The sequence below is a fragment of the Arcanobacterium ihumii genome, from assembly GCF_900604515.1.
Classification (GTDB): domain Bacteria; phylum Actinomycetota; class Actinomycetes; order Actinomycetales; family Actinomycetaceae; genus Arcanobacterium_A; species Arcanobacterium_A ihumii.
This window is the reverse complement of record NZ_UWOS01000002.1, coordinates 403,700-461,370: the sequence shown is the minus strand read 5'-3', so window position 1 is coordinate 461,370 and position 57,671 is coordinate 403,700. Positions and strand designations below refer to the sequence as shown.

The 57,671-nt window shown below is 48.3% G+C and carries 47 protein-coding genes and 2 tRNA genes (2 of these 49 running past the window's edge); 39 read left to right on the top strand and 10 right to left on the bottom strand.

The genetic code is table 11. The annotated features are described in order from the left end of the window. From EIH22_RS07130 to EIH22_RS07105, 6 genes are all read left to right on the top strand, one after another. Nucleotides 1-2,368, top strand: the 3' portion of a protein-coding gene (locus EIH22_RS07130) for a proline dehydrogenase family protein (RefSeq protein WP_124055097.1). 1,097 nt of this gene lie to the left of the window's left edge; only the last 2,368 of its 3,465 coding nucleotides appear in the window; the start codon falls outside the window, past its left edge; the stop codon is at nucleotides 2,366-2,368. A gap of 220 nt (nucleotides 2,369-2,588) precedes the next feature. Beyond that, nucleotides 2,589-3,548 (top strand): metal ABC transporter substrate-binding protein, encoded by a 960-nt coding sequence (locus tag EIH22_RS07125; protein ID WP_124055096.1) that lies wholly within the window; start codon nucleotides 2,589-2,591, stop codon nucleotides 3,546-3,548. A 72-nt stretch (nucleotides 3,549-3,620) separates the two neighbouring features. Further along, nucleotides 3,621-4,466 (top strand): metal ABC transporter ATP-binding protein, encoded by an 846-nt coding sequence (locus EIH22_RS07120; protein WP_124055175.1) that lies wholly within the window; start codon nucleotides 3,621-3,623, stop codon nucleotides 4,464-4,466. Continuing rightward, nucleotides 4,467-5,408, top strand: coding sequence for a metal ABC transporter permease (locus EIH22_RS07115; RefSeq protein ID WP_200829206.1), 942 nt, complete (start codon nucleotides 4,467-4,469; stop codon nucleotides 5,406-5,408). Next, the gene (locus EIH22_RS07110; RefSeq protein WP_124055095.1) at nucleotides 5,405-6,379 is read left to right on the top strand and encodes a metal ABC transporter permease; all 975 of its coding nucleotides are present in this window, start codon (nucleotides 5,405-5,407) and stop codon (nucleotides 6,377-6,379) included. Before EIH22_RS07115 ends, EIH22_RS07110 begins: the two co-directional genes overlap by 4 nt. 237 nt (nucleotides 6,380-6,616) lie before the next feature. Then, on the top strand, nucleotides 6,617-7,348 hold the full coding sequence (locus tag EIH22_RS07105; RefSeq protein WP_124055094.1) for a S1 family peptidase: 732 nt from the start codon (nucleotides 6,617-6,619) through the stop codon (nucleotides 7,346-7,348). Between the two features lie 325 nt (nucleotides 7,349-7,673). Here the strand turns inward: EIH22_RS07105 and EIH22_RS07100 are convergent. After that, a tRNA-Gly gene (locus EIH22_RS07100) sits at nucleotides 7,674-7,744 on the bottom strand. A gap of 163 nt (nucleotides 7,745-7,907) precedes the next feature. Between EIH22_RS07100 and EIH22_RS07095 the strand changes: the two genes are divergently transcribed. The 6 genes from EIH22_RS07095 to EIH22_RS07070 all read left to right on the top strand — a co-directional run bounded on the left by EIH22_RS07095 (nucleotide 7,908) and on the right by EIH22_RS07070 (nucleotide 13,293). Then, nucleotides 7,908-7,981, top strand: a tRNA-Pro gene (locus EIH22_RS07095). 325 nt (nucleotides 7,982-8,306) lie between these two features. Further along, entirely contained in the window at nucleotides 8,307-9,851 is a 1,545-nt protein-coding gene (tig, locus tag EIH22_RS07090; RefSeq protein WP_124055093.1) for a trigger factor, read from the top strand. 298 nt (nucleotides 9,852-10,149) lie between these two features. Continuing rightward, complete coding sequence (locus tag EIH22_RS07085) at nucleotides 10,150-10,794, top strand: ATP-dependent Clp protease proteolytic subunit (protein WP_124055092.1); 645 nt, start codon at nucleotides 10,150-10,152, stop codon at nucleotides 10,792-10,794. Nucleotides 10,795-10,837: 43 nt separating this feature from the next. Continuing rightward, a complete protein-coding gene (locus EIH22_RS07080) occupies nucleotides 10,838-11,491 on the top strand; it encodes an ATP-dependent Clp protease proteolytic subunit (protein ID WP_407640834.1) in 654 nt (217 codons plus the stop codon). 172 nt (nucleotides 11,492-11,663) lie between these two features. After that, on the top strand, nucleotides 11,664-12,998 hold the full coding sequence (clpX, locus tag EIH22_RS07075; protein WP_124055091.1) for an ATP-dependent Clp protease ATP-binding subunit ClpX: 1,335 nt from the start codon (nucleotides 11,664-11,666) through the stop codon (nucleotides 12,996-12,998). A gap of 4 nt (nucleotides 12,999-13,002) precedes the next feature. Then, a complete protein-coding gene (locus EIH22_RS07070; RefSeq protein ID WP_124055090.1) occupies nucleotides 13,003-13,293 on the top strand; it encodes a chorismate mutase in 291 nt (96 codons plus the stop codon). 137 nt (nucleotides 13,294-13,430) lie between these two features. Here the strand turns inward: EIH22_RS07070 and EIH22_RS07065 are convergent, their stop codons facing one another. Beyond that, a complete protein-coding gene (locus EIH22_RS07065) occupies nucleotides 13,431-15,269 on the bottom strand; it encodes an AMP-dependent synthetase/ligase (RefSeq protein WP_124055089.1) in 1,839 nt (612 codons plus the stop codon). 70 nt (nucleotides 15,270-15,339) lie between these two features. Further along, a complete protein-coding gene (valS, locus tag EIH22_RS07060) occupies nucleotides 15,340-18,000 on the bottom strand; it encodes a valine--tRNA ligase (RefSeq protein ID WP_124055088.1) in 2,661 nt (886 codons plus the stop codon). A gap of 169 nt (nucleotides 18,001-18,169) precedes the next feature. Between valS and EIH22_RS07055 the strand changes: the two genes are divergently transcribed. Both EIH22_RS07055 and EIH22_RS07050 read left to right on the top strand, forming a co-directional pair. After that, the gene (locus EIH22_RS07055; protein WP_160149043.1) at nucleotides 18,170-18,715 is read left to right on the top strand and encodes a coenzyme F420-0:L-glutamate ligase; all 546 of its coding nucleotides are present in this window, start codon (nucleotides 18,170-18,172) and stop codon (nucleotides 18,713-18,715) included. A gap of 93 nt (nucleotides 18,716-18,808) precedes the next feature. Then, nucleotides 18,809-20,869: a potassium transporter Kup gene (locus EIH22_RS07050; RefSeq protein ID WP_200829205.1), complete on the top strand. Its 2,061-nt coding sequence runs from the start codon at nucleotides 18,809-18,811 to the stop codon at nucleotides 20,867-20,869. 105 nt (nucleotides 20,870-20,974) lie between these two features. On the opposite strand, the gene EIH22_RS07045 is transcribed toward EIH22_RS07050, so the two are convergent. Further along, entirely contained in the window at nucleotides 20,975-21,385 is a 411-nt protein-coding gene (locus tag EIH22_RS07045) for an iron chaperone (protein WP_124055086.1), read from the bottom strand. A gap of 367 nt (nucleotides 21,386-21,752) precedes the next feature. Here EIH22_RS07045 and EIH22_RS07040 point away from each other — a divergent pair, with 367 nt between their 5' ends. The 6 genes from EIH22_RS07040 to EIH22_RS07015 are packed head-to-tail and all read left to right on the top strand — an operon-like array spanning nucleotide 21,753 to nucleotide 27,041. Beyond that, the gene (locus EIH22_RS07040) at nucleotides 21,753-22,502 is read left to right on the top strand and encodes a hypothetical protein (RefSeq protein WP_124055085.1); all 750 of its coding nucleotides are present in this window, start codon (nucleotides 21,753-21,755) and stop codon (nucleotides 22,500-22,502) included. An 8-nt stretch (nucleotides 22,503-22,510) separates the two neighbouring features. Beyond that, nucleotides 22,511-23,794 (top strand): aminotransferase class III-fold pyridoxal phosphate-dependent enzyme, encoded by a 1,284-nt coding sequence (locus EIH22_RS07035; protein ID WP_124055084.1) that lies wholly within the window; start codon nucleotides 22,511-22,513, stop codon nucleotides 23,792-23,794. Then, a complete protein-coding gene (locus EIH22_RS07030; RefSeq protein WP_124055083.1) occupies nucleotides 23,794-24,657 on the top strand; it encodes a transketolase in 864 nt (287 codons plus the stop codon). The genes EIH22_RS07035 and EIH22_RS07030 overlap by 1 nt, the downstream gene beginning before the upstream one ends. A gap of 1 nt (nucleotide 24,658) precedes the next feature. Continuing rightward, nucleotides 24,659-25,669: a transketolase family protein gene (locus EIH22_RS07025; RefSeq protein WP_124055082.1), complete on the top strand. Its 1,011-nt coding sequence runs from the start codon at nucleotides 24,659-24,661 to the stop codon at nucleotides 25,667-25,669. A 2-nt stretch (nucleotides 25,670-25,671) separates the two neighbouring features. After that, on the top strand, nucleotides 25,672-26,490 hold the full coding sequence (locus EIH22_RS07020) for a hypothetical protein (protein ID WP_124055081.1): 819 nt from the start codon (nucleotides 25,672-25,674) through the stop codon (nucleotides 26,488-26,490). Continuing rightward, on the top strand, nucleotides 26,487-27,041 hold the full coding sequence (locus tag EIH22_RS07015; protein WP_124055080.1) for a VOC family protein: 555 nt from the start codon (nucleotides 26,487-26,489) through the stop codon (nucleotides 27,039-27,041). The genes EIH22_RS07020 and EIH22_RS07015 overlap by 4 nt, the downstream gene beginning before the upstream one ends. A 220-nt stretch (nucleotides 27,042-27,261) precedes the next feature. Here the strand turns inward: EIH22_RS07015 and EIH22_RS07010 are convergent, their stop codons facing one another. The 5 genes from EIH22_RS07010 to proC all read right to left on the bottom strand — a co-directional run bounded on the left by EIH22_RS07010 (nucleotide 27,262) and on the right by proC (nucleotide 33,974). After that, on the bottom strand, nucleotides 27,262-28,380 hold the full coding sequence (locus EIH22_RS07010) for a substrate-binding domain-containing protein (RefSeq protein WP_124055079.1): 1,119 nt from the start codon (nucleotides 28,378-28,380) through the stop codon (nucleotides 27,262-27,264). Between the two features lie 115 nt (nucleotides 28,381-28,495). Then, a complete protein-coding gene (locus EIH22_RS07005; protein WP_200829204.1) occupies nucleotides 28,496-29,752 on the bottom strand; it encodes a sugar ABC transporter permease in 1,257 nt (418 codons plus the stop codon). Continuing rightward, nucleotides 29,749-31,329 carry an ATP-binding cassette domain-containing protein gene (locus tag EIH22_RS07000; protein WP_456061856.1) on the bottom strand — a complete coding sequence of 527 codons (1,581 nt, stop codon included), beginning with the start codon at nucleotides 31,327-31,329 and terminating at the stop codon, nucleotides 29,749-29,751. The genes EIH22_RS07005 and EIH22_RS07000 overlap by 4 nt, the downstream gene beginning before the upstream one ends. Nucleotides 31,330-31,835: 506 nt before the next feature. Next, nucleotides 31,836-32,951 carry an alanine dehydrogenase gene (ald, locus tag EIH22_RS06995; RefSeq protein ID WP_124055077.1) on the bottom strand — a complete coding sequence of 372 codons (1,116 nt, stop codon included), beginning with the start codon at nucleotides 32,949-32,951 and terminating at the stop codon, nucleotides 31,836-31,838. Nucleotides 32,952-33,149: 198 nt separating this feature from the next. Beyond that, on the bottom strand, nucleotides 33,150-33,974 hold the full coding sequence (proC, locus tag EIH22_RS06990; protein ID WP_235001810.1) for a pyrroline-5-carboxylate reductase: 825 nt from the start codon (nucleotides 33,972-33,974) through the stop codon (nucleotides 33,150-33,152). A gap of 223 nt (nucleotides 33,975-34,197) precedes the next feature. Between proC and EIH22_RS06985 the strand changes: the two genes are divergently transcribed. From EIH22_RS06985 to EIH22_RS06945, 9 genes are all read left to right on the top strand, one after another. Then, nucleotides 34,198-34,941, top strand: a complete 744-nt coding sequence (locus EIH22_RS06985) for an SDR family NAD(P)-dependent oxidoreductase (RefSeq protein WP_124055075.1) — start codon at nucleotides 34,198-34,200, stop codon at nucleotides 34,939-34,941. 331 nt (nucleotides 34,942-35,272) lie between these two features. Beyond that, nucleotides 35,273-38,494, top strand: coding sequence for an isoleucine--tRNA ligase (gene ileS / locus EIH22_RS06980; RefSeq protein WP_124055074.1), 3,222 nt, complete (start codon nucleotides 35,273-35,275; stop codon nucleotides 38,492-38,494). Then, the gene (locus tag EIH22_RS06975; protein ID WP_124055073.1) at nucleotides 38,491-40,008 is read left to right on the top strand and encodes a bifunctional folylpolyglutamate synthase/dihydrofolate synthase; all 1,518 of its coding nucleotides are present in this window, start codon (nucleotides 38,491-38,493) and stop codon (nucleotides 40,006-40,008) included. Before ileS ends, EIH22_RS06975 begins: the two co-directional genes overlap by 4 nt. 104 nt (nucleotides 40,009-40,112) lie before the next feature. Next, the gene (ndk, locus tag EIH22_RS06970) at nucleotides 40,113-40,523 is read left to right on the top strand and encodes a nucleoside-diphosphate kinase (RefSeq protein ID WP_124055072.1); all 411 of its coding nucleotides are present in this window, start codon (nucleotides 40,113-40,115) and stop codon (nucleotides 40,521-40,523) included. 71 nt (nucleotides 40,524-40,594) lie between these two features. Further along, nucleotides 40,595-44,158, top strand: coding sequence for a chromosome segregation protein SMC (gene smc, locus EIH22_RS06965; RefSeq protein WP_124055071.1), 3,564 nt, complete (start codon nucleotides 40,595-40,597; stop codon nucleotides 44,156-44,158). 212 nt (nucleotides 44,159-44,370) lie between these two features. Continuing rightward, nucleotides 44,371-44,736 (top strand): hypothetical protein, encoded by a 366-nt coding sequence (locus tag EIH22_RS06960; RefSeq protein ID WP_124055070.1) that lies wholly within the window; start codon nucleotides 44,371-44,373, stop codon nucleotides 44,734-44,736. 144 nt (nucleotides 44,737-44,880) lie between these two features. Further along, the gene (ftsY, locus tag EIH22_RS06955) at nucleotides 44,881-46,026 is read left to right on the top strand and encodes a signal recognition particle-docking protein FtsY (protein WP_124055069.1); all 1,146 of its coding nucleotides are present in this window, start codon (nucleotides 44,881-44,883) and stop codon (nucleotides 46,024-46,026) included. 96 nt (nucleotides 46,027-46,122) lie between these two features. Continuing rightward, a complete protein-coding gene (gene ffh / locus EIH22_RS06950; protein WP_124055068.1) occupies nucleotides 46,123-47,679 on the top strand; it encodes a signal recognition particle protein in 1,557 nt (518 codons plus the stop codon). After that, complete coding sequence (locus EIH22_RS06945) at nucleotides 47,676-48,791, top strand: amidohydrolase family protein (RefSeq protein ID WP_124055067.1); 1,116 nt, start codon at nucleotides 47,676-47,678, stop codon at nucleotides 48,789-48,791. The genes ffh and EIH22_RS06945 overlap by 4 nt, the downstream gene beginning before the upstream one ends. A gap of 44 nt (nucleotides 48,792-48,835) precedes the next feature. On the opposite strand, the gene EIH22_RS06940 is transcribed toward EIH22_RS06945, so the two are convergent. Further along, nucleotides 48,836-49,813 carry a cation diffusion facilitator family transporter gene (locus EIH22_RS06940; protein WP_124055066.1) on the bottom strand — a complete coding sequence of 326 codons (978 nt, stop codon included), beginning with the start codon at nucleotides 49,811-49,813 and terminating at the stop codon, nucleotides 48,836-48,838. A 393-nt stretch (nucleotides 49,814-50,206) separates the two neighbouring features. Between EIH22_RS06940 and rpsP the strand changes: the two genes are divergently transcribed. The 10 genes from rpsP to EIH22_RS06890 all read left to right on the top strand — a co-directional run. Beyond that, nucleotides 50,207-50,668 (top strand): 30S ribosomal protein S16, encoded by a 462-nt coding sequence (gene rpsP, locus EIH22_RS06935; protein ID WP_124055065.1) that lies wholly within the window; start codon nucleotides 50,207-50,209, stop codon nucleotides 50,666-50,668. Next, nucleotides 50,668-50,904, top strand: coding sequence for an RNA-binding protein (locus EIH22_RS06930; RefSeq protein ID WP_124055064.1), 237 nt, complete (start codon nucleotides 50,668-50,670; stop codon nucleotides 50,902-50,904). Before rpsP ends, EIH22_RS06930 begins: the two co-directional genes overlap by 1 nt. A gap of 99 nt (nucleotides 50,905-51,003) precedes the next feature. After that, entirely contained in the window at nucleotides 51,004-51,573 is a 570-nt protein-coding gene (gene rimM, locus EIH22_RS06925; protein WP_124055063.1) for a ribosome maturation factor RimM, read from the top strand. Between the two features lie 9 nt (nucleotides 51,574-51,582). Next, entirely contained in the window at nucleotides 51,583-52,989 is a 1,407-nt protein-coding gene (trmD, locus tag EIH22_RS06920) for a tRNA (guanosine(37)-N1)-methyltransferase TrmD (protein ID WP_235001808.1), read from the top strand. Between the two features lie 137 nt (nucleotides 52,990-53,126). After that, nucleotides 53,127-53,480, top strand: coding sequence for a 50S ribosomal protein L19 (gene rplS / locus EIH22_RS06915; RefSeq protein WP_124055062.1), 354 nt, complete (start codon nucleotides 53,127-53,129; stop codon nucleotides 53,478-53,480). 333 nt (nucleotides 53,481-53,813) lie between these two features. Next, entirely contained in the window at nucleotides 53,814-54,674 is an 861-nt protein-coding gene (gene lepB, locus EIH22_RS06910) for a signal peptidase I (protein WP_124055061.1), read from the top strand. Between the two features lie 35 nt (nucleotides 54,675-54,709). Beyond that, the gene (locus tag EIH22_RS06905; protein ID WP_124055060.1) at nucleotides 54,710-55,405 is read left to right on the top strand and encodes a ribonuclease HII; all 696 of its coding nucleotides are present in this window, start codon (nucleotides 54,710-54,712) and stop codon (nucleotides 55,403-55,405) included. A gap of 12 nt (nucleotides 55,406-55,417) precedes the next feature. After that, nucleotides 55,418-55,741, top strand: coding sequence for a DUF2469 domain-containing protein (locus tag EIH22_RS06900; protein ID WP_235001820.1), 324 nt, complete (start codon nucleotides 55,418-55,420; stop codon nucleotides 55,739-55,741). A 144-nt stretch (nucleotides 55,742-55,885) separates the two neighbouring features. Continuing rightward, complete coding sequence (locus tag EIH22_RS06895) at nucleotides 55,886-56,296, top strand: YraN family protein (protein WP_124055058.1); 411 nt, start codon at nucleotides 55,886-55,888, stop codon at nucleotides 56,294-56,296. Continuing rightward, nucleotides 56,293-57,671, top strand: the 5' portion of a protein-coding gene (locus EIH22_RS06890) for a YifB family Mg chelatase-like AAA ATPase (protein WP_124055057.1). The gene runs 163 nt beyond the window's last position; only the first 1,379 of its 1,542 coding nucleotides appear in the window; it begins with the start codon at nucleotides 56,293-56,295; its stop codon lies beyond the right edge, outside the window. The genes EIH22_RS06895 and EIH22_RS06890 overlap by 4 nt, the downstream gene beginning before the upstream one ends.

Here is a 57,671-nt window from a genome sequence, read left to right as displayed (position 1 = left end):
ATCGGGTATGGCGGCTCCGCAGGCAGCTGCGATGACCAAGGATGTAGGTCATCTTCTATACTACGTCCCAGTGGTTAACCCGGAGGAATACGACGTTGCTATTGCATACCTGGTGCGTCGCCTTGAGGAAAATGCTCTTCCAGCTAACTTTATGTCCTCCATCTTTGAGATTGCTGAAAACGACGATCTTCTTGCACGCGAGCAGGGCCGTTTCCAAGCTGCTCTCTCGCACGCTTTCACGGATCCAGTGGGGCCGCGCCGTCTCCAAGATCGAAATAACGAGTCCGATGACGATCTCCGTGCCCTGGTGTCCGACGCCGATGGGAACTGGACGTTCGAAAACACCCCAGATTCCGATCCGTCGTTGCCAGCGAATCAGAAGTGGGCGCGTGAGATTGCTAGCCGGATGAAGGATTCTAAGCTTGGAAAAGAAGTTCTAGAAAAAGCACGTGTTTCCGATATCGATTCTCTCAACAAAATTGTTTCTGAAGCTGCAGATGCCGGCGCTAAATGGGCTGAAAAGTCGGGTGCTGAGCGTGCCGAGTTAATCCACAAAGTTGGAATTGAATTGGCAAAGCGCCGTGGGGAACTTATCGAAGTTGCTGGATCAGAGGCCGGAAAAGCGCTTGATCAGGGCGACGTGGAAGTTTCCGAAGCAACGGACTTTGCTCACTACTATGCTGAGCAGGCAAAGCAACTCGATAATTTGCCGGGTGCTAAATATGAATCCTCGCGCGTCATCGTTGTGACTCCACCATGGAACTTCCCGATGGCAATTCCAGCTGGTGGCGTGTTAGCGGCACTCGCTTCAGGAGCTGGTGTTGTATTCAAACCATCACCTGAAGCGGCACGAACTGGTGCTGTTCTTGCGCAAATTATGTGGGATGCAGGTGTGCCTCGAGAGCTACTTAAATTTGTAGATATCTCAGAGGGAGAATTGGGTAAGGAGCTCATTACCCACCCGCTGGTAGATCGAGTAATTTTGACGGGATCTATCGATACCGCAAAGCTCTTTAAATCCTGGCGCCCTGACCTTGGTCTCCTTGCTGAAACCTCTGGCAAGGATTCGATCATTGTTACTCCACACGCCGATTTGGATTTGGCTGTTAAGGATGTCATCACCTCCGCATTTGGGCATGCCGGACAGAAATGTTCGGCCTGTTCGACTGTGATTTTGGTGGGATCAGTTGCTCGCTCCGAGCGTTTCCGGCGCCAGCTCCTTGACGGTGTTAAGTCATTGAACGTCGGCTGGCCATGGGACCTTGAAACCGAAATGGGACCACTTGTTATGCCAGCAGCAGGCAAACTTCTGCGTGGTCTAACGACGCTGGGTGAAGGCGAGACATGGGCGATAAAGCCTAAACAGCTTGATGAATCAGGAAAACTCTGGAGCCCAGGCGTTCGCAGCGGTGTGAAACCGGGATCGGAGTATCATTTGACTGAATACTTTGGACCGATTCTTGGAGTAATGACGGCTGAGACGCTTGAAGAGGCTATTGAACTCCAAAATGCGACTGACTTCGGTTTGACTGCTGGCATTCATTCGTTAGATGCCGATGAAATCAACCTCTGGCTAGAGCACGTCAAGGCTGGAAACGTCTATATCAACCGTGGAATTACGGGTGCTATTGTGCGCAGACAGCCATTCGGTGGATGGAAGCGCTCGGCTGTAGGAGCGGGAACCAAGGCTGGCGGACCATCCTACCTGTTTGGTTTGGGTACTTTTGTGCGAGACGAAGTAGCGCAGGTTGATACCAAGGGATCATTGAGAAGAGCGGTGCTATCTAAGGCGGCTGGACTGGCTGAGGATGTTGATCACGGATCATCCCTAACCTCGCTGCTGCATTCTGCCGACGACGCAATCGCAACTGAATTTGGAATCGGTCACGACCCGTCGGCTCTGGGAGTTGAACGGAACGTATTGCGTTACCGTCCGCTCCCGATAACCGTTCGGTTGTCCGAAGGGGAAGAGGAGTGGCAACTTGTTGCTCTTGTAGCTGCGGGACTTGCAGTTGGCTCGGATGTCACGGTTTCTGCTCCGGCTTCACTATCTGGAAACGTTAAGGCGTTCCTTGGTGAAAACGATGTTGAATTGACGATTGAAAGCGATGATGATTTCCTAAAGTCTTCGACCCAATGGGCACATCGTGCTGGTTTTGATGCCCGAATTCGTCTAATTGGTGGAGATGCTTCCGCATTGGCTTCCGTGCTTTCGCCAGAAGTGGTTGCGGATGTTGCAGTATGGAGCGGACAGGTAACTCTTAATGGACGGGTTGAATTGGTTCCGTTCTTGCAAGAGCAAGCTGTTTCGTTTACAAACCATCGCTTTGGAAATCCTACTCAGTTGAGCAATGAAGTAAATATCTGAGTTCATCTTAGTTGGCTGAGCTTTATTTGAACCTTGAGTTCAGTGCAGCAGGGAGGGCGATGCCTCAATTAATAGGCATCGCCCTCCCTGCTTTATTTGTGTAATGGAACACTAAAACGCCGGTTGGGGTAAAAGTCATTACTAATTTATTGTGAGTGAGGTTAGGCTAGCCTAAGTAGTTTAACTTGACTATGATTCTCATTTTACCGGAAGGATACACATGCATCGTAAGCTAAAGCGTTCTTTTGCCTTGGTGACGGCTTCGTTAATGGCATTTGCAATCGGCGCTTGTTCAACAGCTGATTCGAAGGATTCACCCAAGCCTGGCTCGGGCAAGCATTCTCTACACGTATTCGCAACTACTGGATATTTAGCTGATGCAGTTGAAAACATTGCGCCCGGAGTAGATGTTTATACGATGGTCAAGCCCGGGGGAGATCCTCATACGTACCAACCCAGCACAAAAGATATTGAAGAACTTAATTCAGCCGATGCTGTAATTTGGAATGGTCTTCATCTTGAAGCGTTGATGACGAAGCAGCTCGAAGGGCTAGGATCAAAGCAAATTGCGGTTGGAAGTAAGCTTCCTAAAGATATGCTGTTGCCATGGCCCGAAAAGGATGATGCCGGAAATGACCTCTTCGATCCACATATTTGGAATTCACCAGAAAACTGGAAGATTGTTGTTACCGAAGTGGCGAAGCATCTTGGCAAGATCGATCCTGATAATGCAGACAAATACAAAGACAACGCAGAAAAGTACAATGAGAAGATTGATTCTGCAGATAAGGCTGCCAAGGAAGTTCTAGCGAAGATTCCAGCGGATCAGCGTAATCTGGTTACCGGCCATGATGCCTTCAACTATTTGGGTAAGCGTTATGACTTAAAGGTCTACGCAACTGATTTTGTTACTTCGGAAGCAGAAAAGTCGGCAAGTGAACTTAATGATCTAGCTCAGTTAATTGCAGATAAGAAGGTCAAGACGATTTTCGTAGACAATCTTCAAAATCCACAAGCAGTTAAGTCTTTGCAGGAAAACGTGAAGTCGAAGGGCTGGAATGTTGCAGCATCCGATGATGAACTGTTTGCTGATTCTTTGGGAGACAAAGATCCAGTTAATACCTACTTGGGAGTTCTGAAGCATAATACCGAGGCTATTGCTAAGGGTCTCGGAAAGTAAGGATTTAGTTTTAACAAACTAAATCCTCAAGAATGTTACAGCCTTAAGTAGCTAGCTGTGGAGGAAAATACTATGACAGCGGTGTTGAGCGTTTCGAATTTATGTGTTGCTTACCGTGAAGAACTAGTTCTTGACCATGTTTCTTTTGATTTGCCCGAAGGGGAAATCCTGGGGATCGTTGGTCCGAATGGTGCCGGAAAATCAACATTGATGCGATCGATGCTCGGTCTACTTCCTTCGCTCGTGGGCGGTGCAACTTTCTTTGGTGAACAGTTACGTCACGTTCGTAAGCGGATTGGATATATGCCACAACAATCCGAGGTTGATTGGGATTTTCCGGCAACTGTTTACGACGTCGTCCTTATGGGGACATACGGTTCGCTGGGTTGGTTGCGCCGCCCGAAAGCTGCTCAAAAAGAGGCAGTTTGGAAAGCTCTTGAGCAAGTTGGCTTGGTTGATTTAGCAAATCGTCAGATTGGTCAGCTGTCGGGCGGACAAAAGCAACGCACCTTTTTAGCGCGAACACTGGTATCGAATCCGGACCTTATCCTCATGGATGAGCCATTTTCGGGAGTTGATGCTGCTTCTGAGAAAGCGATTATCGAGGTTCTCTTAAGCCTGCAAGCACTTGGTAAAACAATCGTCGTCGTCCATCATGATCTCGCAACGCTTTCTAACTTTTGTACGTGGGTACTCTTTATTAATAAAGAAGTAATTGCTGTAGGACCTCTTCATGATGTATTCAAGAGGGAAAATGTTGAAAAAACGTACGGTGTTATGCGGCAACTCAATCTGGCGTCGTCGTCGGAGATGAAAGTAGAAACGGAAACACAGACGGAACAGCAGATAAAAACGGATACCGGCTCAGAGCCTTGTTCTGAATTGAAATCCAGTCAAAAGCTGGCGATGGATTGGTGAATGATGGATATCCTTGTCTTTCTATCAACTTATTCCTATCGAATAATCTCTCTGGGAACATTTCTTATCGGGCTGGTATGTGGAATATTGGGGAGTTTCCTTTATACTCGGCGTCAATCATTACTCTCAGACGTGATTGGGCATGCTTCTACGCTTGGTGTAATGGCAGCTTTTCTTATCAGTTCGATCGTTTTTGGAGTCGATGGGAGATCGCTGATTGTACTGGTGGTTGGGTCGGTGATCGCTGCTTTGCTTGCGGTGTTGCTCTCCGATTGGATCGCTCGCTCAACGCCGCTAGGTGATGACGCAACAATGGCCGTCATGCTTGCCTTGTTCTACGGGGGTGGACTGGTCCTTTTACGGGTCATTATTCATGGGAAGTACCCGGGTAAAGGCGGAATTTCTTCGGCGCTACTTGGCTCGGCAACTTCCCTTACTATCGCCGATGTAATCACGATTGCCATTTTGAGCTTGCTTTGCTTGCTGATTGTAACGATGTTTCGAAAAGAATTTACTTCCTTTTGTTTTGATAGGCAGTTTAGCCACGTGCTTGGATTTTCGTCGTCGGTATTAACACCACTTTTACTTAGCTCCATGGTGGTTGCAGTTGTGCTTGGTGTTAAAGCGGTTGGGTTGATCTTAATGGTTGCGTTCACAATTGTTCCTCCAGCTACAGCGCGTCAGTGGACGAACCGCTTCGGTTCGATGGTGGTTTTATCGGGGCTGATTGGTGGTCTGAGTTCGGTATTAGGAACGTGGCTGTCCGTATCACTAGGAAACGTTCCTACTGGACCCGTGATCGTTTTGATATTGACTGGATTCTTGCTCCTATCGCTTCTCGTTTCGCCGCAACGATCCGTAGTCGTCCAAAGAATAAAACGCTCGCGAAAGCGGCGAGAGCTGAGGAAAGCTATTCTCTCCCACGTTAGGAATGCGCGATGAGTGTAGCTGCTTCCGTTTTGCTCTTAGCTGTGATTACATCAATTACCTGTGCAATTCCAGGAGTTTTTCTAGTGGTACGCCACCAATCAATGTTTGCTGACGCGATGAGCCACGGCATGCTACCTGGAATTGTTTTAGCCGCATGGGCGGTTGGCTCAATTGATTCACCGTTGCTCATTATTGGAGCTGCACTTATGGGGATGGTGATTGTTTTTACCTCGGAAGGGCTTCGTCACACTGGCCTTGTCAATGCTGACGCAACGATTGGAGTGTTTTTCCCTGCACTGTTCTCCTTGGGTGTGGTGATGCTATCTACGATTTTTTCAAAGATTGACCTTCATGAAGATGCTGTATTGGAGGGAGATTTAAATATTGCTTCGATCAACCATCTAGTGGTTAATGGAATTGACTATGGTCCAACTTATTTTTGGATCATGCTAGCGGTGCTGATCTTTGACATTCTTGGTATTTCATTGCTGTGGAGGCCATTGATCGCTGCAACATTTGACCCGCAACTGGCGAAAATCCAAGGCTACCCAGTCCGTGCAATCAATTACACACTTATGTTTATTGTATCTATAACGATTACGGCTGCTTTTAAAATGGCGGGCGCCGTATTAGTGGTTGCGCTATTGATTGTACCGGCTGCGACAGCTCGGCTAATTACCAAACGTATGGCTCCAATGCTTGCTGTAACCATCGTAGTCTCATTAATCGTTGCTTTCTTCGGGTTTGTGATTTCCTATCAATTCGATCTTGCTACTTCAGCGATGATGGCTACGGTCGACGGGCTAGTGTTCCTAGGTGTGTTTGGAGGCACGCAACTTCTATGGAGGCGACGCCGAAAACGTAGCAAAATAACAGACCGTACGCGGGCTTTTGAACAGGTCGACGAACAAATTGTAGCCAGTAGGAGGTGGGTTCGCCGCCAAGAACTAGTTCTCTCCCATGAGCCGATTTTGCAGGGGTGAGCGCCTGTGGTGCTCATTGGGCATAGGCAAAGCTAACACAGACTTCGTGCGAGTGAAAAGGGAAGGGAATCTCGCACGAATGAGCTGCATCACATGAAGAGGATTGGACATGTGGTGCAGCTCGCTTTTTGTTTCCTTCCTGGAAAAACACCTGTTAGCAGCTCTATTCTAAAAGAGAATCGTTCTCAATAAGGAAGTGGTGAATCTGTGACAGCTCTAAAAAGGTCTAACAATTCGGTGGGTTTTCCCTCAGTTGTGCTTGGTTTTCTTGTTGCCCTTTGTTTTGCGATGTTGGGGTTGGTAACGACGTCGCAGGCAGTAACTTTGGGGGAGGAAGCTCGTGCTGAAGAAATCGTACAGGTGCAAATCTGGAATAAGCCTGACGGTAGTGCTTATAAGTGCACTGGAACTGCGATTTCTGAAGAATGGATCCTTACAGCAGGGCACTGCGTGGAGGGTGAAACTTACGAAGATACAAACGCATCTCCGTCGGCTGTTAAAGTGCATTTTTCGAACAGTAAAGAACGGCCGGGGCCGGCTTATGACGTTGACAGATTTGAAATTGCAAAGAATACAGATATGGTCCTTTTACATCTCGCCATCCCTCATGTCCTAACGAAGTATGGGACTTTGGTGGATGTGCATGAGTTTGTTGAGGGTGAAGAAGTAACTCTTTATGGGTATGGACGTGGCTTTCAAGATACTGAAGTGAAAACACTTCGTAGCGCTAAGTTAAAGGTTATTGGTGCGTTCTCTCAATTTAATGCTGGTGAGGTGCTCCAGCTAAAGGGAGTCACTGGAGGATCGAATCATGGAGATTCTGGTGGTCCGGTAGTTAATAGCGATGGGGAAATTATTGGTGTTAATGTGATTGGTTCGCACTCCGTCTGGTCTGATCCTTATGCGCCATCTAAGGCGGTTGACGTTGCGGTTTACCGTGAATGGATTAGGGGAGTAACTGGAGTCTGAATCCTAGGGTCTCACGATATTAGATTTGGTGTGACGAGGATGGTAAAGCGGTTCTAACACAGACTTCGTGCGCGTGAAAAGGGAAGCGAATCTTGCGCGAAAGAGCTGCATTACATGAAGAGGATTGGATATGTGGTGCGGCTCGCTTTTTGTGAACTATCTAGAAATATCCGGCTAGTAGCTTCGCTTGTGTGGAGAAACAGTGTGAAAGGTGGAACTTTAAGGATCGTGGTGGGGCGATGGTAGGAATTAGTGAAAATACCCCGCCCAAATTCAAGGTGCCAGCCAAAAGGTTTCGTAAATATTACGCCGAAAATATAAAGAGAGCGAGTGACGGGAATCGAACCCGCGTCATCTGCTTGGAAGGCAGAGGCTTTACCATTAAGCTACACTCGCGTTGCCAGCTAAGCCGACTGTAAGAGTTTAGCAAGAAATACGAATTAAAGAAAATTTGACTTCGTGACGCGTGGCTCACATTTTTGCAGGCGAGTGACGTGTAGGTCACACATTGAAATGTGATTGGTCAAAATCAAATTCATTGTCTAGTATTTATTGAGCACGGGGTATGGCGCAGTTTGGTAGCGCGTCCGCTTTGGGAGCGGAAGGCCGTGGGTTCAAATCCCGCTACCCCGACGGTGCGAAAGCCCGAGAAATCAAAGAAAAAGATTTCTCGGGCTTTTCATTACCCTGCGCTCATAAACTTGTGTTTACTCTCATGGATGATAATTAGGCGTAAACTGGCGGTTTTGTTTTATCATTAGACAGTATGCGTGTAAGGCTCGTTACGGTTCGTCTTCGGCTCGTTGTGTAACAAAGAGTGAAGATTAGCGGTTTTGGGTTGAGCTGCGCCTTGGAAAAACGTCACCACCCTCGGCTCGCTTCTATCACGAAGTCGCAGGACGGTGAGCTAAAACGGGTGGGAAACCACCCCCAATAACTTATGAGTGGAGAAATCTCAGTGAAGAATTCCGTCGAGTATCTCAGCGAGACCCGCGTTCAGTTGGACGTTGCTGTTTCAGCTGAAGAGTTTCAGCCAGCCTATGAGAAGGCTGCAAAGTCCCTCGCAAAGCAGGTAAACATTCCTGGATTCCGCCCAGGCAAAGCACCTCGCCGTGTTCTTGAAGCCAATATTGGCAAGGGATACATTATTGAGCAAGCAATCAACGACAACCTTGATACTTACTATCAGCAAGCAGTTGTTGAAGCTGATGTTCGCCCGATGTCGCGTCCAGAGGTTTCAATCAACGAAGTTCCTGAAATGAACGGCAAGGGCGACACCACCGAGCTCAAGTTCACCGTTGAAGTTGAGGTTCGCCCAGAGATTTCACTTCCCAATCCAGCGGACATCACCATCGAAGTTCCTTCCACCGAAGTTACCGATGAAGACGTCGAATCAGCTCTTGTTGACCTTCAGGAACGTTTCGCAACGCTCACCGAAGTAAAGCGCAAGGCTGCTAAGGGTGACTATGTGAATCTTGATCTCGTTGCAAAGATTGGCGACGAAGAAGTTGATGACGTTGCAGGAGTTTCTTACCGTATCGGTGATGGAAACATGCTAGAAGGTCAAGACGAAGCTCTTACGGGCGCGAAGGCGGGCGACGTCGTCGAATTCACTGCTAAGCTTGCCGGTGGTGACCACGAAGGTGAAGAAGCAAACGTTACTGTAACCGTTCACTCGGTAAAGGAATCCGTTCTTCCTGAAGCTGACGATGAGTTCGCACAGCTTGCTTCTGAATTTGACACAATTGAGGAACTCAAGAACGATCTGCGCGAATCTGCTGCTAAGTCCAAGGCAGACGAGCAACTCATGGGTGCAGAGCAGAAGTTCATCGAGGAAATTGAAAAGCTTGCTGATTTCCCACTTCCACAGGCTGTTATCGACGAAGAAGTTGCAAACCACCTTCAGAATGAAGGCAAGGATGCAGAAGATGAGCACGGTAAGGAAATCCGTGCAGAAATTGAGAAGCAGCTCAAGCTTCAGCTTCTTTTGGACGAGTATGCTGAAGGTTTCGGTGTTAACGTTGGGCAAGATGAGCTTTTGAACTTCCTGCTTCAGCAAGCTCAGATGTATGGCATGGATCCGAACCAGTTTATCCAGGCGGCTGCTCAGGCTAATCAGCTCAACGCATTCGCTGGCGAACTTGCCCGCAATAAGGGTGTTATCGCTGCAATGCGGCTTGCAAATGTTGTTGATGATAAGGGTAAGGCAGTTGACGTAGCTGCAGTTTTGGGTGAAGCTCCTGAAGACGAGAAGACCCCAGAGTTCAACAAGAAGGCTACCCGCAAGGTAACCAAGAAGGCTACTCCTAAGAAGGCCACAAAGGAAGCTGCAGTGGAGGAAGCTGAAACAAAGGAAGCTCCTGTTGAGGGTTCTGCTGTTGAAGCACCTGCAAAGTCGGCACTTAAGGCTGAGTGGATTGCTTACCGCGTTGCAACGGGCGAGCTAACTGAAGCTGAAGCAAAGAAGATGACCAAGGACGAATTGGTTAACTTTGGTGCATGATTTTCGACAGTGATGACGAATATTGTTAGTTTGAGCTGATAGCGTCATTGGACATAGACGGAGGGGAGAGAGGAAATCTCTTCCCTCCACTCTTTAACCCAGAAGAAGACTAGTGGCGAGAAAGCTCCTCTACGTATCCTGCGCCATCAGCGAAAGAGCACAATGAAACTAAGAGTTTTCATGAAAAACAGCTAATCTTTACTAAGGAACACATCCTTTTGGCTGGTTTTGTTGCAATGGCGATGCCATTGCAATCGATGTATACCAATATGGAAAGACGAATTTTTAAGGAGTTCACGTGACCGACGTGCCACAACTTGCTGGGGACGGCCACCAAGGTTTGGGCCTTGGAGACTCAATTTATAATCGACTACTCAAGGAACGAATTATCTGGCTCGGAGACCAAGTGCGTGACGAGAATGCCAATATGATTTGTGCGCAGTTGCTCCTTCTTGCAGCTGAAGATCCAGATAAAGATATCTATCTTTACATTAACTCACCTGGTGGCTCAGTGACTGCAGGTATGGCGATCTTTGACACTATGGAATACATCAAGCCTGATGTTGCCACTGTTGGAATGGGTCTTGCAGCTTCGATGGGGCAGTTCTTGCTTTCAGCAGGAGCTAAAGGGAAGCGTTATATTACTCCACACACTCGTGTGCTTATGCACCAGCCACTTGGTGGTGCTGGAGGTACAGCGACTGAGATCCGTATTAATGCAGATCTGATTTTGCAGATGAAGCAAGAACTCTCCGAACTCAACGCTAAGCATACCGGAAAGACGGTTGAACAGATTCTTGAAGATTCTGATCGTGATCACTGGTTCACTGCAACTGAAGCAGTTGAATATGGATTTGCTGACCATATCATCACGAATTCTTCGTCCGTTATTGGTGGCGGGGGAGTAGATCGCACGGTACCAAGTCAAGAAGAGTCGAACTGAAGGAGGCCAGCGAGAAATGAATAGCTTTGTTCCACAAGCCTCCATGCAGGCATATAACTCGATGATGCCGGGAGGCGTTGCTCCGGCGATGCCAACAAATCGTTATATTTTGCCGAATTTTGAAGAACGTACCCCCTATGGCTACAAGCGCCAAGATCCGTACGCGAAACTATTTGAGGATCGCATCGTCTTCTTAGGCGTACAAGTTGATGATGCTTCAGCGGATGACATTATGGCTCAGCTGTTGGTCCTGGAATCAATCGATCCAGAGTCTCCAATCACGATGTACATCAACTCCCCAGGTGGTTCGTTTACTGCATTGACTGCTATCTACGACACCATGCAGTACATTAAGCCACAGATCCAAACGGTTTGTTTGGGTCAGGCTGCATCGGCTGCTGCAATTTTGTTGGCAGCTGGTTCACCTGGACGTCGTTTGGCGCTTCCCAATGCTCGTATTTTGATTCACCAGCCAGCCATGGAAGGTGTCCAGGGACAGGCATCGGATATTGCGATTGTTGCCGATGAAATCGACCGTATGAATAAGTGGTTGATTGATACTTTGTCTAAGCATTCGGGAACTCCTGCTGAGCAGATCGAAAAGGATATTGCTCGTGATAAGATCCTTACCGCTGAACAGGCAAAGGCCTACGGTTTGGTTGACCAGGTGCTTACTTCACGTAAAGCTACGATCTGATTTATCTAGATAGTTTTCAACAGCGGGGCATTCGTCAGGGAATCTGGTAAATGCCCCGCTGTGTTCTTTCTCGCCAACGGGATGACTGCGGAGCTGAGCGTGGCGCAGTGGAAGATTTGCTCCTAATGGTGTGAAATAGGGGAAGGAAGTCTGTTCTGAAAGGTGATGAGAAATGATGCCAACTGCTGACGCGGCAGATATTTTGAAGTGCTCTTTTTGCCAAAAGAGCCAGCGTCAGGTGCGTAAACTCATTACAGGATCAGGTGTATACATTTGTAATGAATGTATTGAACTGTGTAACGAGATCATCGAAGAAGAATTCGGAAGTGAAGCATCGGATTCTCAGAATTCGGCAGAGCTTCCAAAGCCACAGGAAATCTATGACTTCCTCAACGAGTATGTGGTTGGGCAGACGAACGCAAAGCGTACTCTGGCAGTAGCGGTTTACAACCATTACAAGCGAATTCGTGCCCAAGAATCGATGGCGACGGCTAAGCCTGCGAAGGCAAGTTCAAAGAGTGAATCGAAGTCCGGCAAATCTGTTCCAGAACACGTGGAAATTGGCAAATCTAATATCCTTTTGATGGGTCCAACCGGAACCGGAAAGACCTACCTTGCTCAGTCGCTTGCCCGTATGCTCAACGTGCCTTTTGCGATCGCCGATGCTACAGCTCTTACTGAAGCAGGATACGTAGGAGAAGATGTAGAAAATATTCTTCTCAAGCTGATTCAGGCTGCCGACGACGATATTCCACGTGCTCAAAAGGGAATTATTTATATCGATGAAATTGATAAAATCTCGCGTAAATCTGAGAACCCTTCAATCACTAGGGATGTTTCTGGTGAAGGTGTCCAGCAGGCACTTTTAAAGATTATCGAAGGTACGGTTGCTTCGGTTCCCCCCTCGGGTGGACGTAAGCACCCGCAGCAAGAGTTCCTCCAAATTGATACCTCTAACGTGCTCTTTATTCTTGCCGGAGCATTTGCGGGGATGGAAGATATTGTCTCGACTCGCGCCGGAAGACGTGGCATTGGCTTTGGTGCCAAACTTCATGAGTCCGACGCCGGAGCAGACGTTTTCAAAGAGGTCACACCTGATGATCTCCACAAATTTGGTCTAATTCCGGAATTGGTTGGGCGTTTGCCAATTATCGCTTCTGTTGAGGGCTTGACCGAAGATGATTTGGTCAATATTCTCACTAAACCTAAGAATGCGTTGCTCAAGCAATACCAAAAAATGTTTGAACTAGATGGCGTTAAGCTTGAAATGACGGATGATGCCCTACGAAGCATTGCCCAAGAGGCAATTGCTCGGGGAACTGGAGCTCGTGGGTTACGTTCAATCCTTGAAAATATCTTGCGTGAATTGATGTTCGAAATTCCTTCGCGTAGCGATATCGATAAGGTAGTTATCACGGGTGAGGTAGTTGAGGGCAAAGCTGAGCCGACTTTAGTTCTGTCAGGGAAGATCGCTCAAGCTGTTGGGCAAAACTCGAACGGTAAGTGATGTCGTGGCTGAAATCCCAAGAGAACTTGAGCTATATAGAGCAACTATTGACAACCTTGATGCCGCGTTGATCCACATCTTGGCTGAACGTTTTCGCTGTACAAAACAGGTAGGTCTACTTAAAGCACAAAAAGCCCTTCCTGCGTCCGATCCACAGAGAGAAGCTCGTCAGGTGGAGCGACTCAAACGCCTTGCCAACGAAACTGGTCTAGACCCAGTTTTTGCTGAGAAGTTCCTAAGGTTTATCGTTGCAGAAGTCATCCATCATCACGAAGATATTGCTGACAACTACTAAAATTACATTCTTTGATTACTACCAAGGTTATTATTCTGACTCTGAGATTTACTAAATAGTTCTGTGGAGTGGAAAGATTTAATCTTTCCACTCCACAGAACTATTTAGATTTAGTAACGAATTGTCTCTACTTGATCTTATTTCTTTTCAGGTCCGTAAATATCTTCAATTGCGTAAGCAAAATCCTGAAGAACTTGGTTTCTACGTACCTTCAGAGACGGAGTGAGATAGCCGTTTTCGATCGTAAAGTCACTTGGTAGAATAACAAACTTACGAATTGATTCGGCTCGTGAAACGTGCGTATTCGTTCGCTTAATAGCACGGTCGATTGCTGCCAGTACCTGTGGATCCGAAATAGCTTGTGAAAGCGGCATTGGATCAAAACCGTGGTTGGTTAACCACTGGGGGAGGGCATCGCTATCAAGCGTGATGAGAGCTCCGATAAATGGTTTCTGATCTCCAACTACTACCACTTGTGAAATTAATGGATGACCACGAAGTCGATCTTCAAGTTCGGCGGGGGCAACATTTTTTCCGCCGGCTGTAACAATTAGTTCTTTCTTGCGACCGGTGATCCATACATATTCTTCGTCATCGATTCGACCGATATCTCCGGTTTTGAACCATCCATCTTCTGTGAAAGCTTCTTCGGTTGCTTTTGGATTGTTGAAATAACGCTTAAAAATATGATCGCCTTTAACAAGAATTTCGCCGTCGTCATCTACTTTTACATAGCAACCAGGGTAGGCGGCTCCTACCGACCCGATCTTGATTTTGTCTGGGCGATTGACTGTGGTCGGGGCGCTTGTTTCAGTTAGGCCATATCCCTCAAAAACGGTGAGACCTGATCCTCGGAAGAAGTGTCCGAGGCGCTCACCTAGGGGAGCGCCTCCAGAAATAGCATACTTTAGCCGACCGCCCATTAACTCACGTATCGTCGAATAAACGAGTTTATCGCCCAGCTGCCGTTGTAGTGTAAGCGCTTTTGAAGGACCTTCAGGAGTATCTAACGCGCGAGAATAGTTAATTGCTACTCGAGCAAATTTACGGAAAGTGCGTAACTTTAACCCACTTCCGGCTTTTGCATCGGCAGCATTGTAGATTTTTTCAAATACACGTGGAACAGCCAAAACAAAAGTTGGTTTAAAAGTTTGCATATCGGAAACAAGATTACGAGTATCTGGAATGTATCCGATGACGCTACTTCCAAAGAATGCTACAAGGTTAATAAATCTAGCGAAAACGTGGGCCATCGGTAAGAAAAGAACCGTACGTGAGCCTTTAATCGAAATGATCTTAATAAGCCCACTGTGAGTACAACCATTCATAACAACATGGAGTACATTACGATGGGTGAGTTCGACTCCCTTTGGACGACCGGTTGTCCCAGAAGTATAAATAATCGTCCAAAGGTCATCAGCCCGAATTGCGTCAATGCGAGTATCGATTATCGAGTCATCGACTCCAGATCCGAGTTTTGTGAGCTTTCCTTGAGCGTCGTCTGCAATAACCCAAATCGTTTTGAAACCTTTAACTTTGTCTACGAGGGGATCTAATACCGCTTTCAGACTTGAGTTCTCAACAAATGCAGCTTTAATTCCTGCATCGCTAATGATCCATTTTGCTTGTTCTGTTGATGATGTTTCATAAATAGGAATAGCGTGTGCGCCGGCAAACTGAATTGCAAAATCGAATAGCGACCATTCGTATGACGTGTGGGCCATGATGGCTATTTTATCCCCTGGTTTAATTCCAGAAGCAATCAAGCCACATGCAACCTCTCGGATTTCATTTATAAATTGACCAAAGGTTACCGATACCCACTGATTGGAAAATGTTGATTTTCGTTCAATAATTACGCGCTTTGGTGTTTCTTCACCGAGGCGCCGTAAAAGTGCCGGTACAGACATCGGCTCCGTGACTTGGATCTTTCCGGGCGTAAACGATATGCCGTCTTCTTCCAAAAATTCACTCATGAACAGTCCTCTCCGTTATACGAGCGCCTCGATGAAGGCCTATTTATTCACAATTAAATAACAATGACTATTATTGTTCCAGTTCAAATGCGGAAACGAGAACTAGATCTCCTTCGGCATTTTCATGTGTTATTGTGAATCCTCCATTGATATGAGTGGAGTTGGCGATGTCTTCACGAGCGGCTTCAACAGATTCCATAATACTTTCAGGAACCACCAGAGTGACTGATGAATACGCAGTACGTTGGCTCACTTTCTGTTCGGTCTTAACCTTACGCAAAGCTGAAAGAGCTTCACCTGAAGCGACCAAAACGTCAGAAGTAGCGTTACCAAAAGCTGGCTCCAGCTCCGAAACCGTGGGCCATGGAGCACGGTGGACTGAACCGGTACGGTACCAAGACCAAACTTCTTCAGTTGCGTATGGGAGGAACGGAGCGAAAAGTCGAACAAAGGTATCGACAGCGATATTCAAAGCTACGCGAGCTGAGCGGACCTCATCTTCACGCCCCTCGGTGGCGTACTTTTCTTCACGATCGTTCGCGCGCTCCTTGACTAGCTCAAGATAGTCATCACAGAAAGTCCAGAAACAGGTTTCAGAAACCTCTAGTGCCTTGGTGTGGTCGAAACCTTCTAAAGCTTCGGTTGCTTGTGCAACAACAGTGGCGAGTTCTGCAAGCATTGACTGATCAAGCGGGTTGGTCACTGCGCTTGGATCAAGTTCAACTGCAGCTCCAATCCCTGCCGTCTGCATTGCGAATTTCGATCCGTTAAGAACCTTCATAGCTAAGCGACGACCAATTTTCATCTGCTGCTCGTCAAATGCAGCATCCGTACCAAGTCGTGCCGACGTCGCCCAGTAACGGACTGCGTCGGATCCGTGCTTTTCAAGTAAGCCCATAGGGGTAACCACATTACCCTTGGATTTCGACATTTTCTTGCGATCAGGATCAAGAATCCATCCCGAAATTGCAGCGTGTTTCCAGGGAACTTCTCCGAATTCCAAGTGGGCACGAACCATCGTCGAGAAAAGCCAAGTACGAATAATGTCCTGACCTTGCGGTCGAACATCCATCGGGTAGACCTTTTGGAAAAGATCCTCATCAGTGAGCCACCCGCCGGCGATCTGAGGCGTAAGTGACGACGTTGCCCACGTATCCATAATGTCGATTTCAGCGGCAAATCCACCCGAGGAATTGCGTTTTGATTCATCGAATCCCGGAGGGCAATCGGTTGAAGGATCAACCGGAAGTTGGTCGATGCTCGGCACCAAAACGTCGTCGTAATCAACATCGCCTGATTCATCGATGCGATACCACAATGGGATTGGAACGCCGAAGAAGCGCTGGCGAGATACTAACCAATCGGTGTTGAGACCCTGGACCCAGTTTTCGTAGCGGACGCGCATGAATTCAGGGTGAAAGTCCACTTCCTTACCGCGGAATAGAAGGTTATCGCGCAAGTCGATGCCGTTGGACTCGGTGTATGGGTGTCCACCGTTACGGATGTACCACTGGCGTGAAGTGACGATTTCAAGCGGCTTATCGCCCTTCTCGAAGAAGTTTGTTTTGCGGGTGGTTGGCTTTTCATCGCCTACCATTTCGCCGGTTTCCTTGAGCTTCTCAACTAGAGCTTTGCGTGCAGAGAAAGTGGTCTTTCCAGCCATCTCTTCGTACATTGCTATGCCTCGAGGATCGGTGATCCAGTCTGGAGTGGTGTTGAGCAAACGACCGTCCTTGCCGAGCACTGAGCGCATCGGAAGGGAAAGCTCGCGCCACCACTGTACGTCGGTCAGGTCGCCGAAAGTACAGCACATCGCAATTCCGGCACCCTTGTCTATTTCAGCGGCAGGGTGGGCGAGCACTGGAAGTTCAACGTTGAAAACAGGTGAAGTAACGGTTGTATTAAATAGATGCTGGTAGCGCTCATCGTCTGGGTGGGCAATCAGCGCAACACAGGCTGGGAGTAGCTCTGGACGGGTAGTTTCAATCACTACATTCTCACCAGAGGCGGAGTGAAAAGTGAGTGCGTGGTAAGCGCCGGGGTAGTCGCGGGCTTCGAGTTCGGCCTGTGCAACAGCGGTTTGGAAGGTTACATCCCACAATCCTGGTGCCTGAGCTTGGTAAGCTTCCCCACGTTCAAGGTTCTTCAAAAATGCTGCTTGAGCAACCTTTTGCGCTTTCGCGCCGATGGTTTGATAATTCTGCTGCCAATCTACGGAAAGGCCAAGGTAGCGCCAGAGATTCTCGAACTGCTTTTCATCTTCAGCAGTTAGCTTCCAACACAACTCAATGAAGTTACGGCGTGAAATAGGTTTTTGATCGGCGTACTTAATCGATTTTCCGTCTCCGCCGTCGTGCGGAGGGACGAAGTCCTCGACGTAGGGGAGCGAAGGATCACAACGCACACCGTAGTAGTTTTGAACACGACGTTCGGTTGGAAGACCGTTATCGTCCCAACCCATCGGATAGAAGACGTTCATTCCCTGCATGCGCTTGTATCGAGCAACGACGTCGGTGTGTGTATAGCTAAAAACATGGCCTACGTGGAGTGAACCAGAAACTGTTGGCGGTGGTGTATCCACCGAAAATACTTGGTCGCGGCTGGTATCGCGATTAAATGAATAGGTGCCAGTTTCGGCCCAAGTCTTGCCCCAGCGGTCTTCTAGACCTTCAAGAGCGGCCCTTTCCGGAACCTCGGTGTGATCGAGCAATGCGGAGTTGTTTTCAGTCATGGTTCTATTCTCCCACGAATGTTAAGAATTCAGAATTCTCGTCTGGCCGCGTGGTGTGGTTCACCGTGCGGTTTCCTATATATGGGATGGAAAATTGACTAGTGCCTCTACAACTCCTCACTGATACAGGGATATGATCTCAAGGCTGCGGCAAGATAGAATCAAAACGATGAATATGCCTCATGAAAACAACGCACCTGAATTAGCATCGGTGATTTGCCAAGCCGTTCCGAATATTCCGATGGTGGCGAGCGGTGATGATTTGGCTGCTGTTGTCGCCGCTCCAATCGCGCGTGTGAGGTGGGAAAACGGTACTTGTGGTATGCGCGGAACGGATATCGTGGTGATTTCTAGCAAACTTGTTGCAAAGGCACAGGGGCGTTGGTTCCGTTTTGGCGAACGGCCGAGTGGATTTGTTAGTCGTTCTGGGATTCCTGCTGGTCTTGACCTTGACCCTGTTATTGAGGGTGATGCCGAAGCTGCAAAGATACGCCGAGGTCTCACCGCACGTTTTGGCGGGAGACCTGGAGTGATTATTTCATCAGATGGTGTGGGCATCGGAGTAGCTGGAATGGATCACACCACATCTGATGGATTGACGATTATTGCGCAATTGCTAGCTCTGCATAGGCGGGAAACAGGGGGAAAAGAGATGTTCCCTCTATCACTTATTCGTGGAGTAGTAGACGTATTGACGTGGGAAGATTGCCCGTAAAGATCGCGTTAAGTGGTGAGCATTTTAAAAAATTACCTGTAAAATAGGTCGCCAAATGTCTTGTTTTTAACTATGCGGTGTTAGGCTTTCGGCATGCAGTATGCATTCGATGAATTAGATGATCAGCAAGAATCTGAAGAAGAATCCAAACCAAACGCACTCACTGTGGATTCTCTTGAAGATACGGATAAGGCTATCCAACCATCGGAACCTGAAGTTCCTAAATCTGATCCCGCGCAAACTGGGGAAATAACCATGACGCGCCTTCCCGTAGCAAAATCGAGCCAAGCAGCTCTTATGCTTGCCGCTCTAGGCGTTATTTTTGGTGATATCGGTACTTCACCGCTTTATGCTATGCACGCAGTCTTTAATCTTGACCATGGTTTGATTACCCCTACCCAAGAGAATATTTACGGAATAATTTCTTTGGTATTTTGGTCCATCACCTTGGTTGTTACTTTTGAGTACCTTTTCTTGGTGATGCGTGCGGATAACGATGGCGAAGGTGGAATCCTTGCCTTGACTGCTTTGTTAAGGAAGACGACGAAGGGCACGAAACTATTCGGCCTCTTTACGTTCTTGGGAATTTTGGGTGCGTCATTGTTTTACGGTGACTCGATCATTACCCCGGCGATTTCGGTCATGTCTGCAGTTGAAGGTCTTGAACTTATTTCACCTTCAGCTAGCCACGTGGTTGTGCCGATTTCCTTAGTAATTCTGATTGTGCTTTTTTCAATCCAGAAGTTTGGCACCGGTAAAGTGGGGCGCTTCTTCGGACCGGTGATGGTTTGTTGGTTCCTTACGGTTGCATTGCTTGGAATTCCTCATATTCTGGAGCATCCGGGTATCCTTGCCGCTGTTTCTCCTCACCATGCAGTGCTTTTCGCTGTTCATCATCCTGTGATGGCGTTCGTTGCACTTGGTGCATCTGTTTTGGCGATTACCGGTGCAGAAACTCTCTATGCTGATATGGGACATTTCGGGAGAAAGCCAATTGTGCGTTCATGGTTGTTCCTTGTGTTCCCCTGCTTGATTATCAACTACTTGGGTCAAGGCGCCCTTCTAGTCAATAATCCAAAAGCGATCGCAAACCCATTTTTCAATTTGGTGCCAGACGTACTCTTGTGGCCGATCGTCTTTATTGCGACGACGGCAACTGTGATTGCATCGCAAGCTGTAATTTCCGGAGCGTTCTCGGTAACGCAGCAAGCACTGAACCTCGGTTTGGTTCCGCGCATGCGAATCCTTCATACGTCAAAGTCCGAAGGTGGCCAGATCTTCATTCCAACCATCAATGTAATGCTCATGGTGGGCGTTGCTACTTTGATTCTTGGATTTAGGTCCTCCGAGGCGCTTTCTAGTGCCTACGGTTTGGCCGTGACCGGCACTGAAATCCTCACTATGACGCTCTTTGCATCGTATGCACATATGGTATGGAAGTGGTCAATTGCTCGCTTACTCCCAATCCTGATCGTCGTTGGAGGGCTCGAGGTACTATATTTCGCTGCTAACGTTATGAAGATTCCCACCGGTGGTTGGCTACCAATCGTTATCGCCACCACGGTGGTCATCATTATGACGACGTGGATGTGGGGTTCGCACGCTATTCATAAACTTCGTGCTGAGCTGGAGATGCCGCTCGACGATTGGCTTACAAAGATCCGTGCGCTCAACCTTCCTCGTATTCCTGGTCAGGCAATCTACCTTCATCAGAACAAGGGAACTGTGCCGTTGGCGCTGAAGGAAAATGTGCGATTTAACCATACGCTGCATGAACAAATTGTGTTTGTGCGAGTGCTGGTTCGTAATATTCCGCACGTTCGCCACGTTGACCGCGTGAGCATTGAACGAATTGGTGAGGCTTCAGATGGCATTATGAGTATGACGATCCAACTCGGGTTTAACGACAATCAAAATATTCCGCATAACCTCAAGTGGAGTTCTGGTAAGGATCCGGATTTCGTCTATGCGAATGATGAAGCTCGGTACTTCCTCTCTGTTATGGATTTCCGGCCAAGCGACGAGACTCCTTGGTACCTGCGTTGGAGGCGGTCGCTCTATATGTTCCTCAGCAGAAACGCAGGGTCGCGAATGGAAGCATTCCGGTTACCTCGTCACCGCACAGTGATCATCGGTGGATCGGTTTACCTCTAAAATTTTCAATAACGTTGACTACGGTGGTGGGTGTACAGAAGATTTCTGTACACCCACCACCCTTTGTGGAGCTTCACAGCGCTTAGCTGTGTCGATTGGTGCAGGCTAACTGTGACGCCAAAATGTGGTGAGGCTGGCTTTATCTGCAATATTAAAATCAATGATGTCGTGAATTAGATCAAGAGGCACTTCGTCCTTCCAAGGGAAGCGAATGAGCATCTTTGAAAAGTCAATTTCCCGTTCTTTCAATTCATCGGCAAAGTGAAGGATTCCTTGCTGTTCGGGGCTGATGGACATATGAGCTTTTGCAAAGGATATTCCCAAGATAAATGTAGAGTTACGAGTAAACATTGGTTGATTCCAGGCAATCCTGAGTTTTAACTCTGGGTATTCGATCAAAATATGTTGAATCAGAGAGAGTGCTTTTTCCCTGTGTGAATAGTCCGCGATTTTGGATAGAATCGGTGCCAAAAACACCTTTACATCGTCGTCTTCATTCATTTCAATTGATGCCATATGTTAATAGTTTCAGTTCTCGGCAAAAAACGAAAAGAATTATTGAAATACCGAGTGTTTTTTGCTCAGAGCCTATTAATGAACAATGACTATCAGCTAGAGCTGGCTTGTAGACGCCACCGGATTCTGAGGTTTCTTAGCTGTGGTACGTCAAAAATATCTGTGACTACCCAATACCTTTCAGAATTTAAAATTAGGGCTCAAATTTAGAATTGTTCAAAATTTCTTTTATATTTGCTGGTTCTGCAGGCCGATTAGGTAATCAAAAGATAAAGAAAAAATTACTTAAAGAAACGTGTCCAAAAACACGAAAATAATGCGAACTCTCGGTACTATTATTTTTAAGCTCAACGAGGAGGCGACCTAAATGGATAATTCAACATTAAGTCGAGTCAATCTTTTCGGTGTGTTAAGAACGCTCGAAACTTTGGTTCAACTCGACGAAAAAGCTGCACAAGTCATCGCAAATGCAGATGAAATCATTCAATTTACCAGCCCTAAAGGCACAATTCGGCTGGTCATCAAAAATGGAACGATCAAGCATCTAGTCGGCGCTGGTCCGAACACCATGAACTTGGCGTTCCCAACTCCTTCAATGGTGAACAAGATGTTTGCAGGTACTGGCGCACCAATTCCTCTCAAGGGGATTCGTAAGATCAAGTTCCTGACTGGACCATTTACAGAACTCACGAATATTTTGACCGAATATCTCGTGCCAACCCCTGAGAAGCTTGCCGATGACGAATACCGACGTCGCAATACAATTCTCACCCTTCACATGGCTGCTTACGCTGTGGCGGAAATTGCAAATAATGATGAATACGGTAGAGAAGCTGCAAGCCGGATGCGCGATGGAGACCTACAGCTAGCAGTAATTGGTGGGCCAGCTTTGATCCTTCGAATCAAGGATCATAAGTTCCGTGTCGTCGAAGGGCTTTCAGAACGTCCAAGCTCGAAGATGGTCTTCGAGAATTTGAATGTTGCCGGCGGGGTATTACGTGGAGAAATCCCGAGTTTCGAAGCAGTTGGAAAAGATGAAATCCAGCTCGGGGGATTTGTTCCACACCTAGATAACTTCAATAAGTTGCTCGGACTTGTACCTCATTACCTTGGTTAGGATGAAAAATGGAAACCTACAAATATCCAAAGAGCTCAGAACTTTTCTTACGTGCCACTAAGGTAATCCCAGGTGGTGTATATGGACACTTAGGACCAGCTGAAGGTTGCTTCATGCCGGTAAGTAACTATCCGATTTACCTCGATCATGCACAGGGATCCTACTTCTGGGATCTCGATGGCAATAAGTTCATCGATTATATGTGTGCTTACGGTCCAAATATCTTGGGTTATAACGATCCAGATGTAAACGCTGCGGCGATGGCTCAGTACAAAAAGGGTGACTGCACGATCCTGCCGACGCAGAAGATGGTGGAGCTCGCAGAACTTCTTACCGATACAGTCGCCAATGCGGATTGGGCGTTCTTCGCAAAGAATGGTGGAGACGTTACCAGCCTTGCAGTTATGACTGCTAAAGCTGCGACCAATCGCGACAAGATTGTTATGCACTTCGGCGGATACCACGGTGTTGCACCTTGGACTCAACACGCTGATCACCCCGGTGTTACTAAGGCAGACGTATCTAATAACCTGTATACACCATTTGGTGACTTCTCAGCTCTGAAGAAGGTTGTATACGAAAACCGTGGAGAGATCGCAGCGATTATTTCGACGCCGTACCATCACCCAATCGTCGAAGATAACCGCATGGCACCTGAAGGTTACTGGCAAAAGGTTCGTGATCTTTGCAAAAAGGAAGGAATCCTACTGATTATCGACGACGTTCGTTGCGGTTTCCGCCTTGACGTTCGCGGATCAGATGTTCATTACGGATTTGATGCCGATCTGCTTTGCTACTGCAAGGCACTCGCCAACGGCTTTAACATTTCTGCTCTTGTGGGTAAAAAGGAATACATGGATGCGGTGTCCTCCGTCTTCTACACGGGTTCATACTGGCTCTCTGCTGTACCAATGGCTGCTGCAATTGCATGTATCAAGAAGATGCGTGAGATTGACGTTGCCAAGGTTTGCACAGAAAAGGGTATTAAGCTCACTGGCGGTTTGAAGGAGATAGCGTCCTCGCATGGATTTGATCTGCGCATTACTGGTGAACCCTCAATGTGGTTCATGCGTACCGCTGGTTACCGTGGTGAAGTTGATCCAAATAACTTCATCCATCAGGCATTCGTCGCAGAGTGTGTAAAACGTGGAGTATTTTTCGCAAACCACCACAACCTGTTCATCAACGCATCGCTCACGGATGACGATATCCAGCACACCCTCGACGTGGCTGATGAGGCATACCGTGTAGTAAGCAAAAATGCTAAGCAACTTCTCGGAAAGGTAATGTAATGTCACTCGATACAAAGACATGGCAACGCCTAGAAGACAAAGCTCACGAACTACGTTCATTGACTCTTGACACCGTCGTCTGGGCTGGAGGAGGTCACATAGGTGGTTCGCTTTCAGCTATGGACGTGCTTACGGTTCTCTATCACGAGATCATGAACTTCGATCCAAAGAAGCTAGATGGCCCTGATCGTGACCGATTCGTACTCTCCAAGGGACACATCGGCGTCGGCTTCGCACCGGTGCTCGCAGACCTCGGATGTTTTCCAAAGGACTGGTTGAAGAACTTTAACCACACCGGCTCCCCGCTCGGAATGCATCCAGACGGGTCGAAGGTACCGGGCGTTGAAATTGCAACTGGGTCCCTGGGGCATGGTCTCTCGATCGCAACCGGAATGGCTGCAGCTGCGAAACTATCCGGCAGGGCATTCCGTACGTACTGCCTACTCGGCGACGGTGAGTGTAATGAGGGCTCGGTTTGGGAAGCAGCTATGGCAGCTTCGCACTTCAAACTCGGTAGCCTCGTCGGAATCGTTGATCGGAACAAGGCGATGATCGATGGAATGACCGAAGACGTTATGTCACTTGAACCGTTCGCGGACAAATGGCGTGCCTTTGGCTGGGACGTTTTCGACGTCGATGGGCACAATATTCCACAGCTCGTCGAAACGTTCCGCGCTGCCGACACGATCAACGATAGACCTGTAATGGTGATAGCAAACACCATCAAGGGTGAAGGTATTGGATCGATTGCTGGTAACTACAAATGGCACTATGGCTCATTTGGGGCAGACCAAGCAGTTGAAGGTCATAAAGAACTCGATGCATACCATGCAAGCCGAGTAGCAAAGATCAAGGAGAAGTGAGATGGCTGGAGGATTAACCTACACGATGCTCGATGGTGCTGATATGGCGACGGCTGAAGTATATGGTCGTACCTTGGTTGAGCTCGCAAAGGAGCACCCCGAGATCGTTGGATTCTCAGGTGACTTGGCAAAGTCTACGAAGATCGGAATCTTGGCTGATACTTTCCCAGAGCGATTCTTCAACGTCGGTATTGCTGAGCAGAATATGTTTGGTATGGCCGCAGGTATGGCAAAGTGCGGATACGTTCCATTCGTATCGACGTTCGCGTCCTTTGCTACGATGCGTGCTCTTGAGCAACTACGTACTGACATCTGTTACGGAAACGCAAACGTTAAGGTCATTGCGACCCACTCCGGTCTTTCGTTCGGTCAGGCCGGATCAACCCACCAAAGTCCAGAGGATTTCGGAATTCTGCGCTCGATCTCAAACCTGGTAACTCTGTGTCCTGCAGACGGCATGGCAACCGCTCAGGCAGTTGAAGCTGTTTACGAGCATGTTGGGCCAGCTTACGTACGTGTTAACCGCGGATTTGATCAGAAGGTCTACTCCGAACCGATTCCAAATTTCCACATCGGCGGATCTCATACCCTTATGGAAGGTTCGGATCTGACCATCATGGCAACCGGTGCTCCGGTGTGGCGTGCAATGCAAGCAGCAGAGCGTTTACGTGCTGAAGATGGACTTTCGGTACGAGTCATTGATCTTTACTCGATCAAACCACTTGATGAAGAAACGATTAAGGTAGCAGTAGCTGAGACACGAAGGGTCATCACGGTTGAGGATGCAAACATTGCTCATGGGCTGGGCTCTGCTGTTGCTGATGTTGCGGTGAGCACTGGAAAAGGTTTTGCGTTCCGTAAGCTTGGAATCCCAGATGAGTGGGCAATGATCGGACAGCCTGAAGATTTGTTTGCTCACTACGGCTACGATGAAAACGGAATCCTCGAAACTGCTCGAGAGTTGATGCGCATCGAGATCGAGGAGGACGACGACTGGGATGATGAGGTCTGATTATGTCTGAGGAAAAAACTCAGGAAGATATCCGGTACCAGACCATCGTTTTTCTTAACGCCGTCGTACCCGTCTTAAAGCCAATCATTAACGAAACTCCGGCTTTGAAGAAAGCATTTCGTGGAAAGACGGGTGTGGTCCAGATTTCCGCTTTGACTGGGGAACTGGGAGACGACGGGCACCCTGGAAAGATCGCAACACATTTGATCGTCGAGGAAGGAGAGATTGAGGTCAAGCTAGGGGAACATGTAGCTCCAAACCTTGAGTTGGAATTCGCTTCGAGAGAGGACCTTAATGGATTCTTCACTGGAGACTTGAAACTTCCAAAGATGAAGGGGGCACTTTCGAATATGAGGCTATTGGTTGCCATCGTTCGATCGCTGCTTAAGATGTCCGCTCTTTTGGGAGCCACGGAGCCACCGGACGATCCAGATGATCAGGCACTTTTGGTTAAGTGCATGTTCTATCTGTTGACCAGCGGAATTTCACAGCTCAACAAGGCGAAACATCCACTCTTTCGTGACTGGGCAATTCGTCAGCCAGATCGTGTTTACCAACTAACCGTGGTTGGGCGCGAAGACCTTGATGCCTACATTCGTGTAAAGGGAGGACGATCTAAGGCTGTACGAGGCTCCTACACAAGGTCGAAGCCGTTTTTCGCAATGGCCTTTGATTCAACACGTAGTGCACTGGGAATCCTACTCGACGTCGATGACATGATTCAATCAACTGTTCAGCAGAAGATCGTCATGCAGGGAGCTCCAGAGTACGGTGCTGAGCTTGGTGAATTAATGCAAACAGTTGGAGGATATGCCAAATGAAGGACGTATTAAAGATGGTTAAGTCTTTCGTCACTCGAGGAAAGATTCATGGACTTAACCACTGTGGTGTGACAGTATCCGACTTCGAATCCGCAGTGAAATGGTACAACAAAATGTTTGGTTTCCACCTAGTCAATGAGCTGCATATTGACGGTGATGCCGCCGATAAGCTGGCATGTCTCTATGGACAGAAAGGGATGACGGTTCGTCTCGGATTCCTAGGGACTCAAAGTAATGCAATGCTTGAGATTTTCGAATTCAAGCCAAAGGAACTAGGTCAATCTACTCACTGGAATCAAGCAGGTTATTCGCATGCCGCAGTTGGTGTTTCCAATGTTCCAGCAGTGAAACGAACATTGGAAGCTAAAGGCGTCGAATTTGTTACCGGTGTCCAATTCACAGATGGTGCGCATTGGGCCTTTATGAAAGATCCGGATGGCAACCTAGTGGAGATCATTGATTTTCACGCCAACCGCATAGTCCTTGATCTGGCTTCCAACATTGTGGGTCGAGTCATGAAGAAGGCTAAGTTCGGCTCTTATTACATGTAAGACTAGTTACTCAGCTTTTTTTTGGGGGGGGGGAGAAAAAGTGCTTTCACACTTTTTCTCCCCCAATCTTTGTCTATGAACGCATTAGTTAATGGCATCTTTAAGAGGGAAAGAGTTGTTGACGATACTTCGCGGAAGTATGTAGGAAAATTTAAAGCACATAAGGGTGGAGGGTTGGAACGTCACGTTCCAACCCTCCACCAATAGTTGTGTCAACTAATTACTTGGTTGCACTCTTTACTACCTCGAGCTTCTTTGGCTCATCCTTGTAGACTTCAGTAGCGTTGTCCTTGGTGGCAACAACTGGGGTGAGAAGGAACGATGGAACGTCCTTTACCTTGTTGTTGTACTGCTTGGCATCAACCTTGATGCCATTGAGTTCAGCAACATCCTTTTTGCCTGCGATAAGTTCCTTTGCAAGAGCTACTACGTTCTCAACAAGTGGCTTCGTTGGCTTGGAGATGGTGGAGTACTGCTTGCCCTGCATAATCCACTTCAGTGACTCAAGCTCAGAATCCTGACCGGTTACTACTGGAAGTGGAGACTTTCCTGCCTGCTCAACCGAGGTAAGAGCAGCGCGAGCGAGGGTATCGTTCGGGGAAAGGATTCCATCTGGAACAGCTGCACCCGGGTAATGCTGCGTCAAGATTGCGTCCATGCGGGACTGTGCATTCTCTGGCTTCCATCCTTGGGTAGCAGCCTGAGCTTGGGTGTTCTGACCTGAAACGATCTTTACCTTGCCGGCCTCAATTTGTGGCTTGAGAACCGAGATCGCACCATCGAAAAACTTAGCAGAGTTTGAATCGTCGTTGGAACCAGCAATCAGCTCTATATTCCAAGGACCACCAGCCTTCTTTGCTTCGAGGCCCTTGAGAAGAGCTTCACCTTGTTTCACGCCGACACCGAAGTTGTCGTATGCAACGTAGTAGTCAATGTTCTTGGTCTCGAGAAGAAGACGATCGTATGCAATTACTGGAATCTTGGCATCTGCAGCCTTCTGGAGTTGAGTTCCAAGGGAGGTTCCGTCAACGGCGCCGATGATGAGTACCTTAACGCCGTTTGTGATCATTGCATCGAGCTGCTGCTGTTGCTGTGGAACACCGTCATTGGCGAACTGCACATCACACTTGAGATTCGAAGATTCACAGAGCTCATTGAAGTAGTTTTCTGCTTCAACCCAGTTCTCTGATGTTTTCTGTGGAAGGGAAATTCCGATGTCTTTGCCGCCAGAGGCGGACTCTGACTTTCCGTCGGATTTATCGCCAGCGTTGCCCGAACATGCAGACAGCGACAGTGCTGCTACTGCTCCGATCGCAGCGACCTTTTTAATCATTCGCATTTTTTACCTCACTTATGTTTAGTCCTGGTGCCCCAGGTTAGAGCGACATCGCTCCACGGCCGAAGCCGCAGTCTTAATATTTCAGCCGCGTGTGGCTGATTTATGACTCAATGCATTACGCCTGGGCCAATGCTGTTTGTTCAGTCTTGTCTTTCTTGATCCCTTTGGTTAAGGAACCAATGATGGATGGGCGACCCTGCATCTTAGAAAAGACGTCGAAGGCAACCGCGGCAAGGAGAACCAATCCCTTGACCATCGAAGTAACGTGAGCACCTGCACCAAGGAGCTGGAGTCCATTGTTGAGGAATGCCATAACCATTGCACCGACCATCGTTCCGCCAAGGGTTCCAATACCGCCCCAAACCGAGGCACCGCCGATGAATACCGATGCAATTGCATCGAGTTCCCAGTTCTGACCGTCGAATGGAGTTGAAGCTCCCGAGCGACCGACGAAGACTATCGCGGCAATTGCGGCTAAGAAAGCGGAGTTGAACATTACGAAGTAATTGATACGCCGTACCGAGATACCGGTGAGAGCTGCGGCAGTGCGGTTACCTCCAACCGCATAGACACCGCGTCCAAGCGGGGTATTGCGCGCGAGGAAGTTGTAGATCAGAAATAGACCGACGACGATCAGACCGGAAATTGGGAAGGAAGTTCCAGGACGTCCGGTTGCAAAAACCCATCCGAGAATGAGGATTGCTGCACTGAAGAATGCAAGCTGGGAGATGAAGATCCAGGTTGGATTTACTTCTGCACCTGCTTTGATCAGGCGTGCACGGCGACGCAACTTCATGAGAATTGTGATGATTGTTGCTAAAACCGCCAAGATAATTGTTTCGGTATTAACGATCCAGCTTCCAAAAGAAATCGGTGGAAGCCAGTTCATGTATCCGGCACCGAGCATCTTAATTTGACCTGGTACAGGGATAGAAGTGGACTTACCAATGAACTGGTTAAGACCACGGAAGAAGAGCATTCCGGCCAGAGTAACGACGAAGGCGGGAACTCCAACGATCGCAACCCAGAAACCGTTCCACAGACCAGCGAGGACGCCACAACCGAGCGCGATAAGTAGGCCTGCCCACCACGGCATACCGTTGACTGTCGTCATGATCGCTAGGACGATACCGACGACGGCGGCAACGGAACCTACCGAAAGGTCGATGTGGCCTGCAATAATGACGAGTACCATTCCCATTGCAAGGATCAAAACGTAAGCATTGCCAGAAATAACGTTCTGGAGATTCTGTGCTGAAAGAACGGTTCCGCCTGTTTGCCAATTGAAAAAGAGAATTTCCAGTAAGAGGACCATGACCATGGTCAGCTGGCGGAGGTTGCCACCGAGCAATTGTTTAATAGAAGCCATCATCGTTGGTAACTACTTTCTTGGATTGGATTTTTAGACGAGGTGGGGTTCATGAGGCGCATCAATGTTTCCTGATCGGCTTCGCGGGTAGGAACTGAGCCGGTGATGGCACCTTCGAAAAGGGTGTATACACGGTCTGTGATTCCGAGGAGCTCGGGGAGCTCAGAGGAGATGACGATGATCGCCATTCCTGCCTCTGCAAGTTTTGAAATCAGCGTGTAAATTTCAAATTTTGCGCCGACGTCAATACCTCGCGTTGGCTCATCGAGGATCAATACTTGTGGATCGGTGTACATCCATTTACCAAGAACAACTTTCTGCATATTTCCACCTGAAAGCGTGGAAACGCCGGTATCGATCGAAGGCGTCTTGATTCGTAGGTCACGTCGATATTCTTCTGTAATTTGACGGACGTGATGCCAGTCGATCGAGAGACCACCATGGGTAGCCTTCTTGTATTTGGCCGAAACTGTTTGCCCCTTGATGTCATCAAGAAGATTCAAGCCTTGAACTTTTCGATCTTCAGGAAGGTAGGCGAGTCCTGCGGCAATTGCTTGAGGAACGGTCTTGATCGTCACTTCTTTACCGTTAATGAAGATCTGACCGCTTTCAAAGACTCCATAGGAGCGACCGAAAATCGAGCGTGCCAGCTCGGTTCGTCCTGCGCCCATGAGTCCTGCTAGGCCGACTACTTCGCCTGCGCGAACGTTAAAGGATTCGTTCTTGCAAATAAATCGGTCCGTGTTGACGGGATGGCGGACGTTCCAGTTACGTACCTCGAACACAACATCACCAATCCGTGGTGAGCGATCAGGGAAGCGGTTATCCAGTGGTCGACCCACCATAGAACGGATGATTCGATCTTCGTCAATATTGCCATCGTCAACAGACATCGTCTCGATGGTCTTACCGTCGCGGATAACGGTAATCTTGTCTGATACGGATGCGATTTCGTTGAGCTTGTGAGAGATCATGATTTGAGAAACGCCACGCTCGCGTTGCTTCATCATCAAATCAAGAAGATGGGCGGACTCTTCTTCGTTCAGTGCCGAGGTCGGTTCGTCAAGAATAAGAAGCTTGACGTTCTTTGACAGCGCCTTGGCGATTTCGACGAGTTGTTGTTTGCCAACTCCAAGTTCTTTCACAGGAGTATCTGGATCGTCATCAAGACCTACTTCTGCTAGAAGGAGACGAGCACGCTTTCGAGTTTCGACCCAGTCGATGCTCATTCCGCTCTTAATCTCGCTGCCTAGGAAAATATTCTCGGCGATCGATAGTTCAGGAATAAGAGCAAGCTCTTGATGGATAATTACGATACCACGTGTCTCGGAATCGCGAATATTCTTAAATTGGCACTCTTCGCCTTCGTAGAAAATTTCGCCGGAGTAGGTGCCGTGAGGCCAGACTCCAGAGAGAACTTTCATAAGAGTGGATTTTCCAGCACCGTTTTCGCCACATAGTGAATGAATACTCCCTCGCGTGACTTGGAAGGTGACGTTGTCGAGTGCACGAACTCCCGGAAATTCTTTTGAGATGTTGCGCATCTCTAGGATGGTGGGATTCTCGGCAGTTGGGTTCACTGTGTCCTCCAATGACATCTTTGTCGTTATCTGCCCAGATAACGACTTTATCTTTACACACGCCACATGTGCCGTCAATTTGAATTATGTACAAAAATATTGATGAGTGGACGGTGGTTTTTCCCTGATCTTGCCTTAAAAGTAACAGGATGAAATTTTTTTGCAAGGTAAAAACCGAGGTAATTGAAGGAAATTGATTTCCTTCGTATACATTTCTGAAAATGAATGGTAAAAATTTCAAAGAAAACTGGTCGAAAATTCAGAAAAATACGCATAAAAATTAGTTTCAAAAATTCTGAAATTGGGTACTTGGGACTATTTTGTATGCTGTGTTTGCGAAACAATCTCAAATTGATGTCCGAACCGTTTTTGCGCTCTTAAAACCTGGGTTGTAGTGGTAGCCGAGAGTGAAATCATCGGATTAATAGGGTTGCTTGGAACGAGTGGTGCGCCGAGGATATGTAGGGTCCTCGACGCACCATAGCAAAATGCACTACTTCGGCACCTCAGGCGATAGCTTCTTGTGGGCGTTTGAAGTCTTGGCCGAATGCAGAAGCAACGTTCTCACAGTATAAGGCTCCGTCGTAAGTCATAAGACCGTGAAGGAGGTCAGGGCGAGCGCCTAGTGCTTCCTTCCAGCCCTTGTCTGCCAGGAGAAGCGCGTAGCGCATTGTTGCATTGGTGAGCGCATAAGTCGAAGTATGTGGCATTACGCCGGGCATATTTGCTACGCAATAGAAGGTTGAATTGTGAACCTTGAAGGTGGGGTTGGTGTGGGTGGTTGGATGGGAGTCCTCGAAACAACCACCCTGATCGATAGCGATATCAACTAGAACTGATCCTGGCTTCATATTGGCAACCATTTCATTAGTTACGAGGTGTGGAGTACGAGCACCAGGAATAAGTACAGAACCGATAACAACATCAGCGTCGCGCAGAGCTTCTGCAACTGCGAGTGGTGTTGAGTAGGCGGTATCAATTTCGTCGCGGTTTACGTCCTCGAGGTACATGAGGCGTTCGATGTTGATGTCAAAGACGGTGACTCGAGATCCCATACCGGCTGCCACTTTTGCTGCTTCATAGCCAGCGGTTCCGCCACCGAGTACAACGGTCTTGGCGCGTGCGGTTCCAGCGGTTCCACCCATAAGAATGCCGCGTCCGCCCTCAGACTTCATCAGGAGGTTTGCAGCGACTTGGGCGGATAAACGGCCAGCAACTTCTGACATCGGAGATAGAAGTGGCAAACCACCCTTTTCGGTTTGGACGGTCTCGTAAGCAATCGACGTAACATTCTTCTCAAGCAGTTTATCAGTGAGAGGGCGATCAGCAGCGAGATGGAGATAAGTGAAAAGGACTTGACCGTCCTTCATGAGTTCGTACTCGGACTCGATAGGTTCCTTGACCTTCATGATCATCTCAGCTGTGGACCACACGTCTTCAGCGGTTGGCAACAACTCTGCTCCCGCGGAAAGGTATTTGTCATCGGAAATCGATGAACCAATTCCAGCGCCCGTTTCGATATAAACGGTGTGACCATGTTTAAGGAGAGCATCTACACCCTGTGGGGTCAGGGCGACGCGGTATTCGTTGTTCTTAATCTCTTTAGGTACACCAATGATCATGTCTTCAACTCCTTTGTGGAAACAACTGGTGGTACTCACAATATAAAACGTTTTTGAGACCTTATGTGGCGAATTCGAAAAACTAATACCGAAAGTTTTATGAAACTTTAAGTTTCTATAACAAGGTTGAAGATATTTAGGCTGGTGGAACTACGTATTTGCCTGAATTAAGGTAAGTAATGACAAGAAAAATTCATCTCACTTGGATTGAGAAATTTTTTTGTCTTGCTGAATTGCGGCCTCAACTCCGGTCACCACAGAATTAGTAAATCCTGCTTTTTCCATTGAGATCAGTCCAGCGATAGTGGTGCCACCAGGCGATGTGACCGTGTCTACAAGCGCCTGGGGGCGAACGTCGTCGGGAAGATTCTCTAATACAAGTTCAGCTGCACCTTTTACGGCTTGTGCGGCGATGCGTAGCGATTCGTCTTTCGTTAGCCCAGCGGCTACTGCGGCTCGAGACAATGCATCTATATAGGTGAAAGTCCACGCGGGGGAGCAGCCGGCAATTGCTGCAAAAGCTCCGAAGTTCTTTTCTGGGATCGTGGTCACTTCACCAATTGCCTTGAAAATGTTTTCCACGTGGGCAAGCTCGTCTTGTGTAACAGTGGAGTTAGGGCAAAGTGCCGTCATGCCCGAAAGAATGGAAGATGCAACATTTGGCATTGCACGAACAATCTTTTGCTCGGTCCCAGCAAACTGGATCAGTGAAGAAATCTGAGTTCCGGCTGCAACCGAAACCAAAATATCTCGGTTATTACGCGCAATAGGTGCGATTTCTTCGAGTACTTCGGCCATCTGGTAGGGCTTAACTGCAAGAATAATCGTGGCGTTTTTCCCAAGTTTTTCGACTAACTCAAGATTGGAAGAAACAAATGAAACACCGTATTCATCCACGACCTTCTCTGCCTTTGATGAATTTTTTCGAGTAAATACGATCTCTGCCGGTGCCACGATCCCAGCTGAGATAACGCCACGTAGGATTGCGCTTCCCATTGAACCGACTCCGATGAAACCAAGCATTCTTCCTCCAGTCTTCGTTTTCTTCACTCTACTCGTAGCGGTTCGATACAAGTCAAGTAGACAGGTTCGGGATAAGATTTCAAGCCGATAGTAAAGGGCGTAGAATCACTTCAGAGTCTTGGGTTCAATCGATAAATGGGGTCCAACACCAAAACCTGAAAATCCGCGAATTAGTTTCGTGTTTGTGGTTACCTGATTCGAATCAGTCAAAGGAGAGATAACAATGGCAAAACGTGCGCTAGTTACAGGAGCGTCAACCGGAATCGGTGCGGCGATTGTACGATCTCTTTGTGCATCTGGTTACCAGGTACTTGCCACTGCGCGGCGTGAAGAAAGACTGCAAGAGCTAACGGATCGTTGTGGGGCGAATTACGTTGCCGCTGACCTCACTACCGACGATGGCATCGCCGCAGTCGGTGAAGCGATCGATACCTACGGGTCAATTGACGTACTAGTTAACTGCGCAGGTGGTGCACTAGGTATGGACACCGTAGTAGACGGAAACGTTGATGATTGGCGTCGAATGTATGAAATCAACGTTGTTGGCGCCTTGCGGGTTACGCAGCTGGTCTTGCCGCATATGAAAGAAAACGGTGGTGACGTCGTCTTCATCTCCTCCACCGCCGGTCACGGTACCTATCCGGGAGGGGCAGGATATGTCGCTGCTAAGCATGCTGAGCGGCAAATTCCGGCGACTTTACGTCTAGAACTCGTTGGATTTCCCGTGCGAATCATCGACATTGCACCTGGAATGGTCAAAACTGAAGAGTTCACCCTTAATCGTTTACGTGGCGATGTGCACGCAACTGAAAAGGTATATGAGGGAGTAGAACAGCCACTAGTTGCCGAAGATATTGCAGAAGCTGTTCGCTGGGCTGTTTCACTTCCTCCGCACGTCAACATCGATTCGATGATCGTTCGCCCGGTTGCGCAAGCTTCCAATACGCTCGTGGCGCGGAAGAAATAGCGATAGTTTTTGAATTTTGATTCTGCTTGGTCCAGGTTCGAGTGGAGATCAAAATATTAATCGACCCACAAAAACGTCTATCGAGGCAAACCAGCTAGCTTGATGCCTGTCGGCAAGCTAAACTGTGCGTTAGAAAAGGCGTAGATCCGGCAATCACCGGGGAGCTTCCGGAAGAACGGCGGGAAACTGCTCAGTAGAACCGGACGGTTGGACTCGTCATCAGTCTCCAAAGAGCGGTTAGGGGAGCACTCCCTTAACAAGCGAGGTGGTACCGCGGTAAAGAGTGTGACTCTGCGTCGTCCTCGCCGTGACCCACTATGAGGAGACAAATATGTGCGAGCGTCAGCACTATCCGTTACATCGTGATGGCGATGTTGTTGCATCCCCAAATCTTCCAAAGATTGAAGAAGGCGTTCTTGCGTACTGGGAACAAGATAAAACGTTCCAAGCATCGATTAGTAACCGTGAAGCGGGCAGCAAGGGCTCAAATGAATTCGTGTTTTATGATGGCCCTCCATTCGCGAATGGTCTTCCACATTACGGGCACTTACTCACTGGATACGTCAAGGACTTAGTCGCCCGGTTCCAAACGCAACTGGGGCATAAGGTTGATCGTGATTTTGGTTGGGATACACACGGTCTTCCTGCTGAACTTGAAGCTGAGAAGATTCTGGGTATTGAAGATAAATCAGAGATTGAAACCATCGGCATCGAGAAATTCAATGATGCGTGCCGTTCCTCTGTTATGACCTACGCAAACGAATGGAAAGAGTACGTTACTCGCCAGGCTCGTTGGGTCAATTTCGACGGCGGTTACAAGACACTCGATCCAACCTTTATGGAATCAGTTATCTGGGCGTTCAAGCGCCTCTGGGATAAAGGACTAGTCTACGAAGGTTACCGTGTTCTCCCATACTGCTGGAACGATGAAACCCCGCTTTCAAATCATGAGCTGAAGATGGATGATGACGTCTATCAGGATCGTCAGGACCAAACTGTGACTGTTGGCTTGCGGATGGAATCCGGTGAGTTGGCGCTAATCTGGACCACGACTCCTTGGACGCTTCCCTCGAACCTCGCGATCGCTGTTGGACCCGAGATCGATTACGTGACGGTAGAGCCGACTGAAGGCGTGCTCGCGGGTGAAAAGGTAATCGTAGCTGAGCCTCGCCTCGCTGCATATGCCAAGGAACTCGGTGACGAGCCGACGATCCTCAAGCGCGTTAAAGGTAGCGAACTGGCGGGTCAGCGTTACTATCCAATTTTTGATTACTATAGTCGAGAATCAGAAGCTCCGGGTCACAATGCTTGGCAGATCTGCACCGCAGATTATGTTTCTACAGAAGATGGTACCGGTCTGGTTCATATCGCTCCCTACGGTGAAGACGATATGTTCGTTTTGGCTGGTGCGGAAATCAAAGTAGTAGAGACCGTTGACGAAGGCGCGAAATTCTACAACGCAGTTTCCGATTATGCCGGTATGCACGTATTTGATGCTAACCGTCCAATCATTAATGATTTGCGAGATGGAACTGGATCGATGGCGCGTCGTCCGGAGAACGAACGCGCAAAATTGATTCGCGAACAGTCCTACGTCCACTCCTACCCGCACTGCTGGCGCTGCCGCAAACCACTCATCTACAAGCCAGTTACCTCTTGGTTTGTAGCGGTTACGGAATTCCGTGATCGTATGGTGGAACTTAACCAAGAAATTACGTGGCAGCCCGAGCATATTAAGGACGGTATTTTTGGAAATTGGCTCGCAGGCGCTCGTGACTGGTCGATTTCACGAAATCGTTACTGGGGAACTCCGATCCCGGTGTGGAAGTCTGATAACCCGGATTACCCACGCATAGACGTCTATGGTTCCTTCGAGGAACTTGAGCGCGATTTTGGTCGCTTGCCACTTGACCGTGATGGACAACCAAATCTGCACCGTCCATTTATTGACGATCTAACGCGTCCAAACCCAGATGATCCGACCGGTAAATCTACGATGCGTCGCATCCCAGATATCCTTGACGTTTGGTTTGATTCGGGATCGATGCCGTATGCACAAAAGCATTATCCGTTTGAGAACGAAGAATGGTTCGAGAGCCACTTCCCAGGTGACTTTATCGTCGAATATATTGGACAGACTCGCGGTTGGTTCTACACCATGCACGTCCTTTCGACTGCACTATTTGATCGTCCAGCATTTACCTCGTGTATTTCACACGGCATTATCCTAGGAAACGATGGACGTAAAGCTTCAAAGTCGCTACGTAACTATCCAGATCCCATGGAGATGTTCAACGTTTACGGTTCCGACGCCGTTCGCTGGATGCTCATGAGCTCCCCGGTTCTACGTGGTGGCAACTTAGTAGTTGCAGAAGAGGGCATCCGCGAAGCGGTCCGACACGTTATTCTTCCCGTGTGGAACAGTTACTACTTCTTTGCTCTCTACGCTGGGGCTTGCCGAAACGGTGACGGCTACGTGGCTAAGATAGTCGATTTCTCTAACCCAGATGTGGTCAATGCCCTTGATGTTATGGATCGCTATCTCTTGGCGCGCACCGCAAAATTAGCCAACGAAGTCCGTGAGCACTTCGTTGGTTTGGATATTCCATCTGCCACCAGCGCCGTACGCGACTACCTAGACCTCTTAACCAACTGGTACGTCCGAACGCAGCGTGATCGCTTCTGGAGTGAAGACGATGCTGCGTTCGATACGCTTTACACCGCACTAGAGACGCTAACACGTGTTATTGCTCCGCTGGTTCCAATGATCTCCGAGGAAGTTTGGCGCGGTTTAACTGGAAAGCGTTCGGTTCATCTCGAAGATTGGCCAGAGCTCCCAAATGACATCGCCGACGTGATCCTTGTTTCAGCGATGGACGAAGTTCGCGACGTCGTCTCCAATACGCATGCTTTGCGTAAGGCGAACAAGCTCCGTGTTCGCCAACCACTGCAGGCATTGACTGTGGTGACAGACCAAGATCTGCATCCGTTCGTAGATCTCATCGGTTCTGAAGTAAACGTCAAGAACGTGAAGATCTTGACGGCTGAAGAATCTGGATTGGCAGTTTCGCACGAGCTGGCGGTTCTTCCGCGCGAACTTTCCCCTCAGATGCGTAAGCAGACCTCTGCGCTCTTTAAGGCAGCAAAAACGGGTGCGTGGAAACTCGTTGACGGTGGCGTAGAAATGCAAGTTGAGCCTGCAGTTATTCTTGAACCGCATCAATTTGAATTGACAACAGTTGTTTCAGCAGATGAGGGCTCAGTAGCTACGGTCCTTAGCTCGGGAGCGTTCGTTGTTCTTGACACCGTCCTTACTCCAGAACTCGAAGCTGAAGGCTACGCTCGAGATGTCATTCGCGCGATTCAAGACAAGCGTAAGTCGGAAGATCTGCATGTGGCAGATCGCATTCGCCTTACTCTTGTGGTTCCGCAACAGCATGTTCAAGCTGTTCAAACTCATCTTGAAATGATTAAGTCCGAAACCTTGACGCTTGAAGCTGCCATTGAAGCCGGTGGCGACGAGCTTGAAGTAAGCGTAGAAAAGATTTCATGACGGAAAACGAAAACGAATCTGTGAACGACGATTTCGATCCCGATGCCGTCGCCCTAGAGGCGCTACTTAGCTCGGGCTTGATCGGGGGACCAGATCCCTCGATTATCGAGGAGATCAAGGCAGAGCCTGATCCGACGTATCAGTTGGCAAATGACGTGGCGTTGGAGAGTCGCGTGCAAGAAATCTATGAAGAGATTTCGGCACGCGCTCCCGAACACAACGTACAGCCATCGTTAAGCCGGGTGTCGGACTGTCTCGATCTATTGGGAAACCCACAAAACGCTTATAGGTCCATTCATATCACGGGCACCAACGGCAAAACATCTACCGCGAGAATGATTGAGGCTCTGCTTCGCGAACGAGGTTTACGTACCGGTAGGTTTACGTCCCCACACCTTTCGTCCGTCCGCGAAAGAATCACCCTCGATGGGCGTGCGATTTCTGCGGCTGATTTTATCGATACTTGGGAAGACGTCAAGCCTTTTATCGACTTAATCGACGATCGCTCAGTTGCTCATGGTGGTCCGCGGATGTCTTTCTTCGAAGTTTTCACCGTAATGGCATATTCGGCCTTTGCGATGGCGCCTATCGACGTCGCTGTAGTTGAAGTCGGAATGGGCGGTCAATGGGATGCCACCAACGTCATTGACGCTGATGTTTCAGTTCTTATGACGGTTGCTATCGATCACCAAAAATGGTTGGGTTCAACTCTTCGTGAGATCGCAACTGAAAAGCTAGGAATCCTCAAAGAGGGTAAAACTTTGGTTTGTGCACCACAAGATGCGGAAGTGATGGAACTTGTAGTCCAAAAAGTGCTTAATCAGCACGCTTCCTTGATTCTTGAGGGTAAAGACTTCACCGTTGTAAGCCGTGAACGAGCGGTCGGTGGGCAGATGATGACGATCAAGACACCGGCAGCGACCTATGTCGATGTGCCGTTAGCGATGATTGGTGCCTACCAGGCTAATAATGCTTCAGTTGCTATATCCGCTGTTGAGGCATTCTTTGGCGGAGGCGCACTGGGCGGTGATGTTGTTGAACACGCGCTGATGTCCACCACTTCACCGGGTAGACTTGAAATCGTTAAGGGATCACCGGCGATTATTGTTGATGCGGCCCACAACCCAGCAGGTGCTTTAGTTACTGTGGAAGCATTGGAAGAGTATTTCCCGGGTCCACGCGTGGTGGTATTTTCAGCGATGGCCGATAAAGACGTTGAAGGAATCCTAAGTAATATTGAACCAGCGTTCTCTGCCATCGTGGTTACTGAAATTGGTGGTCCGCGAGCCATGGACATCGAGGAACTCGAATCGATTGCTCTCGATATTTTTGGTGAGGACCGCGTAATTGTTGAACCAGACTTGGGAAATGCAATTACCACCGCAGCCGATATCGCGGAAACGGTAGACCCCGATTCAGTTGCTCCTGCTTCGGTTGTAGTCATGGGGTCAATCATGCTTACAGCACAGGCTCGTGAAATTTTAGGAGCCAGAAAGCCCGACGGTCTGGCTTAATCGTAGACTTAATAACTGCGTAAATATAGACCATAGGTTTGTAGTCCAAAGTTTCTAAGACTTTGGGCTACAAACCTATGCGCGCAAGCCTTTACAATTGCGGTATGACTGAACAGACATTAATTCTTGTTAAGCCCGACGGTGTTCAACGTGGACTCATTGGTGAGATTCTGCGTCGCATCGAGTCAAAGGGATACGAAATCAAAGCTATGAAGATGCTTGACGCTACCGAAGAACTACTAGCTAAGCACTATCACGAACATGTTGATAAGCCTTTCTATCCAAGTGTTGTGGAGTATATGACTTCGGCCCCGCTGGTGGCTGCTATTGTTGAAGGCAATCGAGTGGTTGAAGGTGTGCGTTCATTAGCAGGTGCAACTGATCCAACCAAGGCTGCTCCAGGTACAATTCGGGGCGACTTGGCTCGATCCTGGGAGGGCGACTCAATCTTTAACTTAATCCACTCGTCTGACGGCGTGGAATCAGCGCAATACGAAATCTCCGTCTGGTTCTAATTTCTCGGGGTTGGTACAGCAATTTACGCTGTACCAACCCCGATTTTTCTTTCTTGTAATACACTAAAACGGTGCACCTTAAGACTCTAACACTGCGAGGATTCAAGTCTTTCGCTTCATCGACTACTATGCGATTTGAACCAGGCATTAACTGCGTGGTCGGTCCTAATGGATCAGGTAAATCCAATGTCGTCGATGCGCTTGCATGGGTTATGGGCGAACAGGGTGCTAAGAACCTGCGTGGCGGGAACATGGCTGACGTTATTTTCGCTGGTACAGTCAAGCGTCCAGCTCTCGGACGAGCCGAAGTTTCGCTAACGATTGACAATACCGACGGTGCTTTGCCAATCGAATTCTCCGAAGTGACGATTACAAGAACACTGTTCCGTTCAGGTGGATCCGAATACGCCATTAACGGTACAGCTTGCCGATTGCTCGATATCCAAGAACTGCTTTCAGATACGGGTATGGGAAAAGAAATGCACGTGATCATCGGTCAAGGCCGACTCGATCAGGTGCTTACCGCCACCCCGGAGGAACGCCGTAACTTTATTGAAGAAGCTGCAGGGGTACTTAAGCACCGGCGTCGTAAAGAGAAAGCGCTACGTAAACTCGAATCGATGCAAGGGAACTTGGTACGTATTGAGGATCTTGCGTCCGAGTTGCGCAGACAACTTGGTCCTCTGGCACGTCAAGCAGCGACGGCGCGTAGAGCCCAAGTTATTCAGAGCGCTGTTTTTGATGCGCGTGCGCGACTACTCGCAGATGACATTGCACAAGCCCAAGCCAGGTTAGTGGCGCAAACTTCTGATGATGGAGCCTTAGAAAAAGCAAAAAACGAACTTCGTGAGAAGCTTGAGCGCACTCGCCGTGAAATCATTGATTTACAGCAGGAAGCCAATGAAGCAAGTCCGCTCATTAATGGTTTAACAGAGCAGTGGCAACGCTTGAATTCTTTGGTAGAAAGATTTAGGGCGCTGTCTCAATTGGCTGATGAAAGGAATCGATCGTTAAACACGGCCGCTCCTCAGATCCATCGGGGTGAGGCACCTGAACAGATTCGCGAACGTGCCGCTGAGGCAAAAACGCAAGAAGATGAACTAGGCAAAGAAGTACTGGCTGCTGAAGCTACTCTGCGTACGGCAATTGCCAGTAGGGAGCAAGCTGAGCAAGCGGAACGAGAAGTCGATGTTGAGTTACTTCACATTAATAGGTCTTTAGCGGATCGACGCGAAAATGTTGCTCGATGGAAGGGTCAGCTTGCCACCGCTCAGTCCCGTGTAGAGGCATTAACTGCTGAAAAGCAACGTGTGCAGGCAGCGATTGAAGCTGCTCAAAAACGTGCCGACGATGCCTTTGACCAAGTTACCTTACTGGAGCAAGATATTGTTGCGCATACGGATGGAGATGACACCCTTTCGATTGTCCATGAGGAAGTTGCGCGCGAGAGTCAAGAGGCAAATGATGCAGTTGAAGAAGCTCGAGTTGCGCTTGCGGAAGCAAAGTCGCTTGCAGTCGAGTGGAAAACAAAAGCTTCAACACTTGAACTTTCTTTGACTCCTGAAGATGCAACAGCTTGGATCATTGACGAATATCGCTCTGGGGTTCATGGTCTGGTTCGAGATAAAGTCCGTATCTTCTCAGGTTGGGAAGCTGCCGTTGAAGCAGGTCTTGCGGGTATTGCTGGGGGAGCGGTAATGACCTCAGTTGCCGACGCCGTCGACGCACTCCGCGCAGCACGCGAGTCTCAAGCCGGTCACGTGGAGCTTCTTATTGCCACAGAGTCCTCTGCTGATGGAGATGCAAATTCTGCTGCCAAGCAGGCATTGGAGAAATCCGGTCTGGGTGATAACAATGCGTGTTTGGCAACCTCGGTGATTGACTCAAATACGGCGGTTGGTGCAACAATTTGCACCCTTCTAGCAGGGACTGTGCTTTGCGTTGATTTGGTGAGCGCAAAAACTCTGTTAGAGAACGGTGCGCCGCGAGTAGCTACGCTTCTTGGCGATGTTTTGAGCCAGCATCAAGCGTGGGGCGGAGAAGTACAGCAAGCAACTATTTTGGCTCGGCAGGCTACTTATGACGATGCAGTGGTGCAAGCTCAGAAGGCTACCAAGAACCTTGTGCAAGCCCAGGCCAGCCTTGAAATGGCACTAGAGAAAAACGCAAAGGCGAAAGAAGAATTCGATTCCGTCAACGCGCAACTCAATGCGCGTGACTCGCAACTGGCTGCGGTTACAGCGCAACTGGGTGTACTGAGACAATCACTGAAGTCTGCCCAGGACGAGGTTGAGCGAAATACCCAGCGTAGGACCAAGATTTCGGTGGAACTTGAAAATCGGAGCGAAGAGCTGGAGCGTCTCCAGGAGCAGCAGAAACGTGTGGAAAGTGAACCGAGCGATCTAGAAAGCCGGGTAAAAGAACTCAATCAGCGGCGTGAATCTGCGCATTCGGCTACAATCGCTGCTCGGTCTACGGAGACTGAAGCAAGGCTCGCCTTGCGAACCAGAGAAGAGCGCCTACGCGCAATCTCTGGCAAATCTGAGGCTCTGGAGTACTCTGCAAAAGCCGTTGAAGCGCGTATTGCTCAAGAAGAAAGGGCAGCGATTAGACGCCAGCAAGTGGCGAAGATTGCACAGCGAGTGAGCGATGATTCGCTTTCAGCTTTACAAAAGACCAAAGAGATTTTGGAAAAAGTATCTTCTGAAAGAAAAATTGCGGAAGAAGCACGGTCCTCACGCGATTCGGAGCTATTGTTGGCGCGTCGTCGTCTCGATGAATTGCAAAACGACGAACGTCAACTCAACGATAAAGAGCACCGTTACGAAATGATTGTTGCGGAGCTAAGGCTGAAGTACCAGCAACTTGCGGCTAAAGCTTTGGATACGGTTGGCATGGATGCACAGGTTTTGGTTGACGAATACGGTCCGCACCAGATGTTTACAGATGATGAAGGGGAGGAAAAGGTTTATGTGCGTGAGCAGCAGGAGAAACGTTTAGCACGTGCTGAACGGGACTTGGCTCGGTTGGGTAAGATTAATCCTCTTGCATTGGAAGAACACGCTGCTCTTGAAGAACGCCAAAAATACCTTACCGAGCAGCTCCAGGACTTGAAGAAGTCACGAGAAGACCTGCTAACGATTGTCCGTGATATAGATAAACGAGTTGACGAAGTTATGACTGATGCATTTGCTGATGTTGAGCGTGAGTTTGCGGCTACGTTTGGACGCCTTTTCCCAGGTGGTGAAGGACGATTGGTTCTCACTGATCCCGATTCAATTTTGACCACTGGAATCGATATCGAGGCGCGTCCACCAGGTAAGCGGGTCAAGCGGTTATCTCTTTTATCGGGTGGCGAACGTTCATTGACGGCGGTGGCATTCTTGGTTGCGATTTTTAAGGCGCGTCCTTCTCCTTTCTACGTTATGGACGAAGTTGAAGCCGCTTTGGACGACGTTAATCTTTCGCGCTTGCTCGATATATTCAAAGAGCTTCAAGAGAGTTCGCAGCTCCTAGTTATTACACACCAGAAACGTACTATGGAAATCGCTGATGCTCTTTACGGAGTTGCTATGAAGGAACAGGGCGTCACAGCAGTTATTTCCCAGCGTATTAAAGATGTTCTTCCGCAATAGAGCTTGTGCATCAGAGGCTACCGATGAGGTAGTTGGTATAACTTTGTAACTTTCATGGAGAGAATAAGCGAAGGTCTCAACCGCCGGCAATAGAAGTAAACTACTGACATTTTAAACTTCGTGACCAAAAAGGGCTCCAAAGTGATCATATTGTGATCAACTTTGTGGTGGGAATCCTAGCATTTCGTGAACAATGTCGATAGAAATATAGTGTGTTGATTACTGTGTTGCTTTTCTTGATCGCTGGTGCCGCTTCTATCTCCCTTGTGCTTTATCTTCTTGGCTTTGGCCGAAAAGATCTACAGGCACGTCAAATGCTTGAAAGTTCCGTATCAGATTGGCGAAATGACGATCTGAGTCTTGATTCCTTTGAAGTCAAGGTAAAAGAAACTAGGATCGACGATGTTTTCACAACATTCGTTGAGGCAGACGGCGATGGTTACATCAACTTTGAGCCGATCAATGATCGAGTGATGGAAATTGCTGAGTCAGATCGTGTGCAGTCAATTATCGAAGGTTCAGAAAAAGCTATCGATAAGGGGCGTAGGGTTTTCGCTAAATCATCTTCGGCGGAATAACCACTTACTGCCTGCAACCAACTGCCTTACGTTTTCCTATAGCCGGATCATCTTTGATACATAGGTGCACTTCCACCTCGTTAGCATCACAATTCTTTCTCGTTGTTGTTGCCTTTTCAGTTGTGTCTAGGACACACTAGAAGGGTGACTCCAGAATTAATTATTTACATTGTCCTTGGCATCGTTCTTTTAGGTGGAGCCAGCACGGTTCTCATCACGAAAGCGCGTTCTTCTCGCAACGACTATCCCAAGATAGACGCTCCGCGTTCACAACAAGATCAACTTGAGTCCTCGGCGATCGAAGACGCTGAGGTCATCGAGGATATTCCACCGGTAGACATTGTTGATATGCCTGAATCTGTTCCGTCGAGAATGGAACGGTTACGTGCCCGACTCGCTAAATCTGGTGGTCTTGGAAACGCTCTTCTTAACGTGTTATCGCGCTCGAACCTTTCGGCATCGGACTGGGAAGAACTCGAAGAAACTCTGCTCATGGCTGATGTAGGTTTGGATTCTACTTCTTACCTCATTGATAAACTCAAGCAAGAGGCCAAGATTCGTGGCACCTCCGATCCAGCAGTGATGAAGGAAGTGCTTCGAGCTGAGCTCATTAACTTGATTTCGATCGATAAGTCCCGCGAGCTGGACATCGAGCCGCGTACAGACGACGCTGGAAAAAAGGTACCTTCTTCAGTCCTGATGGTTGGAGTCAACGGTACTGGAAAAACGACTACCACCGGAAAGCTTTCACGTATTTTGGTTGCGCAAGGTTACTCAGTTGTACTTGGAGCTGCCGATACTTTCCGCGCAGCGGCTGCAGATCAACTTCAAACCTGGGGAGAACGAATTGGTGTCCTCGTAGTTCGCTCGGATCAAGAAGGGGCCGATCCAGCATCGGTGGCATTTGAAACTGTACACATTGCGCGCGAAAGGGAAGCCGACGTCGTCATCGTCGATACTGCTGGACGTCTGCAAAATAAAGCTGGGTTGATGGACGAGCTTGGAAAGATCAAGCGAGTCATGGAAAAACAAGCACCAGTACGCGAAGTTCTTTTGGTTCTCGATGCAACGACGGGTCAAAACGGTATGCGTCAGGCCCAGGTTTTCGCTGAAGTCACAGGCATTACTGGAATTGTGTTGTCAAAGCTTGATGGAACAGCCAAGGGTGGGATCGTTATTTCAGTTCAGCGTGAGCTTGGAGTACCTGTGAAGTTTATCGGTCTCGGAGAAGGCGCGGATGATCTTGCACCATTTGACCCAGAAGCATTTGTGGACTCAATTCTTTCCTAAAACAACTACACTGCCGATGTCAGCTAATTAGATACCTGCATCGGCAGTGACATAGAATGCAGACAGCTTATTTTTGTTTCAAATCAAGGTATGTGAATGTTTAACTCCCTTTCAGATCGTATTACAGGATCACTTCGTAATCTCCGCAAACATGGAAAGTTAACGGAGCAAGACGTTGAGAGCGTAATTGGCGATATTCGCCGTGCTTTGCTCGATGCAGACGTTGCGCTACCTGTAGTTCGCTCCTTTACTGCGGCTGTTCGGGAGAAAGCAACCGGCGCAGTAGTCTCGCAGGCTCTCAATCCAGCTCAGCAAGTTATCAAGATCGTTAACGATGAACTCATCGAGGTGCTTGGTGGCGAAAGCCGGGAACTGAATTGGGCAAAGCAGGGTCCAACCGTCATAATGCTCGCTGGTCTCCAAGGTGCAGGAAAAACCACCTTGGCTGGAAAACTAGGCCGTTGGTTACGCGAAAATGGAAAGAATCCCTTGCTCGTTGCTTCGGATTTGCAACGTCCAAATGCAGTTAATCAGCTCCAAGTGGTGGGTGAGCGTGCAGGTGTTACCGTCTATGCCCCAGAGCCTGGGAATGGCATCGGTGATCCGGTTCAAGTGGCTCGTGAGTCTCTGAATGTTGCACGCGAAAATAGACACGACGTCGTCGTTGTTGATACCGCTGGTCGTTTGGGTGTAGACGAAGAGATGATGCAACAGGCGCGTGACATTCGCGACGCCGTCCAGCCTAATGAAATTTTATTCGTCCTTGACGCAATGATTGGTCAAGACGCTGTCAATACCTCGATCGCTTTCCGTGACGGTGTTGGCTTCACCGGCGTTGTACTTTCGAAGCTTGATGGCGATGCACGCGGTGGTGCGGCGCTTTCGGTACGAGGCGTTACTGGTCAGCCAGTACTCTTTGCTTCCACCGGTGAAAAACTTGATGCCTTTGAACGATTCCATGCAGATCGTATGGCATCACGTATCTTGGATATGGGTGATCTTCTTACCCTTATTGAGCAGGCAGAGCGGACGTGGTCGGAGAGCCAAGCTGAAGATCTTGCTACGAAGATGGCGCAGGGATCTTTTACCCTAGATGACTTTATTGAACAGCTTGAGCAGATGCGCAAGCTAGGCTCGATGAAGAAAATCATGGGCATGCTCCCCGGAATGAACCAGTACCGTGATGCGCTAGATAATCTTGACGAGCGTGATATTGACCGTCAGGTAGCGATTGTTCGTTCGATGACTAAGGCCGAACGTCAAGATCCAAAGATATTGAATGGTTCGCGCCGCCTACGTATCGCAAATGGTTCAGGCACCACGGTTCAAGAAGTTAATTCTTTGATGGATCGATTTGAGCAGGCTAAGAAGATGATGCAGGCAATGTCGCGTGGGGGCAGTATGCCAGGGATGCCGAATATGCCAGGGCTTCCTGGTTTCGGCGGCGGTTACACTAAGAAACAGCGTAAGAAATCCACGAAGAAATCTTCGGGAAACAAGAAAGGCCGATCTGGAAACCCAGCAAAGCGCCGTCAACAAGAGCTTGAAGCACAACATCAGGCAAAATCGCCAAAGGGTAGCGCATTTGGTGGTGCAAATGCAGATGCCTCCGGCAATGTAGATATGGAAGCACTGGCTAAGTTCCTCCAATGATGAATGAGTATTCTTCTAAGGTCTCATCTCACGTATATCGCTTGAGGGGAGACCTGCGAGGTTTTTGGGGCGATGATGTGTGGATTGTTGATGGCAAAATTACGTACTCGCCGCCAGCCTCGAACGTCGCTACCAAAGAGGTTAATGGCTATATTTACCCAGGCTTGGTAGATGCACACACTCATCCAGGAGCGTCTTATACGGAACAACTTGTTAACGACGCTGAAATCCATCGGCGCTTAGACGCAAGCGCGAGCCTTGGTGTCACTCATATTCGCGACTGTGGTGGGCAGAGGGATGCCAATGATGTACGTCGAGAAGATCAACCGAAAGTTATTCACTGCGGGCAACATATTGCACGCCATAAACGCTATATTCGCTACCTCGGCATTGATACTGAGCCGGAGGAATTGGTAAAACAAGTGCAGTATCAGTGCAGCAAAGCCGATGGTTGGATCAAGATCGTGGGTGACTGGATTGATAGGAGCAATGGCGAGCAGTCAGATCTTGAACCACTGTGGCCACGCCAAGCAATTCTAGACGCGGTGGCGGCGGCTCATGACCTTAATACTAAAGTGACTGTTCATACTTTTGCTCATGCAACGATCAATGATTTACTTGATGCCGGCGTGGATGGAATTGAGCATGGTACTGGGATGACGTGGGATCAGCTAGTGCAGGCACGAGAACAGGGGATTTTGATTACCCCGACTGTTAATCAAGTGAGTAGGTTCCCCGAATTTGCAGCAGACGCAAGTAAGTATCCTGTTTATGCAAAACATATGCTCGATATGGATGCGCGCAGGCGAGCACATCTTGCCATGATGGTAGATGCAAAGGTTCATTTCCTCATGGGATCCGATACCTCGTTTGACGTCAATAAACGAGGTTTACCGTATGAACTATGTGATGCCGTTTCTCAAGGGATGCCGGTAGATGTTGCTATGGGTGCGGCAAGTTTTGAAGGCAGACGAAGGCTTGGTCTCACTACCTGGGAAGAAGGAGCTGCGGCAGACTTTGTTGTATACACCGCAGATCCGTTGAAAGAAATCTCGACCGTGCTGTCCCCGCGATGCGTCTTTATCGATGGAATCTGCGTACGCGAATCCTGAGAAAGCGATTGTAAAAACGGTTGTGATTAGGGGTATTTCGATACTTACTGTTGGAATGGGACAGGCTTTCCTGTTTCCAAGTCAATGGGAACGAATCCGTCGTCGCCATCTAATGGTACGAAACCTTCTGGAATATCGTCGTACGATGCAGGATCCTCAATCGGTTCGACGTGGATGGTTACTGCTGTCTGAGGAAATTTTTCCTCAATCTTCGCCTCGACCTGATGAGCGAAATTGTGACCTTCACGCACGGTCCAAACGCCTGGCACTTGAACGTCGACTCTGACGAAGCGCAAACGTCCCGCCTGGCGTGTTTGAAGACCATGGAAGCTAATGGTTTCTGAGCGGAAAGACTTGAGAATTGCAACGATTTCTTTGTTTTCTTCTTTTGGGAGGGTGACATCAAGAAGGCCAGCAAGGGAATTTCTGATCAACCCCGTGCCAATCCAAATAATGTTGAAGCCCACCAAGATTGCCACTATAGGATCAAGAATTTCGAGATTGGTCATCTTCACTAGGCAGACGCCTAGAATAACTCCCACTGTGGTTACGACGTCGGTGAGAAGGTGCTTACCGTCAGCGACAAGAGTCGGGGAGGAGTACTTTTGGCCAGATCTAAGAAGATAAATGCCTACGAGGCCATTGATCACCGTCGTGAATGAGGAAACAATCAAACCGATTCCTAAGTTTTCTAATGGAATTGGAGAGAAAAGGCGCTGGACTGAGACGAAAAGAATGAGGGCGGCGGCACCGAAAATCATTGAACCTTCTATAGCTGCAGAAAAGTATTCTGCCTTCGATCGTCCATACGTGTAGTGAGAGTCTGCAGGTTTAGCTGCGAGTTTAAGAGCGTAAAGGGCAACGATCGCCGCTACTAGGTTAACCACTGATTCCATAGCATCTGATAAAAGCGAAACTGATCCCGTGAGTAGGTATGCGCCTACTTTCATTGCGATTGTTACGATCGCTGCTGCGATCGAGAGCCATGCAAATTTGGTGAGGTTTACTTTTTCGGTTGTCATAGTTCTTATTCTTCATGTTTACTTGACCAATTACCTACTTCATTTTCGCATCAATTGTGGGTACTTAAACACAGTTCAGAGAGCCGAAAAACCAAGATTCGCACATGTGAAATAAGGGAGTTGGGAATGATAGAACGGAAATTTATGAATCGACGATTGTATAGATTCGTGCATAAAGTTGAGGAAACGCGGGACGTGAGCGGTACCACCGAGCTTATTTTGGTATCGGACTGTTCTCGTGCCTGAAAATCTGGCAGAATATTACGTTGTACTCAGACTAAGTTGAGGCCCTCTCATCTCAATGGCGTCTTAGTTCGGAAACTGTTAGTGGCGTGTTCCCACCGTCTACTGATTATTTTCCAATGAAACAAAGAAACAGGAGTGACCGCACAAGTGGCAGTCAAAATTCGTTTAAAGCGCATGGGTAAGATCCGTGAGGCTATGTACCGTGTTGTAGTTGTTGATTCTCGCAAGAAGCGCGATGGTCGCGTTATTGAAGAGATCGGATTCTATAACCCAAATACTCAGCCTTCGACGATCGACATCAATTCTGAGCGTGCTCAGTACTGGATCTCTGTTGGTGCACAGCCATCAGAGCCAGTTCTTGCACAGCTGAAGATCACAGGTGACTGGCAGGCAGCCAAGGGTCTCGAAGGTACTTCTACCTTGAAGACCGTAGAAAAGGTTGATCCTGAAAAGGCTCGTGAAGAAGCTGTTAAGGCTGTTCAGGACGATGCTGAAAAGCGTCGTGCAGCTAAGGCTGAGGCACGTGCTAAGGCCGAAGCTGAAGCAAAAGCAGCAGAAGAAGAAGCTGCGGCTGAAGAAGCACCAGCAGAAGAGTCTGAGGAAGCCTGATGCTCGCACAAGCCTTGGAACATTTGGTCCGTGGAATCGTGGATAACCCCGATGACGTTGAAGTTTCTACTCGAAATAATCGACGTGGGGAACTTCTTGAAGTCCGTGTCAATCCTGAGGATCTAGGACGCGTTATCGGTCGTAATGGTCGTACTGCGAAAGCATTGCGGTCAGTGATTAATGCGTTGTCAACCAATGGCTCAGTCCGAGTAGACGTGATCGAAACCGATCGCTGAATTACTTTCTGTGTGAAAACCCGCGCTGTAGGCGCGGGTTTTCCTGTTTCAGGTATATTTAAAACACAGAGATTCCTACTGTCGATATCAAGGGGAAAAGTGAAACTTATTGTTGCTATCATTGGTGCAGCACATGGCCTTAAAGGTGAAGTGAAATTAGATGTGCGTACGGATAGCCCTGCGCGCCGTCTCTACGCCGGCTCCGCCCTTGAAACCGAGCCTGCCGACGTCGGTCCACTTGTTGTGGAAAAGACGCGTGAGTATAAGGGAATGACTTTTGCCCGTTTCGAGGAGATCAAAGATCGCACTATTGCGGAATCCTTGCGTGGAGTGAAGCTTGTTATTGAATCGGATGAGGATGAGGCTGAAGAAGATGCTTGGTATGCTCATGAATTAACTGGCCTCGAGGTACTTGATCCAGAAGGATACGAGCTTGGAACAGTTGTTGGTCTAGAGCCAATGCCAGCACAAGATCTTTTAGTAGTGCGAGAACCTGATGGTCGAATAACTAGAGTTCCTTTTGTGCGAGAAATCGTGATTGATGTTGACATCGCTGATCACTGCATCGTTATTGACGCGCCGGACGGACTCTTTTCTGATGAAGAAATCGAAGAAGAATTTGATGGCGATGCTGAAAAAGCCTCGCAAAACTTGTACGAGGAAAAATAGACGACTGCTATGACGATGCATTTCGATATCATTTCGGCTTTTCCGGAGTTTTTTCAGGTCCTTGAGCTGTCTTTAGTCGGGAAGGCTCAGCAAAAGGGCATCATCTCAACAGCTATCCACGACATCCGTGATTGGACCCATGACGTGCATCGCACCGTGGATGATTCGCCGTTCGGTGGCGGAGCTGGAATGGTAATGAAACCTGATGTCTGGGCGGAAGCGATTGATTCGGTAGTTCAGACTGTTGCTAAACGCAACCAGGGAATCCGTGGCTACGAAGTCAATGAAGCTGAGCCTAGCAATCGCACTGTGGGAGTGCACCATCGTACAGTATTGGCGATTCCAACTCCGTCGGGAGTGCCACTAACACAGCGCATGTGTTATGACCTAGCTGGTAGTGATCATATTATTTTGGCGTGTGGTCGTTACGAAGGTATTGATTCTCGCATTGCGCAATATTACGGCGAAAACTCAGATATCGAAGTCTTCGAATTCTCATTGGGGGATTACGTACTCAATGGCGGGGAAGTCGCCAGCGTTGCTTTGGTAGAAGCTGTGTCGCGCTTGGTTCCAGGCATGGTAGGAAATCCTGAGTCTTTGGTAGAAGAATCGCACGGTGAGGCTGGCTTGCTCGAGTATCCTGTGTTTACCAGACCTGCAGAGTTTCGTGGGATAGCGGTTCCGGAAGTTCTCACATCGGGTAATCACCAGGCAATTTATCGTTGGAGGCGCAACCAAGCCTTGACTAAGACGGTCTTGCGACGCCCAGACATGATCGAACACCTAGATCCAGCCACCTTGGATAAACATGACTGGGCACACCTTGCTTCTTTAGGGTGGTTCTTCGACGAAGTTAAACAAGAAATTGTTCAGATTCATTTCCGCACCGCTAATTCCGACGATGTTTGCGCACTTAGCGCTTTCGCTCAGTCTATGTTTGTGGATGCTTGCCCTTCTGAAGTTAGCTCTGCGGATATTGATAGCTTTGTTAACCACAACCTTACCGAAGACAACTTTGCCGTCTATGTTGAGGATCGGCGTTATTCTGTGTATCTGGCGCAAAATCTCGAAGCCGAAGTTATTGGTTACCTGCTCTTTGATCATGAGGAAAGACCCGATGACGATGAAGCTGATACCTTATACGTGTATCTATCTAAAGCTTATCTACATCCCGATTGGCGAGGGCATAAAGTCTTTAGCGAACTTTTTGCGTTCGGTTTGCGCGAATTAGAACGCAGATATGAAAATGTTTCGGGCGAGACATTTATCTGGTTGGGCACTCACTGTGGAAATAAGCGTGCTCAGCGCTCCTACCGGAAACTTGGATTCAATAGACTAGGAACTCGAACTTTTGTTGTGGGTGACACGATCAACAAGGATATAACTATGGTTCGCCCGTTGTCTGTGGCAAAATAGTTGAGTTGCCTTACCAAAATGAACGCAGTGCCTGCCGCAGGGGGTTGCGCTCGGGTAAGAAAATATCCACTCGGATCTGGTTGACCAGATCCCTGACCCCTCTCTGACCTGCGCGCAGGGAGAGAAAAGAATGAATCATGGAGATTCCACAGTCAGTAGCACAGTCTCAGCTCATTGAGCGTCCAGACTTCCGCCCAGGCGATACCGTCAAGGTTAACGTAAAGGTTGTTGAAGGCAACCGTCACCGTATCCAGGTGTTCCAGGGTGTGGTTATTGCTCGCAAGGGTGGTAAGGGTGTAGGTGCAACCTTCACCGTTCGCAAGACCTCATTCGGTGTTGGTGTTGAGCGTAAGTTCCCACTTCACTCCCCGAACGTGGACTCGATCGAAGTTGTCACCCGTGGTGATGTTCGTCGTGCGAAGCTATACTACCTTCGTGATCTTCGTGGCAAGGCTGCAAAGATCAAAGAAAAGCGTACTGATAACAAGTGAGACTTTTCTATTTGTGGGCCCCACGAGATCGGGGCCCACAAATTATATCTACACTTGAATGAGCGACTTTGACAGTGTAAATAATCCTATTAGTCGTATGGAGTTGTACGTAAATAAGTGGTATGAACCCGAAATAGTTGGTGCTGTGAGCTCTTCACTGTGCGCAAATAAGCGTATATCCATGTAGAATAACCAAGAAGTATGTTCTTCTGGTGCAGGTGATAGACTCGGCTTCGCATGGGAATCTGATGCCTGTGCATTAGGGGCGGAGCGTAGCGTAGCTCGGTTTCCATCAAGGCATCGGGAGACACATCCATTAAACAGGGAGAGTGCATGGAGCAAGAATCGGGCATCGGCAGGTCTGCGAAGGATAACGAAGAAATGCCACCTTCGTTTCCGCCGTCGCAAGATCCTAAGCGCTCTGATTCCGATCATGTGGAAGCCGAAACATCCGAGGGAACTTCGTCAAATTCGGATCCTGATGACGAGCCAACTCGAAAACCATGGCCTCAACGTTTCTTTTCTTCAGTTGTTGAGTTCGGGGCTGTAATCGTTGTAGCTTTGCTGTGCGCTGTTCTTCTCAAGACATTTTTGATTCAACCTTTTGAAATCCCTTCGGAGTCGATGATGAATACACTCGTCCCCGGAGACCGGATTATGGTCAATAAGCTCGCTGATACGGAAGATGACCTACAACGAGGCGACGTCGTCGTTTTTGTAGATCCAGGCAACTGGCTCTCGGACGCGCCTGTAGCAGAATCCGCCGGTGTAAAGGGGGTTCTGAAAGAATTTGGCCAGCTCATCGGCTTACTACCACAAAATGCTGGAACACACCTTGTGAAACGTATTATCGGAATGCCTGGCGATCATATTAGCTGTGCTGGTCAGGGTGCCGAAATTTTAGTAAATGGCCAGCCAATTCATGAAACGTATATTCGCGAAGGGATACAGCCATCGCTTGAAGCTTTCGACGTCGTGGTACCGGACGGGCATATCTGGGTGATGGGAGACAACCGCTCCAATTCAAAAGACTCTCGATACCACCAGCGTACTACCGGTTTTGGATTTGTTCCGATCAAAAATATTGAGGGTCGAGCTTGGCTACGAATATATCCTTTAGGACGATTCGGTCGCTTAGACGATGTTTCTGAGGTATATCGAGACGTGCCATCACCAGCTGGTGCATCTTCGTAGTTTGATTAGTTTAGAAAGCGTATACGTTCAACACCATGGCACAGCTATCGAATCGCCTTGTTCCCGATCGGACGATTGAAAAAGAGATTTTGGCGCGTCTTGCTACCGGTATTGAGAATCCGATTTTAGCGGGAGTCGATGAAGTTGGTCGTGGATCATTGGCTGGTCCGGCGTCGGTTGGAATTGCACTAATCGATTTGAAAACCTCGGACGCATTTCCAAGTAAGCTACGTGATTCGAAAATGATTTCAGCAAAGGTTCGAGAAAACCTTGTTGAACCTACGAGCAACTGGGTAATGGCCTCAGCGGTCGGACATTCGACCGTTGATGAAATAAATACCCTTGGAATCGTTGCTGGTCTGCGTTGTGCAGCGGCACGTGCGGTAGATTCGCTACTTAATCGAGGGTTTCATTTTGACGCGGTTCTCCTCGATGGCTCTCATAACTGGTGGACGACGGATGGTTTGTTTGATGTTGGACCTCAGCTCCCCTCAGTTCCTGTTCAAACAGAGGTGAAAGGTGACGCTCGATGTGCTGCGATTGCAGCGGCATCGGTATTAGCGAAAGTAGCTCGAGATTCGCTTATGAGTTCCTTGGCGGTAGACTTTCCCCAGTACGATTGGGAGCATAACAAAGGGTATTCATCGCAGAAGCATATTGCGGCGTTGAAGGACTTTGGAGCCAGTGTTCACCATCGAACAGCATGGAATTTACCGGGACTCGTTAAATAGAACAGGATCATGATGAGCGAACTAGAAAGCTACGAAGCAGAGCGTGAGCTAGCGCTGTACCGTGAATATCGTGACGTAATCAATCTATTTAAGTACGTGGTGGAAACCGAACGCAGGTTTTATCTAGCAAATGACGTAAATGTTAATGTTCGTGCTTCAAATACCGGCGATATCTTCTTCGAAGTTATTCTTACCGATGCGTGGGTTTGGGACATCTACCGATCCTCACGTTTTATCCGAAGTGCAAGGATTGTGACTTTCAAAGACGTCAACGTCGAAGAACTAAACAAACCGGATATCTCGCGTGAGCTCGAATTCGACCGTGAAAACGACTAATTTTTAGAATCGAACGATAGCGGTTGGGGCAGACTCGATACTTCGATTGCGTGATAGTTTCCCACAGTATAACCGAGTTCAAGTTTTTCCCACAGGGTGCCTAAACTTTTTACCTGTTTTCTTGAAAACTGATCAAATCGTTGCATGCTTAATGAATCGATTTATGTTGAAAATCCATCGATAAACGAAATATTGGGGTGTTCGCGTCAAGACCTTGGTAGATGGGGCGAACGATGTGCTCAGCGTTATCTTGAACAGCGCGGTTTTATTATTCGCGATACGAATTGGAGAAGTCGCGGGGGTGAAATTGATTTAATAGCGTTCGATCCGACCAGGGAGGCGTACGTTGCAATCGAGGTTAAAACCCGCCGGCAAAACCGCACTGGGACTCCTGAAGAATCAATTACAGGTGCCAAGCTTCACCGGATTAGGTCTTTGCTTGTGCAATGGGTTGTTAATAATTCAGTCCATGCTCAAAACTTAGCGGTGGACGTTGTGGGCGTGAGGGTACTTGGCGGAGGATACTCAATCACCCATATCAAGGATGCCTCATGAGGACATCACAGATCGGAAAATCATACACCGTTAGTCTGCTAGGATTACACGGATCGAGTGTCTTAATTGAAGCTACACTATTAAATGGTTTACCAAATTTTATGATAGTTGGGCTTCCTGATGCGGCAGTTAATGAAGCAAAGGAGAGACTGCGCGCAGCATTCCAAAATGTAGGGTTGACGTGGCCAAATCTGAGGATTGTTGTCAATCTATCTCCGGCGGATTTATCAAAATCAGGTACGAGTTATGATCTTGGGATCGCTGCGGCGATCTTGGGTGCACAAGGTTTTCAACTTTCCCAGACGACTGCAGTATTTGGCGAGCTTGGTTTAGATGGAAGTGTTCACGGTATACGGGGTATTTTGCCAGCGGTCCTTGCAGCACAACAGGAAGGTTTCCAACGAGTGATAGTGCCGTTAGCTAACAAAGCGGAAGCGGAACTTGTTGGAAATATTGAGGTAACCGGAATATCTAATTTGGCAACTTTTGCTTGTTCAGTAGGCGTGCCAAATATTGAAGTAGATGCTGAGCCTGACTGTGGTGGAAAACAAGATGTCTTTCAAATGTCTGAAGTCCTCGATGTATCAGATGTATGCGGACAAGAAGATGCAATTTTTGGGCTTGAAGTAGCAGCATGTGGCGGTCATCATAGTCTCCTAATTGGCCCTCCGGGAGTGGGGAAAAGCATGCTTTCAAAACGATTTGTAGGCTTTCTTCCTGATCTTTCATATGAAGAGGCACTCGATGTTGCGGTTATTAAGTCAGTTCTTGGAGAAACTTTGCATTCGTTGCCTAGACGCCCACCGTATTCGGCACCTCATCATACAGCTAGCATGGTTGCTTTGATTGGAGGAGGAGCTGGTATTCCTCGGCCAGGGGCTATAACGCAAGCACACAACGGTGTTTTGTTTTGCGATGAGTTCCCCGAATTTGCAACGAACGCTATCCAAGCTCTCCGGCAACCGTTGGAAACTGGAGAAATAGAACTGCATCGTTCGCGAGCGCATATCATGTATCCCGCTAGATTCCAGTTAATCGCTGCTGCGAATCCGTGCCGTTGCGGATTTCTCCTTGATGGGAATGGGAGATGTCGGTGCACCCCTCGTGACCGCGCGTCGTATCGAGTTAATTTAGGTGGACCGATTCGCGACAGGATTGATATTCGCTTAGTTTTGCGCCGGCCAACGAAGGTTCAATTAAAACGTGGTGGGCAGTTCTCGACTGTAAAGATCCTTGAAGAAGTGTGTGAAGCGCGGGCACGGCAAAGATATCGAAACTCAAGAATCGAGTGGAAAATACCGATTTTGAACAATTCACAGCTCCCAGGAACATGGCTTCGTAAAAATACCTTGCAGCAGTCTGCAGTTTCAACTGC

Coding starts and splice junctions, on each gene's coding strand:
- EIH22_RS06975 (WP_124055073.1), top strand. CDS start 38,491: ATGACGGAAAACGAAAACGAATCTGTGAACGACGATTTCGATCCCGAT.
- rplS (WP_124055062.1), top strand. CDS start 53,127: ATGGAGATTCCACAGTCAGTAGCACAGTCTCAGCTCATTGAGCGTCCA.
- EIH22_RS06945 (WP_124055067.1), top strand. CDS start 47,676: ATGATGAATGAGTATTCTTCTAAGGTCTCATCTCACGTATATCGCTTG.
- EIH22_RS07115 (WP_200829206.1), top strand. CDS start 4,467: ATGATGGATATCCTTGTCTTTCTATCAACTTATTCCTATCGAATAATC.
- ndk (WP_124055072.1), top strand. CDS start 40,113: ATGACTGAACAGACATTAATTCTTGTTAAGCCCGACGGTGTTCAACGT.
- EIH22_RS07065 (WP_124055089.1), bottom strand. CDS start 15,269: ATGAGTGAATTTTTGGAAGAAGACGGCATATCGTTTACGCCCGGAAAG.
- EIH22_RS07080 (WP_407640834.1), top strand. CDS start 10,838: ATGCAGGCATATAACTCGATGATGCCGGGAGGCGTTGCTCCGGCGATG.
- EIH22_RS07125 (WP_124055096.1), top strand. CDS start 2,589: ATGCATCGTAAGCTAAAGCGTTCTTTTGCCTTGGTGACGGCTTCGTTA.
- EIH22_RS07120 (WP_124055175.1), top strand. CDS start 3,621: ATGACAGCGGTGTTGAGCGTTTCGAATTTATGTGTTGCTTACCGTGAA.
- EIH22_RS06895 (WP_124055058.1), top strand. CDS start 55,886: ATGCTTAATGAATCGATTTATGTTGAAAATCCATCGATAAACGAAATA.
- EIH22_RS06930 (WP_124055064.1), top strand. CDS start 50,668: ATGCTCGCACAAGCCTTGGAACATTTGGTCCGTGGAATCGTGGATAAC.
- clpX (WP_124055091.1), top strand. CDS start 11,664: ATGATGCCAACTGCTGACGCGGCAGATATTTTGAAGTGCTCTTTTTGC.
- EIH22_RS06905 (WP_124055060.1), top strand. CDS start 54,710: ATGGCACAGCTATCGAATCGCCTTGTTCCCGATCGGACGATTGAAAAA.
- EIH22_RS07030 (WP_124055083.1), top strand. CDS start 23,794: ATGTCACTCGATACAAAGACATGGCAACGCCTAGAAGACAAAGCTCAC.
- EIH22_RS07055 (WP_160149043.1), top strand. CDS start 18,170: ATGAATATGCCTCATGAAAACAACGCACCTGAATTAGCATCGGTGATT.
- EIH22_RS07110 (WP_124055095.1), top strand. CDS start 5,405: ATGAGTGTAGCTGCTTCCGTTTTGCTCTTAGCTGTGATTACATCAATT.
- EIH22_RS07025 (WP_124055082.1), top strand. CDS start 24,659: ATGGCTGGAGGATTAACCTACACGATGCTCGATGGTGCTGATATGGCG.
- ileS (WP_124055074.1), top strand. CDS start 35,273: ATGTGCGAGCGTCAGCACTATCCGTTACATCGTGATGGCGATGTTGTT.
- EIH22_RS06940 (WP_124055066.1), bottom strand. CDS start 49,813: ATGACAACCGAAAAAGTAAACCTCACCAAATTTGCATGGCTCTCGATC.
- EIH22_RS07010 (WP_124055079.1), bottom strand. CDS start 28,380: ATGCGAATGATTAAAAAGGTCGCTGCGATCGGAGCAGTAGCAGCACTG.
- EIH22_RS07050 (WP_200829205.1), top strand. CDS start 18,809: ATGCAGTATGCATTCGATGAATTAGATGATCAGCAAGAATCTGAAGAA.
- EIH22_RS07005 (WP_200829204.1), bottom strand. CDS start 29,752: ATGATGGCTTCTATTAAACAATTGCTCGGTGGCAACCTCCGCCAGCTG.
- ald (WP_124055077.1), bottom strand. CDS start 32,951: ATGATCATTGGTGTACCTAAAGAGATTAAGAACAACGAATACCGCGTC.
- ffh (WP_124055068.1), top strand. CDS start 46,123: ATGTTTAACTCCCTTTCAGATCGTATTACAGGATCACTTCGTAATCTC.
- EIH22_RS07045 (WP_124055086.1), bottom strand. CDS start 21,385: ATGGCATCAATTGAAATGAATGAAGACGACGATGTAAAGGTGTTTTTG.
- lepB (WP_124055061.1), top strand. CDS start 53,814: ATGGAGCAAGAATCGGGCATCGGCAGGTCTGCGAAGGATAACGAAGAA.
- EIH22_RS07020 (WP_124055081.1), top strand. CDS start 25,672: ATGTCTGAGGAAAAAACTCAGGAAGATATCCGGTACCAGACCATCGTT.
- EIH22_RS06985 (WP_124055075.1), top strand. CDS start 34,198: ATGGCAAAACGTGCGCTAGTTACAGGAGCGTCAACCGGAATCGGTGCG.
- EIH22_RS06900 (WP_235001820.1), top strand. CDS start 55,418: ATGAGCGAACTAGAAAGCTACGAAGCAGAGCGTGAGCTAGCGCTGTAC.
- EIH22_RS07015 (WP_124055080.1), top strand. CDS start 26,487: ATGAAGGACGTATTAAAGATGGTTAAGTCTTTCGTCACTCGAGGAAAG.
- EIH22_RS07040 (WP_124055085.1), top strand. CDS start 21,753: ATGGATAATTCAACATTAAGTCGAGTCAATCTTTTCGGTGTGTTAAGA.
- trmD (WP_235001808.1), top strand. CDS start 51,583: ATGACGATGCATTTCGATATCATTTCGGCTTTTCCGGAGTTTTTTCAG.
- valS (WP_124055088.1), bottom strand. CDS start 18,000: ATGACTGAAAACAACTCCGCATTGCTCGATCACACCGAGGTTCCGGAA.
- proC (WP_235001810.1), bottom strand. CDS start 33,974: ATGCTTGGTTTCATCGGAGTCGGTTCAATGGGAAGCGCAATCCTACGT.
- EIH22_RS07035 (WP_124055084.1), top strand. CDS start 22,511: ATGGAAACCTACAAATATCCAAAGAGCTCAGAACTTTTCTTACGTGCC.